Origin of the sequence: Tardiphaga sp. 37S4 (assembly GCF_021044645.1) — a bacterium.
Taxonomy (GTDB): domain Bacteria; phylum Pseudomonadota; class Alphaproteobacteria; order Rhizobiales; family Xanthobacteraceae; genus Tardiphaga; species Tardiphaga robiniae.
This window is the reverse complement of sequence record NZ_CP088008.1, coordinates 2166853-2224184: the sequence shown is the minus strand read 5'-3', so window position 1 is coordinate 2224184 and position 57332 is coordinate 2166853. Positions and strand designations below refer to the sequence as shown.

Below are 57332 nucleotides of genomic sequence, written 5' to 3'. Positions count from 1 at the left end.
AAATGGGAGCACCTCCCGAGTGGAATGACGACGCGATGCCGGTGACGGAATGATCGGACATGCATGACAGTGATTACCGTCCCTCCGCCCAAGACAGCTATGCTACGACATCAGCAGTCACGTTGAACGAACAACCGCCTGGAGCCGGATGCCGCCCAATGCAGACCATGTCTCACATCCTCATCGTCGATGACGATCTTGCCATACGAAAACTGCTGGGACGCTATCTGACCGAACAAGGCTACCGCGTATCCATCGCCTCCGACCAGCGAACGATGAAGGAAGCGCTGCAGACCAACGAGGTCAGCCTGATCGTTCTCGATGTCCTGCTCCCCGATGGGTCAGGGCTCGATATCTGCCGCGATCTTCGGCGAGAGGGTTCCGAGATACCCGTCATCCTGCTGACGGCGCTGAAGGAGGATGTCGACCGGATCATCGGCCTCGAAATCGGCGCGGACGACTATCTCGGCAAGCCGTTCAATCCGCGCGAATTGCTCGCCCGCATCCGCGCGGTTCTTCGTCGCAAGGTGACGCAGGATATCCACCTCTCTCAGGTGCTCGAACATCACTTCGGCAGATTTAAACTCTATCCCGGCGCGCGGCAGTTGCTGGACGAAAACGGGCAGCCGTTCGATCTCACGACAGCCGAATTTGAACTCCTGCTGGTGCTCGTCAGACGGCCGGGTCGCCTACTCTCGCGTGATCAACTGATCGAACTGACGAACCGCAGCTCCGACGACGTGTTCGATCGCTCGATCGACGTGTTGATGAGCCGGTTGCGCAAGAAGCTTGGCGACAATGATGATTTCCAGTTGATCAAAACCGTGCGTAACGGCGGCTACATTTTCTCGGCACGCGTTGAAACCATTGGCGCAGACACATGAACTCCATACGCATTCGATTTTCCTTGATGCTCGTGGGCTCGGTCCTTTGTGTGGTGATCCTGGCCAGCGCCGTGATGTCGCAAATGATACTCGGGCTGGTCGAAAAGGATTTTCGTGACGGATTGACGTCTCGCGTCGCTGCATTTTCCAACAGCATCACCTTTCGCGGAAACGATGCAGTCTTTCATCTTCAGCCGGCGCCCATCGAGGGAAAGCTTCTGGAAGCGCCGACCAAGCTTCTGCAGGAAGCATTTCAAAAATCGCAAGCCAATTTCGACATTTTCGTCAAGCAAACGCCGGATGGCCAACGATGGGCGTCCATCAAGATGGGCCCCGGCTGGCTGAGCTGGCCCATACGCGAGCACGCGCCGCCTCCTGAAGTGTGGTGGGGCCTCGCCGGCTGGATGGTACTGATCACGGTTGGCGTCATCGGGGTTGCTCTTACGGTCGCCCATCAGACGACGAACCAGCTTAAATTGCTGCAGAGCATGGCGATGTCCGTTGGTAAGGACGGCGTGCTGCCCGTGCTCAAAGAAGAAGGGTCTATCGAAATCAAGGCAACCGCTCAGGCACTGAACATGATGGGCGCAAGTCTGAAAAAAGCGATGGACAGCAAGATCAGACTTGTGGCTGCCGCAGGGCACGATTTGCGGACACCCATGACACGCATGCGTCTGCGCGCCGAATTTCTCAACGAACGAGAGCGTGAGGAGTGGCTGCATGACCTCGATGAAATGGATCACATTGCCGACAGCGCCATCCAGCTCGTTCGGGAAGAGACCGTCGGAAAAGGCACCGAACACGTCAGACTCGACGAACTCGTCGGGGACGTTTGTGCCGAACTCACCCTGATCAAGATGCGGGTGACAATTGCCGGACTCGATCACAGCAGCGTCAAGATCTCACCGCTCGCACTCAAGCGCGCCCTGCGCAATCTCATCATCAATGCCGCAACCCATGGCGGCGGCGCCATCGTAAGCCTGCGCGTTCACGATCGCCGCGCTGTCGTCCTGATCGATGACAACGGTCCCGGCATTCCCGAACAATTCCTGGCAAGTGCCTTCGAACCGTTCTTTCGCGCCGATCCGGCCCGCCGCCAGGCAATTCCCGGCGCCGGGCTCGGCCTGGCCATCGCCAAGGAAATTGTCGAACGACAGGGAGGCACGCTCGAGATCGAGAACCGGCAACCTCACGGGTTAAGGCAGACGCTTTCCATCGAGATCGATGTCGCGAACGTATCATCGGTCGCAGCCTGAACGACGCGCTCGCCATGCGACCACACGGTGCCGCTGCAGACCATCACTGAAGAATGATCCTTCGTAAGCAACACCTGTTCAGCCGGACCACAGGATCATCGCGATCCCGAAGACGAGCAACGGATAATACGCAACCTCTACGCTCAGGAATGCGATGTCTTTTGTGCGAGACCAGAGGCGCCGAACGGATATCCGTATTCGGGAGCGTTCCAAGGACGCTGTGGGAGCGATACGACACATCTAGCTACCCTGTCCCCTCAACCCTTCCAGGTTCGATTGAAATCCACTGGCCGAGCCGCCCTTGGCACGACCGTAGGCGTAGAGCTCTTTCATATAATCGGTATCGAAATTGGTCGGATCGCTCGTGGTGAGCTTGCCCGCGTCGATGGCCGTTGCTTTGAAATCCCAGTTGTTGCGTTTGCAGAAATCGTATGTCGCGATCATCGCATTGCGCGTATTGGCCTTCACTGAGGTCTGAAACGAGCGCGCCACGATCGGAAGCGTCAGATCCGATGTATAGGAGGCGTCGGGCGACAGCTTGCCGTTAACGATCACGAAGACCCGAGACTTCGTAGCCAGCGATCCGGCATGGGCCGTCAACACGCTTTCCGGCACAGCCAGAATATTCGATGTCACGCCGCCATCGACATGCATCTCGGAATACATGTTTCCGCCGGACTCGACGGCGATCAAGGCCGGCGGGAAAATCCCGGGAATAGCGGCTGACGCAGCGAGAACATTCCGGAACAACTCATAGCGGCCAGGACTATCGCTGCTCGCGATCTCCCCCATATTCCAGAGCGTCGTCCCTTGGGTGTCGAGGTTCGTGGTGGCCACGATGAGCATCTTGCCCCTGCGATACCGTGCGCCGACCGCATCGATGATCCGATCATCGGCATATTTCGAGATGAGGTCTTTCATCGGCCCCGCCTTGAAGACGCCCGATCCAACAACGGCGTTGATCCCCGCGATACGCATCAGATTTTCAGTAGCGCCGCTGGTGAAGATCGCTTCGAGACGGCCGTCATAGCCCGGGCCGAGAAACGCGAATGGCGCAATCAGGGCGCCAACGCTGGAGCCGGTGACGATATCGAAATCGGGGCGCAGTCCGGAGTCGGACCAGCCTTGCAGGAATCCTGCGCCATAGGAGCCGTCAGCGCCGCCGCCGGACAGAGCAAGGATGGTGAGCGGTGCGGCACCGCGCCGCGATCCCGCGAAGATGCGATAGCCTTCGTCGGGCGATATCCTGGCCAACGGAATCTGCGGGATCGTCGCACGCGCGCTTGCGATCAGCGGAGCGCGCGGCAGCGACGCACAGGCCGACAGCAGCAGCGCCGTGCAAATAATGGGAAGCGTCGCGCGAGGCATCACGCGAGCTCTGCAACGATCAAAGTGAGATTTGAAAATCTGGCCATGCGGGTTTCCATCTCCGGAAACTCTTGCACGGTTGATTTGCCATTTGTTTGCGCGTTTATTTCATTATGTGTCGCGCGGCGGCTGCAAACCGAATGCGACAATTCCATCCACGCGTCCACGAATGGGAAGATGACCGAGTGCGCTGATCGTGAATGGCGGAGTCGAGGCAAAGCAATCCATCGCCGCCTTCGATGCGACAAAACCGCCCTCTACACCACGACTGAGCTCTTCCAGACGCGAGGCGGTGTTCATGACGTCGCCATTGAAGACGATCGCTCGTTTGACGTCGCCGATTTCTCCGATGATCACCGGCCCGAAATGCAGGCTACCGCGAATGCGAGGCGCTGCGCCAAACTCACGTTCAAACTGCCCCGCTTTGCGTGCCAATTCGTCGCGCATGGCGATGAAGCAGCGCAACGGACGGCAATCGACCGCACCGTCCCGCTTCGTCCAGGTCACGATCATCTCGTCGCCGACATAAGCGAGCACCTCGCCGCGATAGTCGACGACCGGGAGCGACAGCAGGCGAAAGGTCCGATCGAGGAAACGGTGGATACCGACGCCACCAAGTTGCTCGGCCAGGCTGGTCGAGCCCGCAATATCCACGAACAGGACGAAACGCTCTTCCTCGACCGGCGTGTGATAGCGCCCGGTGAAGAAGTTCAACAACGCGCGTCCGCCGACGAGATTGGTGATTGCCAAAGCCAGATTGACGACGATGGAGACGACGACCGAATAGACCAGGCTGGACCAGAACGTATCCTCCGCGATCTCGACCGTCCGCCCGATCAGCACATCCGCAAGCCGAAACCATTGCACGGCCAAAATCACGACGGCGTAGAACGCGCTCTTGATCAGGAGGTTGGCGGTGAACGAGCGACCGCTCAGCCAGATCCGGATCGGACCATCGGCCACCATGATTTCGAAGCCGCCCAGAACCGTGCTGATCACCAATCCGATGACGAGCCCGGGCAGAATGGGCAGATCGTGGGTGGCACTGAACGCCACGCCGGCAGCGCCGCCAGCGGCGATAATCGTCGTGAGGACCCTCAGTTTCCGTTCAAGCCTGGCGTTCATGGTTCCTCCCATCGGCACAGCCGACGGGAGGGGGTATATCAGATCGTCCGAGGGAGGGCTGACACGGGCCGATGGCAAAGGTTGCCCGCCAGCAGACCGATGCGTGGCCTCACCGAGCCCTGCCGTCCACGCCGATATGATCTTCATCCTTTTACAACCACCCCAAGCTTCTCGCCGGCAGCGGTCAGGTTCCGTTAACGGAACTCGCTGCATTTAGTGAAAATGGATGCGCTCATCGCGTCCGGCGGGGAGACCAATGCAGCCATCGGAGCACGAAACCGCACACAGCGGCGTCACACGCACGTGGGACCGGCGGCAATGAGCACGACGACCATCTTCTGGTTCACGCTCGCCAACTTCCTGTCATCAGGTCTCGTCTGGGCCTATGTCGCACGCTGCTATCCGAACTTCGTCCCGGCCCGCTACTGGAGCGCCGCTTCACTGAGCGCGTCGATCGGCCCTGCTCTCGGCCTGCTGTTTCCCAATCCCGTCGGCCTGCTGTTCGCCGCGCAGATGACAGTTCTCGCTTACTGTCTGTCAGAGGTCGGTATCCGCCGCTTTTACGACAGGCCTACATCCTGGATCGCCACCGCCCTGGTAATTTCCGCGAGCCTCGCCGGCTTCATGTTCTTCAGACTGGTCATCGACGATTATGCGATGCGCGTTGTCGTCTACTCGCTGAGCCAGGGCGTTCCCGTGGCGCTGACGCTACCGCTGCTACTGTCGCGTGATCATCGGCGCAGCAATCACGGCGCACGGATGGCCGGCTACCTCTCGATTCTCTTGCTTGTTGCTTTTGCCTGCCGCGCGATCGCCGCGCTGCTTCATCTGGGCGGCAGCGAGACGACCATGGTGACGGTCGATGCGGTACAGGCCGGCTTCATGCTGGTGGCGGCATTCCTCGCCATGACGTGGAATTACGGACTGCTGATGATGGCGATCGACCGCCTGCGCGGCGACGCAGCCGAACTGGCGCTGATCGACGATCTGACCGGCGCCGGCAATCGCCGCCGCCTGTTGCAGCGGATGGACGAGGAATGTGCGATGGCGCGGCGGACCGCACGCCCATACGCACTGCTGGCGATCGACCTCGACGGCTTCAAGGCGGTCAATGACGGCTTCGGTCACAGCGCCGGCGATGACTGCCTGAAGCAATTCGCCCAAGCGGCGCAAGATCAGTTGCGCCCCGGCGATACACTGGCCCGATGCGGCGGCGACGAGTTCTGCATCGTGCTGCCCGACACCGACCTGCAGCAGGCCGGCGAGATCGCACGGCGCGTGCTGGCCGCCTGCCCGCGACAATTTGGCAATGCCGGACACACAGTGAGGACCCTATCCGCCTCCATCGGCGTCGCGCAGTGGTCCCCCGACCTCATCGCCTCCCCAGAGCGATTGATGGCGGCTGCCGATCACGCCCTGTATCAGGCCAAACACAGCGGCAAGAACCGGGTCGTGCTCTATGAGCCCGCACCACCGCTGGCACCGATCTTCGATGACGAGATCGGAAGCGCTCCCTTGCCGGCACCGCATGCCCTCACTGCAATGACCGGGCCGGATCACCACCATTCCGGCTTCTGAGACCTGCGGCGCCATGATGAATTGCGCGTGACCGCCTTCACAAATAACGCGTATTTCGCCCTCAAAATGCTAAGCAGCTTCCCGAATGACACGTGGCTTTCTGACTCGGCCTTTTCCAAAGGATAATTTGCCCATGCCTTCGTTCCGCCTTCTCGCCTCTGCCGCTGTGGCCCTCGCCCTGTGCGGCGCGCCTGCATCGGCGCAGACGTTCAATGACGCCCAGCGCGGCGAGATCCAGAAGATCATCAAGGATTACCTGATCACCCATCCGGAAATCCTCGAAGAGGTTTCTGCCGAATTGACCAAGCGTCAGGCCCAGGCCGAAGCCGAGAAGCACCAGGCTGCGATCGCCGCGAACGCAAACACCATCTTCAACTCGCCACGCGGCGTCATCGTCGGCAACAAGGATGGCGACGTCACCTTCGTCGAGTTCTTCGATTACAATTGCGGCTACTGCAAGCGCGCCATGGACGACATGGTCGGCATCATGAAGAACGATCCGAAGCTCAAGGTCGTGCTGAAGGAATTCCCGGTGCTCGGGCCCGGCTCGGTTGAAGCCGCCCAGGTTGCTGTCGCCGTGCGCATGCAGGACCCGACCGGCAAGAAGTATCTCGACTTCCACCAGAAGCTGTTGAGCGGCCGCGGTCAGGCCGACAAGGCCCGCGCCTTGGCAGCGGCCAAGGAAGCAGGTCTCGACGTCGCCAGACTGGAAAAGGACATGGCCAGCCCGGAAGTGCGCGCGACCATCGAAGAGAACTTCAAGCTCGCGGAATCCATGGGCATGAACGGCACGCCGAGCTACGTCATCGGCAAGCAGGTGATCATCGGTGCCGTCGGCGCAGACGCGCTGAAGGAGAAGATCAATCAGGCCCGCTGCGGCAAGGCACTCTGTTCGTAAACCCGGACACCGCCAGGGTGATTCATACCGTCACGCGCGCCGACACGAACATCTCGGAAATATGACAAACCGGCTGCATCGCAGCCGGTTTTTTATTTATCTTGCGGTAGCGGTCAAAGCGGCTGAACGCCATCTGTGATAGGGTAACCTATCCCCAACGGTAAAAGGATGCAGCGGACACCCCGCCTAAGTTCCCAATGTTGACCGATACCAAACAGGAGCAGCGGCTCCTGAAGATTTCGATTTACGTCACGCTTCTCATTTCATTTGCCAGCATCGCTTTCGGGCTCGCCATCAGTTCGCGCGCCATCGCCTTCGACGGTTTTTACACGTTGATCGACGCAGCCATGACCGGCGTTGCATTGCTGACCGCAAGACTGATCAGCAGAGGCGAAGACGACCGCTTCCAGTATGGCTACTGGCACCTTGAACCAATCCTCGCGCTGATCAACGGCACGGTGCTCAGCTTCGCTTGCGCCTATGCCTTCATCGACGGCCTTAACGGGCTGATCACCGGCGGTCGCGCCATCGAATTCGGCCCCGGCGCTATCTTCGCTGCGGTGGCGGGTGCCATCAGCTTCGGCATGAGCATCTATATCCGCCGCTCGGCCGGCGAACACGGCTCGCAACTGCTCGACATCGATGCCCGTGCCTGGCTGATGGGCGGCGTCCTCAGTCTGGCGGTCTGCATCAGCTTCTTGCTCGGAGCGGTGATGGCGAAGACTCCGGCAGCGGCCTATGCACCGCTGGTCGATCCGCTGATCCTGCTGGTGGTTGCGATCTGCCTGCTGCCGTTTCCGCTTTCGACGATCTGGAATGCCGGCCGTGACATCCTGCAGGTCGCACCGAGCGATCTCGACGAGGAGGTTCGCGAGCTCGCGCAATCGATCGCGTACAAGCACGGCTTCAGCGACTGCAGCTCGCATGTGATGCGCTCCGGCCGCCAGCAATTCATCGAGATAGGACTGGTGGCACCGTCTGGCGAGATCAGCAAGACCTTCGCCGAACTCGACGCCATCCGCGCGGAGATTGCCCTGGCCATGGGCGGGCTCAGCCCCGGCTACTGGCTGACAGTGGACTTCACCGCTGACAAGCGCTGGGTTTAAGTCACACCCGCGCCTCGCGCCGAACACGCCAGGCTAGAACAAAAGCAAGAAACAGGACGAGCAAAGCGCCAAACGCGATCGCGCCGGCGCGAAGCCGGCCGCCGGGACGATCGATATAAAGCGAGCGCAGCGATGGCGCCTCTCCGTCGTGCGCAAGACGAAACGCCACGACGCTGTCGCCGATCGAGGTGCCTACTTCCGAATGACCGCCGGCGGCGATGACCACATACTGCTCTCCGCCGATGACGTAAGTCATGGGATTGGCGACGCCCGGCACCGGTAGCCGCCCCTGCCAGAGTTCGGCGCCGGTCTTCGCATCATACGCACGCAGGTAGGCGTCCATCGCGCCGGTGAAGATCACGCCGCCGCGTGTCGCCAGCAGACCATTGACCAGCGGCATGCCGGTGGCCAGGGCGAGGCCCAGTGGTGCGATATCCTCGCTGGTGCCGACCTTCGACTCCCACAGCACTTTGCCGGCCTTGAGGTCCACCGCGACCATCGCGCCCCAGGGCGGCTTGTTGCAAAGCATGCCGAGCGGCGACGTTACAAGCGCCCGCGTCATGGCAAAAGGCGCGCCGCGCTGCGCGCCGAAATCGGCACCGGCCGGCCGCCTGTAGTTCTGCGCCTCGGCGCGCGGGATCAGCGTCACCCGATGCACGGCGCGGCTCGTATTGGCATAGAGCACCTGCCGGACAGGATCGAAGGCAACACCGCCCCAGTTGACGCCGCCGCCGGTCATCGGAAACAGCAAGGTGCCGGCACCCGTCGCAGGTGGCGTGTAGAGGCCTTCGTTACGTCCATTGGCCAGTTCATCCCGGCACTTGCCGCGATCCCAGAATGTCACGCCGAACGCGTCATCCGGCGTTACCCGCTGCGGCACCAGTGTCGGAAGATGCGTCGGAAATGGCTGCGTCGGCGATAGCGCTTCGCCCTCGACACCGCCTTGCGGAACGGCCCTCTCCTCCACCGGCCAGATCGGCGCGCCGCTGGTGCGATCCAGCACGAACAGAAAGCCCTGCTTGGTGGCCTGGATCACGACGTCGCGCGGACCGCTTGCCAGATCGATACGGGCCAGCGTCGGCTGCGCCGGCACGTCGTAGTCCCAGACATCGTGATGCACGGTCTGGAACGACCAGACCAGTTCACCCGTGTCGATCTTCAGCGCAACGACCGAATTGGCATGCGCATTGTTACCGGGCCGCTTGCCACCCCAGAAATCCGGACTGGGTGACGACGTCGGCAAGAACAGTAATCCGCGTTCGTCATCCACCGACATCGGCGCCCAGACATTGGCATGCCCGGCTTCGATACCGTCATGGACCAGCGGATCCCACGACCATCGCGGCGCGCCGCTGCGCACATCGAACGCGCGGACGGTCCCCTTGGGCGCGCTCACACGCCGATTGTCCGCGAGTGCAGAACCGACCACGACGACGTCGCGCCCCACCACCGGCGGCGATGTGATCTGAAATTCACCGGGGCCATCAAGCGGCATTCCCGGGTCGAGCTTGACCTCACCCTGCGCGCCGAAGTCGGCACATGGCAGTCCGGTCGCGGCATCCAGCGCAATGACACGGGCATCGTTGGCACCCATGAAGATGCGGCTGCGACAGGTAGCGCCAGATGCTGCGCGATCGTCACGCCAATAGGCTACGCCGCGGCACACCCATCGATTGGCCGGACGCACATCCGCTGCGACCCGCGCATCAAAACGCCACTTCTGCCGACCGCTAGCAGGATCGAGTGCAATCACCTCGTTGAATGGCGTACAGAAGACGAGGCTGCCTTCAACCAGGAGCGGCGTCGCTTCGAACTTGGTGCGCGCCATCTGCGCAGGTGTGCGACGCAGGAGATCGCCAGTCTGGAAGCGCCAAGCCTCGATCAGGCGGCCGACATTGTCGGAGGTGATCTGGTCAAGCGGCGCAAAGCGAGAGCCACCACGGTCGCTACCCCAATGCTCCCATCCAAGAGCAGGTGCTACCGACAGGACTACGAGCGCCAGGATTCCTCCAATCCAATTCCTCATCGAAGCACAGCTCCGCAGATCCCGACTGACATGACCTGATGTTAGTCGTTGAGGCCGCCCTGTCCATGTCGAACGCATAGTAAAGAGGCCGGCTGCGTAACAGCCGGCCTCTTTGAAACTCGATCAATATTACAGCGATAGTTACGCGATGTCCTCGATTGTCGTCTCGCCGTCATCCGGGCGCTGCTCAAAGCGCGATAGCTTGTTTGCCGTATTTTCCAGGACGCCGGCGACAAAATCGGACACCGAATTCTCGATCGGCGCCGCTTCCGCAATCTTCTGAACGATCATCTCCACAAAGGCTGGCATCGCATTTTCCTTATTCGATGGTGCAATGCACGTGCTGCCATTTGGTTCCGGCTGAGACCGTCTTCATTCCATTTCCGACGTAGGAACATCCCCAACGGTGGTGGATTGCCCTTTACGGAGGAGGAGAAAGAGCAATGCCAAAATATCATTTCGAGATTGTCGATGGTTTCCGGCTTGAGGACCCCGTAGGTCTGGATTGTAGCGACGACACGCAAGCCAGGGATGTCGCCAAGAGTATTGCTCATCAAATCGCGGTTGATATCGCAGGCGACTGTGACCGGAAGGTCGTCGTCATCGATGACAACGGCGAGGAAGTCTACAAGACGAAGATCAAGCCCTGACGCGGCGTGACGTATACTCAAGCATAACAAAAGCAATGGAACTACACTTTCTCAGGAACATCCCTCCGCCAATGCCGTTGTACGGCGGGCAATGCATCGCGAGGAGAACCAAGATGAACAACCGTTTATTGATGAGCGTCGCCGCCGCTGCACTGATTGCAGGTTCGGGTTTGGCTAGCGCGCAAAATCCCGGCGGCGCAGGAGCTGCAACGTCGGGTGGTGGCGCCGGAGGTGCCGGAATGACCCGTGAGGCGCCGGCGGGCGGTGCTGCACGTAGCGGCGCAACGAGCGCGCCCGCAGGCGGCGCGGCTGCTGATCGTGCTGCGCCGGCCGAACGCAACGCACCAGTCAACAAGGACGAAGCGACCGACACCACCAACAAGTCCGAGCAGAAGCCGGCGGTGAAGTCGACGCAGTCGGACGACAAGATGCAGCGTGACGACAAGCGTACGACCGACTCGACCCGTGACAGCGGAAAAGCCGGCAAGGACATGAAGGCCGATTCCAAGTCGACCGACTCCAAGTCAGGTGCTGACACCAAGTCGACATCGACGGAGACCAAGTCGACCACGACTACCGGTCAGGCCGGCGCGGGCGCCAAGCTGACCACCGAGCAGCGCACCAAGGTCACCACGGTCATCAAGCAGCAAAATATCCAGCCGGTGACCAATGTGAACTTCTCGATCTCGGTCGGCACCCGTGTGCCGCGTGAAGTCCGCTTCCACCCGCTTCCGGCTGAGATCATCACCGTCTATCCGGATTGGCGCGGCTATGAGTTCTTCCTGGTTCGCAACGAGATTATCGTCGTGAACCCGCGGACACTCGAAATCGTCGCAGTCATCGACGCCTAAGGCGGGGCATCTGATGTGACACCCGGGCGGGCTCGAAAGGGTCCGCCCGTTTGCTATCCGGGACGCTCCGCCCCTGTCGTGATCCGGCAGATTGCCGGAATGGCACCAGTGGCTTTAACCTTGGTTAATAAGCATTTTCCACAGGTTCCATCGGGCTTTTTATGAATTGGGTGAGGTATTTGGCTGGGGGAACCCGGGGTCTAGAGGCTTCCCCTCCGCGGTTTGGTTACCTATAACCCCGGGCAGAACGGCGCCCACCCGCGCCCATTGCTATTGCCCGGGATGTCCGATGGCCAATGCCACGACCAACACCATCTACGTGCTCAACGGCCCCAACCTCAACCTGCTGGGAATCCGCGAGCCGGACACCTATGGGCATGCAACTCTGGCCGATGTCGAGAAGTTGTGCGTGACCACGGCCGCGCAATATGGCCTGACCGCAGATTGCCGGCAGTCCAATAGCGAGAGCGAGCTCATCGGCTATATCCATCAGGCCCGCGAGAAACACGTGGCCGGCATCGTGATCAATGGCGGCGCTTATTCGCACACCTCGATCGCCTTGCACGACGCCATCGTCGGCGTGCGCATTCCAACTGTGGAAGTGCATGTCAGCAACGTCTACACCCGCGAAAGCTTCCGCCACCATTCCTTCATCGCCAAGGCAGCCTTTGCCAGCCTCTGCGGCTTCGGCATCGAGGGCTATCGCCTTGCCATCAGCGGCCTCGCCGCAAAAATCGGTGCCAACGCCATCGCGTGACGCGCCCGCTTCGCTCATTATTCGTCTTTCACTTCAGACATTGGATTGCCCATGGCCCGCAAGCCTGACGACATACAGACCGCAACGCCGCAAGCCAGCAACGATAGCGGCATGATCCGCGAACTGGCGCTGCTGCTGGATGAAACCAACCTCACCGAGATCGAGGTCGAGCGCGCCGGTCTGCGCGTGCGCGTCGCGCGTAACATCAGCGTTGCTGCCGCTGTGCCGGCTTATGCGCCCGCACCGGCTGCTGCACCCGCGCCTGTCGCCGCAGCTGCTGCCGCACCGGCCGCCGCCGACATGACCAAGCATCCCGGCGCCGTGCCCTCGCCGATGGTCGGCACCGTCTACCGCGCCCCGGAGCCCGGCAAGCCGGCCTTCATCGAAGTCGGCGCCAAGGTTGCTGCCGGACAGACTTTGGTCATCATCGAGGCGATGAAGACCATGAACCAGATCCCAGCACCGCGGGCCGGTACCGTGACGCAGATCCTGATCGAAGACGGCTCGCCGGTCGAATACGGCGAAGCGCTGGTCATCATCGAGTAACACCACAACGTCCTCTGACTTCGGAACGCCATGTTCGAGAAAATCCTGATCGCCAACCGCGGCGAGATCGCATTGCGCATCCTGCGGGCCTGCAAGGAGCTCGGCATCGCGACCGTGGCCGTGCATTCAACAGCGGACGCCGACGCCATGCATGTGCGCCTCGCCGACGAGAGCGTGTGCATCGGCCCGCCGGCGTCGAAAGACAGCTACCTCAACATCCCGTCGCTGCTCGCCGCCTGTGAAATCACCGGCGCAGATGCGGTGCATCCCGGTTACGGCTTCCTGTCCGAGAATGCGCGCTTCGCCGAGATCCTCGCCGACCATAATCTGAAGTTCATCGGCCCCAAGGCCGAGCACATCCGCCTGATGGGCGACAAGATCGAAGCCAAGAAGACCGCCAAGCGGCTTGGCATTCCCGTGGTGCCCGGCTCCGACGGCGGCGTCGGCCCCGAAGACGATGCCATAGCCATCGCCCGCGAGATCGGCTTCCCGGTCCTCGTCAAGGCAGCCGCCGGCGGCGGCGGCCGCGGCATGAAGGTCGCGCAGACCGAAGCCGATCTGCTGATGGCGCTGTCCACTGCCTCGAACGAGGCCAAGGCTGCGTTCGGCGACGCGTCGGTCTATCTCGAAAAGTATCTGACCAGGCCGCGCCACATCGAAATCCAGGTGCTGGGCGATGGCCGCGGCGGCGCGCTGCATCTCGGCGAGCGCGATTGCTCACTGCAGCGCCGTCACCAGAAAGTCTGGGAAGAAGGCCCTTCGCCGATCCTGTCACCGGAAGCGCGCGCCAGGATCGGCGGCATCTGCGCCAAGGCGATGCAGGACATGCAGTATCTCGGCGTCGGCACCATCGAATTCCTCTACGAGGACGGCGAGTTCTATTTCATTGAAATGAACACCCGCATCCAGGTCGAGCATCCCGTCACCGAGATGATCACGGACATCGATCTCGTGCTGGAGCAGATCCGCATCGCCGCCGGCGGCGACCTGCCCTGCACCCAGGAAGAGGTCAACATCATCGGCCATTCCATTGAGTGCCGCATCAATGCCGAGAACCCGGAAACCTTCCGGCCCTCGCCCGGCACGATCACCCAGTATCACGCCCCCGGCGGCCTCGGCGTCCGCATCGATTCCGCGGTCTATCAGGGTTACAAGATCCCGCCTTATTACGACTCGCTGGTGGGCAAGCTGATTGTCCACGGCAAGAACCGACCGGAATGCCTGATGCGACTCCGGCGGGCCCTGGACGAGATCGTTGTGGACGGCGTCGAGACGACCCTGCCGCTGTTCCGGGCCCTGGCCCGGGAAAGCGACATTATCGAGGGCGACTACCACATCCACTGGCTGGAACAGTATCTGGCCGGCAAGGCTCCCAAGACCTGAAACATTTGGGATCAGTCTGGAACCAATCGCCTCGATCCGCGTTTTTTGTGCTGCCGGGAGACGTCCGGCGGCGGGGGCCATATTGAAGTCCAATCTGCAATCCAAGCGAGTACTACGTGACCGCTGACGCCGCCCGCAGGCGAGCGCTATGGCAAATCCTGGTGCTCTTGGCGGGATTGCTGGTGCTTGCCGCCATCAGTGCGGCCTCCGTTATCCTGGTGAACCAGGCACGTGACGATTCCAGGTGGGTGGTCCACACCGTCGAAGTTCAGAACCAGATATCGAACCTGCTGCTGGAAATCCGCCGGACCGAAAGCGCGACCCGCGCCTATCTGCTGTCCAGCGGTCCACAATTCCTTTCCGAATACGAAACCTCTGCGGCCGCGATCCTGCCGGCCGTCGACAGACTGGTGGCACTCGCCAACGACAATCCAGCCCAGGTCGCCAACACGGTCAAACTGCGTGCAGCCGTCGAGCAGCGACTGGCGGAATTCGCCAGGGGGATCGACCGCATCAAGAACAACGACATCCAGTCGAGCATCGACATCCTGCGTCGCGGCGGCGCCAATCAGGCCGTTCAGGACATCGCCGATATCACCCGCGCGATGCGCGCCGAAGAAGGCCGCCTGTTCGTCGAACGCACCCGGACGGCCGACCAGAGCCAGCAATGGGCCTCGTGGGTCACCGTGGCCGGCTCCGGCCTGGTGGTGCTCCTGGCGGCGCTGTCGATCTTCCTCGTGCGCCGCTCGTCAAACGCCCGCGATGAGGCGGAGGCCAGGTTGCGCGACAGCAACATCGACCTCGAAGCCGCCGTTGAGGAGCGCACCGCCGACTTGCGCGAAGCCAACGACGAGCTGCAGCGCTTCTCCTATATCGTCAGCCACGACCTCCGCTCGCCGCTGGTCAACATCATGGGCTTCACCAGCGAGCTCGAAGAGCTGCGCGGCGATATCTTCAGGCGCATCGCAACGCTCGCCAATGCAGACCCCGTCGTGCCCGATGTGAACGGCGAATTGCCGGAGCCGGCGCTGCCCGAACAGGACAAGCAACTCTCCGCCGATTTCACCGAAGCGCTCGGCTTCATCAAATCGTCGATCGGGAAGATGGATCGCTTGATCAGCGCTATTCTCAATCTGACCCGCGAGGGCCGGCGGGAGTTCAAGCCGGTGAAGATCGACACCCGCGAACTCATCGAAGGCATCGCTTCCACCGTAGCGCATCAGGCAGCCGAGACCGAAACCCAGATCCGCATCGAGCCATTGCCTGACATCGAGAGCGATCGTCTCGCAATGGAACAGATCTTCGGCAACCTGATCGACAATGCGCTGAAATATCTGAAGCCCGGCGTCCCTGGCGACATTCTCGTCAAGGGCCGCACCAAGATGGGCTTTGCGATCTTCGAGATCATCGACAACGGCCGCGGCATCGATCCCCGGGATCATCAGCGCATCTTTGATCTTTTCCGCCGTGCGGGTACACAGGACAAGCCCGGCCAGGGCATCGGATTGGCCCATGTGCGCGCTTTGGTGCGACGAATGGGCGGCACCATGTCGGTGTCATCGGAACTCGGCAACGGCAGCAACTTCACCGTCACGCTGCCGGCCAGATGGACGGGGCATAACCGGGATAAACAAACATGAGTAAGCCAGTTACCATCATTATGATCGAAGACGACGAGGGTCACGCCCGTCTGATCGAACGCAATATCAGGCGCTCGGGTGTCAATAATGAGATCATCCCGTTCACCAACGGTACAGACGCCGTCAACTATCTGTTCGGCAAAGATAGCACTGGCCTCGATCACAAGGGCGAAGCCCTGCTGATTCTGCTCGACCTCAACCTGCCCGACATGACCGGGATCGATATCCTGAAGCGTGTCAAAGAGAACGAATTTCTCAAATGCGCGCCCGTCGTGGTCCTCACCACCACCGACGACGCGCAGGAAATCAAACGCTGCTACGAATTGGGCTGTAACGTCTACATCACCAAGCCCGTGAACTACGAGAGCTTCGCCAACGCGATCCGCCAACTCGGTCTGTTTTTCTCCGTCATTCAGGTTCCGCAAGCGTCCACATGACATCTGCCACGACGCCTACGCTGCTGTATATCGATGACGACGCAGGTCTTGCGCGGCTGGTGTCGCGCGGCCTGACGCGGCAGGGCTTTGGCGTCGAGCATTGCGACAATGGCGAAGCCGGGATCGAACGGATCAAGCAGGGTGGCATCGACGTCATCGCGCTCGATCAATACATGCCGGGCCTCGACGGGTTGGAAACGCTGGAGCAGATCCAGAAGCTGCCCTCGCCGCCCCCGGTGGTGTTCGTCACGGCGTCGCAGGACAGCAAGATCGCCGTCACCGCCCTCAAGGCAGGTGCCGCCGACTATCTGGTGAAGGACACCCAGGGCGACTTCCTGCCGCTGCTGCATGTCGCCTGCACGACCGCCATTAAACAGGCCCTGATATCAAAGGCACGCGACGACGCCGAAGCCGAAGTCCACGCGTCACGCGACCGCTATGCGGCCCTCGCGGCCGAGCGCGAAGTGCTGCTGCGCGAGGTCAATCACCGTGTCGGCAATTCGCTGCAGATCATCGCCTCGCTGCTGCATCTGCAGGCCAACTCAACCAGCGAAGATCACGTCAAGGTGGCGCTGACCAATGCCATGGGCCGTGTCGCCGCCGTGGCGCAGGTCCATCGCCGGCTGTACACCTCGCACGACCTCAACAGCGTGCTGCTCAATCAGTATCTGGAAGCCCTGCTGGAAGATCTCCGTCGCTCAGCCGAAGGCAACCGGATGTCGCGCCTGACGCTGAAGGCCGAATCTGTCGAGATCGATCCGGACCGCGCCGTAGCCATCGGCATCATCGTCAACGAACTGGTGATGAACGCCGTCAAATATGCCTATCCCGACGGAGCCGGCCCGATCCATGTCGTGCTCACCGCGCAGGGCGACCAGCTCGAACTGTCGATCACTGACGATGGCGTCGGCCTCAACGTGAAAGTCGATCCGCGCTCCACCGGCATGGGCCAGCGCATCGTCAATGCCATGGCCAACAAGCTCGACGCCTCCGTCGAGCGCGATCCCGACCATGCCGGCACGCGTATCGTGCTGCGGTTCTGCGCCGTCACCAAGCCCGTGGCCAAACCGCCGGTCAGCGCTGCGGGCTAGGCCCGTCTGCGCTGCGGCCGCGCCTTAAACACTCCCAACCTGCACAAATATGCCGCGCCCGTTCGCCTTGCGCGGTTCCATCGCATGCCTAGACTGCAACTTTCAGTCTGCTGATATTTCTCTTTCTTTCCGGACCTCGGATTTCATATGCGCTGCCTTGTCGTGGCCGACCTGCATTATTCTCTGCCCCAGTTCGACTGGTTGCTGAGCGTCGCGCCGCAATTTGACCTCGTGATCTTTGCTGGCGACGCTCTTGATATCGCCTCGGTCGTCGACTTCCGCGCTCAAATCCTGGTGGTGAAAAAGTATCTCGGCCTGCTTGCCCAACGCACCAAGGTGATCCTGTGCTCTGGCAATCACGATCTCGACGAACGCAACGATGAAGGCGAGAAGATCGCGCGATGGGTTGGCGATGTCAGACAACTCGGCATTGCTTGTGATGGTGACAGTCTCACCATCGGTGATACGCTCTTCACGGTTTGCCCATGGTGGGACGGTCCGCTGGTGCAGCAGCGTATCGTGCAACAACTCAGCGAAGCATCCGCACAAAGTGCAAAACGCTGGATCTGGGTCCATCACGCACCGCCGACCAACTCGCCGACGAGCTGGGGCGGCAAGCGTTACTTCGGCGATGTCGAACTGGTGCAATGGATCGAGGCGCATCGGCCCGCGATGGTGATCTCAGGCCACGTGCATGAGTCTCCGTTTGTCAAAGACGGCTCATGGTATGACCGGATTGGTGAGACCTGGGTGTTCAATGCAGGCCGACAGTTCGGTCGGCCGCCAACTTACATCGTACTCGACCTCGATGACGGCACAGCATTCTGGCTATCGGCGGAAGGCGCTGACCATATCGATCTGAACGCTCCGCTGCAGCGTCCGGCGTTACCGATCAAGGTCGCGCCCGCATGGCTCAGATCCTTGGATCGCCTTGACGATCCGAGTGTCGATCCGAACCTGGCGACACCTTCGTCGGCGACAGGTTGACCATGTTGTCCAGGAGTTCACCGACCATCGACAGATGCGTACCATGGCCGGCATATTGCTGCTTGATATCGGCGAGATAGCTCGTCGCCACATTGAGCCGCTGCGCCAGCAGCCGCGCGATCATCAGCGCGACGGTCGGGTGATCCCGCAGGAAATCCGTCGCATTCTCGAACTCATAGACTTGCGTCTCCATCGCGGCGCGCACGGTCGCGGTATGCGGCTGTTCGAGGAGCACCGACATTTCACCGACCACAGCACCGGGTTCGGTCAAACTCGCAACCACCGTGTCGCCCTTGACGACATCGAGCTGCCCTTCGATCAGCACGAACAAATGCCCGCTGGTCTGTCCTTCCCGGATGATCGTATCGCCAGCTGCAACGCGGTGCTTCACGCCATCGCTGCAATGATCCAGAACGGCGCGCATATCAGGCACTCCAACATGGTTGATAAAGCGTATGCTCGCCGTGACGATCGCGTGACACAAGGCCCGAATGCGCCGAAATTGTCGGCAACCAGCGCATATTGGGTGCGGCGGAGCTTGCGAGACGTCCCGCCCCGGCTACCACGTCTTTCACCCTGTTGCATTTGTTCGGGAGATAGTTATAGTTAGTTGCTTCCTTAGCAATAAGGCCCGTCCTTCCAGACGGGCCGTTGCCATTTTAGGGGGCCTTTGCGATGAGCCGTTCCAACCGGATCGATCATATTCGCCTGACGTCGCATCCTGCGCCGGGCGCCAAGCATCACTTCCCGATCCAGTGGGGCGCAGCCTCCGCACGCGAACGTGGACCGGTCATCGGCACCGTCTCCCGCCCGCAGGACCGCAACGTCATTGGCACCCATGGTGGCTCCTATTCGGTCTATCGCGCGCTCGCGGTTTCATCTGGCGCACTTGATCCGCTGAAGCGCCCCGACCTCACAAACACCCATCCCGCTGCTGTCGTCGGGCCTTTCGGACAATGGACCGATCCCGAGAAGATCGTATCGCTCGATCCCTGGGGTCATCTCGTTGCCGAGAACTTTGCGCCCGAGATCGCCGAAGGCATCGATATCCGCCCGAGCATCGCGATCACCAAGGCGCGGCTCGATCTGCCCGAGCTGCAGGCCGCGATCGCTGGCGGTCGCCTCAAACACGACGGCGACGTCGTGCATGCCAATGGCAGCGTCTCCGTCGTCAAGATTGCCATCGATCCCGTATGGTATCTGCCCGGTCTCGCCAAACGCTTTGATACCAGCGAGAACAATCTGCGCCGCCAGCTGTTCGAACAGACCGCGGGCATGTTTCCCGAACTCGTGACGCGGCCTGACCTGCAGGTGTTCCTGCCGCCCATCGGCGGGACTACCGCCTATCTGTTCGGCGACGTCAGCAAGCTACCGGATCACACGACCAAGATCACCTGCCGCGTTCACGACGAGTGCAACGGCTCCGACGTGTTCGGCTCCGATATCTGCACCTGCCGCCCCTATCTGATTCACGGTATCGAGGAATGCGCACGCGCCGGCCAGTGCGGCGGTCTCGGCATCATCATCTACAACCGCAAGGAAGGCCGTGCGCTCGGCGAGGTTACCAAATTTTTGGTCTACAATGCGCGCAAGCGCCAGGAGGGCGGCGACGCCGCTGCGCAGTATTTCGAACGCACCGAATGCGTCGCCGGCGTGCAGGACGCGCGCTTCCAGCAGCTGATGCCGGATGTGGTGCACTGGCTCGGCCTCAAGCGCATCGATCGCTTCATTTCCATGAGCGACATGAAGCATGATGCGTTGACCAGTCAGGGCGTCGAGATCGTCGAGCGCGTGCCGATCCCCGACGACATGATCCCGGCCGATGCGCATGTGGAGATCGCCGCCAAGAAGGCGGCCGGCTACTTCACGCCGGACCCGGTGACACCACAGGATTTGATCGACTCCGTCGGTCGCGGGCTTGAGAAGTATTGAGATATCAGCAGTGAATCCCCAGACCCCGGAAGCCTCTGCCGCCCTCTCCTTGCTGTCAGCTCACGCCGTGCGCACCCGTGCGCAACGCATGCTGAACCTCGGCCTCGACGACAAACTGCCGAACTTCCGCATCGATCTCACGCGCATGGACGACGTGATCAACCTGGTGCTGGACACGACGCGCGCCTCCTATCCGTCGCTCGATGTCCCGTTCCATTCGCGCTGGCGTCACTTCGTCAATGCCGGCGACAATCGCTGGGCCGATGTCGCGGATGGCATTTCATGGCCTGATCGCGCGGCACGCGGACGCGCGGAATTCGATCTCGCCATCACCAGCGTGTTTCTCGATGCCGGGGCCGGTCCGACCTGGCGCTATACCGATCCCCAAACCGGCGCGGCCATCGGCCGCTCCGAAGGTCTCGGTCTCGCGAGCCTCGCGATGTTCGCCGGCGGCACATTCTCTGCCGATCCCGCACAACCGCTGCGTGCCGATGCCAGCAAGCTCGCAGAGCTCGACGTCAGCGATCTCAAGCGCGGTATGCAGGTCTCCGACACCAATCCAATGGTCGGCATCGACGGCCGCGCCGATCTACTGCGCCGGCTTGGCGAACACGTAGCGTCGAAGCCCGATGTGTTCGGCACGAAGGATACGGCGCGGCCCGGCGGATTGTTCGACCGCCTGGCGTCGCTGGCTGACAATGGCCGCCTGCCCGCTCCCACCATCCTCTCGGAACTGCTGCTGCAACTTGGTCCGATCTGGCCGTCGCGGCTGACGCTGGATGGCATCGCGCTCGGTGATTGCTGGAAGCATCCGGCGATGACGACCTCGGATGCGACGAGCGGCCTTGTGCCCCTGCACAAGCTGTCGCAATGGCTGGCCTATTCGCTGATCGAACCGCTGCAGACCGCAGGCATCGATGTGACCGATATCGACGGCCTCACGGGATTGGCCGAATATCGCAATGGTGGTCTTTTCGTCGATGGTGGTGTCCTGAAATTTCGCGATCCTGCTGACGCCGCGCGTGAGCACGACGTATCGTCGCCGCTGGTGGTGGAATGGCGGGCGCTGACCGTAGCGCTACTTGACCGCGTCGCCGGCGGCCTGCGACAAAGACTGAAGCTCGACGCGACGTCGCTGCCGTTGGCCAAGGTGCTCGAAGGTGGCACATGGGCCGCCGGCCGCATCCTGGCGCGCGAGCGCCGCGAGGATCATTCGCCGCCGGTGAAGGTCATCAGCGACGGTACGGTTTTCTAGATCAAAGACGGTTTTACACTCTCGCAACGGATGAGGTTCATGGACGGCGTCACGATCGTTAATCACCCGCTGGTGCAGCACAAGCTGACGCTGATCCGCGACAAGAACCGCTCGACCAAGGGCTTTCGCGAACTGCTCAACGAAATCGGCATGCTGCTGTGCTACGAGGTGACGCGCGACCTTCCGCTCACCGATGTCGAGATCGAAACGCCGATCATGAAGATGACCGGCAAGGAAATCGCCGGCAAGAAGCTGGTCTTCGCACCGATCCTTCGCGCCGGCCTCTCTTTCGTCGAAGGCATGATCGGCCTAGTGCCCTCCGCGCGCATCGCGCATATCGGCCTGTACCGCGACCCCGAAACATTTGTCGCCGTGGAGTACTTCTTCAAGGCGCCGACCAATCTCGACGAGCGTCTGGTGATCGTGATCGATCCGATGCTGGCCACAGCGAACACGGCCGTCGCCGCCATCGACCGCATCAAGGAACGCGGCGCTAAGGACATCCGCTTCGTCTGCCTGCTCGCCGCCCCCGAAGGTATCGAGCGCCTGCGTGGTTATCACCCCGATGTGCCGATCTGGACAGCCGCGATCGACGATCGTCTGAACGATCACGCCTATATCGAGCCGGGTCTCGGTGACGCCGGTGATCGTGCTTACGGCACCAGGTAGTGAGGTGCGCCGACACGCGGGCGCCTCCTACCACGCAACACTTCCTTGGACTGTGGCTCAGTTGATCATCAGCAGCCAGGGCATCACGACCAGCAGCAAGCCGGCGAAATAGATCAACCCGAAGATCAGACCGAACTTCCAGAAGTCGGCCTTGCCGATATAACCGCTGCCAAAATACATCGGCGCCGGTCCTGTAGCATAGGGCGAGATCACGCCCATCAGGCCAAGCGAATAGATGCACAGCAGTGTCAGGGTCGACATCGGGATTCCGGGAATGCTCGACCCCACCGCCAGCACGACAGGCAGCATCGCCGCCGCATGCGCTGTAATGCTCGAGAAAAAATAGTGGATCCAGAAGAAGATCGAGACCAGCAGGATCATCGCGATGGTCGGGCTGAATGTGGCGAGTGGAGCCGCCAGGCCGGCGGCAGCCCATTTGATGAAGCCGATGTCGTTGAGGCCGGATGACAACGTCAGCAGCGATGTGAAGTAGAAAAACACCTCCCACGCCGCTTTCTCGGCGATGATGTCGGAAAACGTGATGACGCCGGTGACGAGCATCAGCGAGATCACAACGAACACCACCATGGTCGCATTGATGAAGTTCGAACCGAGGCCAGGCAGCGAGATGTCGGGATTGGATCCGGTGATCCATAGGAACATCGCAAGCACGACCAGTCCGGCCATGATCCATTCGCTACGCGACAACGCGCCCATGGATGCGAGTTCACCCGCGCTCCACGCCACGATCTCCGGGCTTTCTTTCACCTCCGGTCGGCAAATTGCGTAGCTCAGCAGTGGCAGAAGCAAAATCAGCGGCACGCCGAGCGGCGCGAAGCCGATGAACCACTGTGACCAGCCGACGTCCACGCTCACGATCTTCTTGGCGATGCTCAGTGCAGCCGCATTGGGCGCAAGCGCGGTGAGGAACATCGAACTCGTGACCGCAGTCGCCGCGAAGGCGGTCCACATCACGTAGGTACCGATCCTGCCGGCTGTCGGACCCGGCTCCGATCCGTAGATCTTCGGGATGTTGCTGACAATCGGATAGACCGTGCCGCCACTGCGCGCGGTGTTCGATGGCGTCGCGGGCGCGAGAACGAGATCAGACAGCGCAACGGCGTAACCCAGTCCCACCGTGTTGCGCCCGAGGCCGCGAACCAGCAGCAATGCCAGACGCCTGCCAAGGCCGCTCTTGCGATAGCCGATGGAGAATACGAAGGCGCCGACGATCAGCCACACCGTGCTTTCGGAGAATCCGCTCAACATCCAGCGCAGCGACTTGTTAGGATCGTGTTCGACATATCCCATCACGCCCGCAAAGGTCAGACCGATCAGACCGACCGCGCCAACAGGCATGGATTCCAGGATCAGGCCGGTAATCACCGCAGCGAAAACGGCAAAATAATGCCACTGATTGGCGACAAGCCCTGCCGGAATCGGGATGACGTACAGCACCAGCCAGACAGCGAGAGGTGCAATCTTCTTCCAGCTCAGCGACACAGCTTCTCCCCCGGCGAACCGAGCCGCCGTACCTGCGACAATACGTCCGGCAACGTAACACCAGTTGTTGCCCGGCGAGCAACCGCCAACGCGATCTGCGCCGCATGTATCACCATCTTAGAGCGCGCCTCTCTTTCCTTTCGCATCCGCAGCAAACGTCGCGCTGTCATGCAGCCGGTTACGCGCGGCGTTGCGCCGGCAGCTCCGAACGCGACATGGAGCGGCAGGAAATGCCGGTCTATCGGATGGTTTTCTTCACCGCGTGGGGAGCAAGCCGACGACAGGTCATAAGTGAAGCCGCCACTGCCGATCACCGGCACATTGCGTGCGCGTACCTCGGCCTGTGGGCGCACAGTCAGGCGACGCTCTCATGCTGGATCAGTGCCGCCCACGCTTGACGACATCCATGGCATCTATTTTTGCCAAGCCGCCCTGGCAACCGTCCCGGGAAGTCAGCGCGCCGAACTGACGCGCTTCTCCTCGCCGCTATGCGACGGCACGGATTGGCTGTCGACCACGGCACGCCCCTGCGTGATCAGCCGCGCGCCGCGCTGATCCAGCGTGTGGATCCACAGCCAGTTGATCGCAACCGCAAGACGATTGCGCAACCCGATCAGGAAGTAGATATGGGCGATGCCCCAGATCCACCACGCCAGCGCGCCGCGCAGCCTGACGCGGCCGAAGTCGATCACGGCGAGCTTCTTGCCGATCTGCGCGAGACTGCCGTCATGCGAATAGCGAAACGGTGCGGGCGTCTCACCACGCAAACGTTGCTTGATTGCTGACGCCACATAGCGCCCTTCCTGCTTTGCTGCCGGGGCAATGCCAGGTACTGGCTTGCCGTCAGGGGCAGCAATGGTCACGGTGTCACCGACAGCAAATATCTCGGGATGACCCGGCACTGTAAGATCGGGATTGACCTGCAGACGACCGGCACGATCAGCGGCAACGCCCAACCATTCGGCAGCCGGCGACGCGCGCACGCCTGCCGCCCAGATGATCGTCCTGGCGCCGAGTGCCTTGTCGCCATAGACAACGCCATCGATGTTGCAATCGGACACGGCATGTCCGAGCGCGACTTCAACGCCGAGCTTCTCTAACGAGCGTTGCGCATAGGCCGACAGATCCTCCGGAAATCCAGCGAGCACGCGTGTCCCCGCCTCGATCAGCACCACGCGCGTCTCGCGCGTATCGATATTGCGAAAATCTTCCGGCAGCGTCACCCGCGCGAGCTCCGCGATGGTGCCGGCGAGTTCGACACCAGTCGGTCCGGCGCCGATGATCACGAAGGTGAGCAGCGCCGCACGCTTGACGGGATCGCTCTCGCGTTCGGCACGCTCGAAGGCCGTGAGAATACGGCGGCGCAGCGTGGTCGCATCTTCCAGCGTCTTGAGGCCCGGCGCGAACGGCTCCCATTCATCATGGCCGAAATAGGCGTGGCCGGCACCCGTGGCGAGCACCAGTGTGTCATAGGGCAGCGTCTGCCCGTCATCGAGCAGCACCCGGCGCGCCGCCGCATCCACGCCGGTCACGGTGCCGAGCAGTGTCGTCACATCCTTGCGTCCACGCAACAGATAACGGATCGGCCAAGCGATCTCCGACGTCGCCAGCGATGCGGTCGCGACCTGATACAGCAGCGGCTGAAACAGGTGATGATTGCGGCTATCGACAATGGTGATGCTGATATCGGAACCGGTCAGCCGATATACGGTCTCCAGCCCGCCGAAGCCGGCGCCGACAACGACCACCCGATGAGGCGTTGTCGTTCTGATCGATGCCTTGCCGTCGATTGTCACGATATTCGTCATGGTGAACAGGCTCCCTGCCTGCATCCTGATAGCTATGCCCGTCGTCCGAACAATCAAGCAACAATCGGGCGCGCCAGGCCGGTTGTTGAGCGGTTCCAGATTGATCAGCCCGCGTTGGCGTCAGTGTGCCCTGCGCGACCAGGACCGATCCAATAAGTAAGCCAAATGCCGGGCATAAGCATTGCTTGGTTCGTGATTCCGATCCTCCGAGGCACCCTCAATCCGCTCGGCGCCAGTCGAGCGCCGAGACCGTCGCCCGCGCCGCCTCCGCCTGCTATGCTGGCCGCATGAGCTCACGCGACTCTGCCTCGTCCGAGGTCACGCCCGAACTGCTGCTGCGCGCCTATGCCTGCGGCATCTTCCCGATGTCGGAAAGCGCCGACGATCCCGGCCTGTTCTGGGTCGAGCCCGAGCAGCGCGGCGTCATTCCGCTGGATGGGTTTCGCATCAGCTCGCGCCTCGCCCGCACCGTGCGCTCCGACGTTTTCACCGTGACCGTCAACACCGCCTTCAAGCGCGTGATGGCCGAATGTGCCGCGCCAAAGCCGGGCCGGGAGGACACCTGGATCAACACGCGTATCCGCGATCTCTATGGCGAGCTCCATGAGATGGGCCACGCGCACAGCGTCGAAATCTGGCAGGACGACACGCTGGCCGGTGGCCTGTATGGCGTCTCGCTCGGCCGCGCGTTCTTCGGCGAGAGCATGTTTCATCATGCGCGCGACGCCTCGAAGGTGGCGCTGGTGCATCTGGTCGCCCGGCTGATCGCCGGCGATTTCAAGCTGCTCGACACCCAATATGTCACCGATCACCTGCTGAGCTTCGGCGCACAGGAAGTGCCGCGGGCCCGCTATCGCAAGCTGCTCGACGCGTCGCTCGACGGCATTGCGGACTTCGACAGACTGCCGACGGATTTCCCGCTGAAGGGCGCGACGATGCTGGACATCATCGCGGGACGGAACGGCGCCTCTTAAGACGCGCCGTTGCGCTTACTGCCGGAACGCCGGGAAGCCCGGCGGCGGCTGCAGGGGCTGCTGCTGGGCGCGCGGCTGCTGTTTCGGCGGCGCACGCTTTTGGGCCGGCGGCGGCGCACGCGGTGCGTCGGGCTGTGTCGTCGCAACCGTGGCTTCCGGCTGCTTACAATCGGTCAGCCAGATATCGTAGATCGGATGCTCGACGCCGTGCAGGCCCGGACTGGCCGCGAACATCCAACCGGAGAAGATCCGCTTCACCTCGCCCTGCAGCGTGATTTCGTCGACCTCGACGAAGGCATCGGTATTGGCCGCTTCGGTGGCCGGACGCGTGTAGCAGGCGTCCGTCTTCACGCGCAGCGCGCCGAATTGCACGGTCTCGCCGATATCGGCGTCGAAATTGATGATGCGGCCGGTGATCTTGTCCAGACCAGAGAAGCTCGCCTTCTTGTTGACGATCTTCTGCGCCGGCGGCTCGGTAACGACCTCATCGCCGGGTTGCAGCGTGGCTGGTGTCGGCGGCGCCACCTTCGGCGGCTGACGACCACCGGGAGTGGCGGCAGGCGGCGCGTTGGCGACGCCGGGCTGTTGCTGCCCTGGCGCAGCCGGCTGCTGGGCCTGTCCCTGCCCCGGCGGGTTCTGCGGAACGATAGTGGTGTTGCTGCCGGGCGGCGGCGCCAGCGGCTGCGACTGCACGGCGCCGGGCGGCGGTGCGCCCATGCCCGGACGGGTCGGCAACAGACGGCCCTGCGGCAGTTCCGGCACCTCTTCCTCGTCGTCCATGGGCGGCGGGGGTTGCTGGCCACGCGGCACGGCCCCCGGCGGCCGTGGCGGCGGATCGCCGAACAGCGGACCGAACTGCGCTTGCACAGGTGCAGGCGACAGTGAGGTGGCGGCCAGAAGGGCCGCAAATCCGGCAATGGTCAGGGTTCGCAACATGCGGCGCGGCTCAATCGAGAATCAGGCTCGCGACATTGTAGGAGAATGGCCGCGTAATCGCCTCCGGTTAACACGCCGAATGCGGCGGCGAAAGGGCACCCTGCTCCCCATACCGCCCGACTGGTCAGGTCATTCTCCCCGTGAAATAGTCCACATCAGGCAGGCGCGCGATGCGCGACCGGCCATCAATCCGGAACAAACCGGAGCATGGGGAGAACGTTCAAGATGACTGACGGAATCCGTCTGGACGGCAGAATCGCCGTCGTCACCGGCGCGGCCGGGGTAATCGGCACCGAGACCATCAAGCTACTGGCGGCGCGCGGCGCCAAAATCGTCGCGGTGGATCGCGATGTCGCCGCCTTGAAACGCGCCGTCGCAGAACTCCCCGCCTCCGCCGAAGCGCTCGCTCTCACCGCCGACGTCACCAGCGAGGAAGACGTCATCGGCTATGTCGCCGCCACGGTGAAGCGCTTCGGCACCATCGACATTTTCTACAACAATGCCGGGATCGAAGGCACGATCACGCCCATCGTGAAGATGTCGCTCGCTGACTTCCGGCGGGTGCTCGACGTCAATGTGGTCGGCGTCTTTCTCGGCATGAAGCACGTGCTGCCAGTGATGCTGAAGGCCAACAAGGGCTCGATCATCAACACCGCTTCCATCGCCGGCATGATCGGCTCGGCCGAAGTCGCCGTCTACAGCGCCAGCAAACACGCAGTGATCGGCCTCACCAAGAGCGCGGCGCAGGAATGCACCGGCACCAATGTGCGCGTGAACTGCGTTTGCCCCGGCCTGATCGACAGCCGCATGCTGTCGGCGATTGTGGATGCCCGCGTCGGCCGCGGGGCGCCTGCCCCGGTCGAGAAGGTCGTCGATCGCGTGCCGCAGCGCCGGCTCGGTCTTGCCAGGGAAGTCTCCCCGATCGTCGCCTTCCTCGCCTCCGATGATGCGAGCTACGTCACCGGCTCCGCTTACACAGTCGATGGCGGCCGCACCTCCGCTTAAACATCAAGAAAACCAAGAGCAGATCACATGCCCGTTGTTCTCGATCCCGATGCCGCCGCCGTCCTCAACGTCTTCCGCGATGCCGGCCGTCCTCCTTATGAGACCATCTCGCCCCAGGAAGCGCGCGAATGGTATTTGAAAGCGCGCCCGGTCGCCAATCCCGAACCGCCGGAACTGGCGTCGGTGACATCCATGACGGTGCCCGGCCCGGCCGGCACTATTCCCGTGCGGCTCTACACACCAAAGACCCTGCGCAAAAAGGACGGCATGTCGCCATGCCTGGTGTTCTTCCATGGCGGCGGCTGGGTGATCGGCGATCTCGATAGCCACGACGTGGTGTGTCGCATTCTTGCGCATGAAGGTGAGATGATCGTGATCTCGGTCGACTATCGCCTCGCGCCCGAGCACAAGTTTCCCGCCGCCATCGACGACGCCATCGCCGCAACGCGCTGGATCTCCGACAATGCCGTGCAGCTCAATGTGGATGCAAAGCAGATCAGCGTCGGCGGCGACAGCGCCGGCGGCAATCTCGCCGCCATCGTGGCCATCGATGCGCGGGACAATGGCGGGCCAAAGCTCGCCGGCCAGTTGCTGATCTATCCCGCCACCGATTTCCGCATGAGCCATCCCTCTCACAGCGAACCGGAGACGAGTTGCCTCCTGACCCACAACGTCATCCGCTGGTTCGCCGATCACTATCTCACCAGCAAGGCCGACGTGGACAACTGGCGGGCGTCACCTGCCCGCGTGGAGAACCTGAAGGACCTCCCGCCGGCCTATGTGCTGACCGCCGGCGCCGATCCGCTGCGTGACGAAGGCGACGAATATGCCAGACGCCTGTCAGACGCCGGCGTCGCCGTGGCCTACAAGACCTATCCCGGGCAATTCCACGGCTTCATCACCATGGGCAAGATCCTGCCCAGAGCAAACATCGCGCTCCATGAGATGGGGGAATGGCTGAAAGGATTGGGCTAGCGCGCTGGCGGCGCCCCGGGAGCAATCGCGATGAAGAAGCCGGAGAAGATCGCACCCGGCGGTCCGGTTAGGGGCCATTGCCTGTGCGGCACGGTTCAGTTCGAAATCGATTTTCCGGCGCGCTGGGCGTGGCACGATCATTCCCGCGCAACACGTCAGGCGCATGGCGCCGCCTACGCCACCTATGTCGGCAGCTGGCGCAAGCGTTTCCGCGTCACCGCAGGCGAAGCGGAGATCACACGCTTTGAAGACAAGGCGTCGGGAACATCGCGAAGCTTCTGCGCGAGATGCGGCACGGCGCTATTCTACGAACGTGCCCGCTCGCCGCACATGGTCAACATTCCCCGCGCATTGTTCGAAAGCCGCACCGGCCGGCAGCCGCTTTATCATATCGGCATCGAGGAGTTGCAGGAGTGGACCTACACCGGCGAGCCGCTGGTTCCGCTCAAGGGTTTTCCGGGTGTCGTCTGGGAGCGTCCGGGAAGAAAGAAGAAACGGACTCCAAACGACGAACCGTTCTAGGTTTTCGGTTTCCTGCGCTGCTGGATGACCTGCTGCCGCGACGGAGCATGAGCCGGTCTCAGCCAGTCCGAATTGCCGAGCGCATGCTTTACACAGTCATGGATGTGAGTGTGCAGCAGTTTTCGCGCCTTCGCGGAATCCCGCGCCAGCGCGGCGTTCATCAGCTCGCGATGCTCGACCGCGGCCACCTCGCCGCGAAACACCACTGCCAGCATCTGGTAGCGCAGATATTTGTCGTAGGCCGCCGACAATGCATCGAGCAGCACCTGCGATCCGCAAGCCGCGATCAGCGCGCGGTGAAATTGCCAGTCGCACTGCTTCCAGGCCTCGGTCTTCGACTTGTCGCCAGCCAGCATGGCCTTTTCCATGGCGGACAGCTTGTGATGAGCCGAGACCACCAGCGCTTCCCAGTCGAGATCGCCTGATTTGAAAGACTGCTCGATGGCATGGCCCTCGAGCAGTTCGCGCAATTCGGCGATCTGCTGGAATTCGGTTGCCGAGATCGACGTAACCTCGAAGCCGCGCTGGCCTTCGGCGACGACGAAGCCTTCCGAGCACAATCGGTTCAGTGTCTCGCGCAGCGTCGAGACGCTGGTGCCATAGGCGACGCTCATCTTCTCCAGCTTCAGCTTCTGGCCGGGCTCAAGCGTGCCGAAAATCACGTCGTTGCGGATACGCCGATAGGCGCTGTCGCCGACGGTCTCTCCGGCGCGGTCCGCAATGGGGGTATCCAGCATGAAGGGTCCTGGTGACGAGGAATGGTCGCGTGACGCCACCATACATCACCCCGCGTCTCAGAGACAAATCATCATAGATAATGTAAAATATCGGTTGATTTTTGTTTTGTCGTAGATGACGGTGACGCCAAGAAGTAAAAATACCATCCAAGGGAGCTTCAACATGTCCGTACACCCGAAGTCCGCCGTCTGGCTTGCCGCCATCGCCGCCACCCTCGCCATCGCAGGCGGCTCTGCATCCGCGCAGGTGCAGGAGCGCACGATCCGCTGGGGTCACCTCAACAACACCGATCATCCCGTCAGCAAGGGCGTGCAGAAGTTCACCGAACTCGTTGCGGCCAAGAGCGGTGGCAAGATGAAGGTGCGCGAATATCCCGCCAACCAGCTTGGCTCCGAGATGCAGCAGCAGTCGGCATTGCGCGCCGGCACTCAGGAAATGCAGTCGCCCGCCACGACCTCGCTGGTCGGCATCGTCAAGGACTACGGGCTGATCGATTTCCCGTTCATCGTGTCGACACCGAAACAGGCCGACGCGCTACTCGACGGCCCGCTCGGGTCGGCTTTGCTTGCCAAGCTGCCGGAGAAGGGTCTGATCGGTCTCGGCTATTGGGATCTCGGCTTTCGCAACGTCACCAACAGCCGCCGCCCGATCACCAAGGGTGAAGACCTCGACGGGATCAAGATCCGCGTGATCCCGAACCCGGTCTATCTCGAGACCTTCAAGGCGTTCAACGCCAATCCGGTGCCGATGAGCTTCTCCGAGCTCTACACCGCGCTGGAAACACGCACGGTGGACGGCCAGGAAAATCCGTTCTCGGTGATCCTGTCGAACAAGTTCTACGAGGTGCAGAAATATCTCAGCGTCACCAACCACACCTACTCCACCAACATCATCCTGGTCAGCAAGGTGTTCTGGGACAAGCTCTCCAAGGACGAGCAAAAGATCCTGCAGGATGCCGCCAACGAGGCCCGTGACTATCAGCGCAAGGTCAGCCGCGATGCCGCAGCGGCTTCCATCGGCGAGCTGAAGGCCAAGGGCATGGAGGTCAACGAGATCGCTCCGGCCGAGCTTGCGAAGATGCGCGACAAGACCAAGCCGATCGCGGCAAAATTCTCCGCCGACTACGATCAGGAGATCGTCAAGCTGTTCAACAGCGAACTTGAGCGCGTTCACAAGGACTGAGCCGCGCATCACCAACCGTCACTACGCGACGCCCCCACGCTCACTGCGAAAGCATCCATGTCCGCTTCATCAACTACTGCGACGAGCAGGATCGTCGAAGCCTATTACCGGTCGATCAAGATCGTCATGGCGGTGTTGCTTGCCGCCATGGTGATCCTGGTCTTCGGCAATGTGGTGCTGCGTTACGTCTTCAACTCCGGCATCGCCATTTCCGAGGAGCTATCGCGCTGGCTGTTCGTCTGGATGGTGTTTCTCGGCGCCATCGTCGGCCTCCGCGAACACGCCCATCTCGGGGTCGACAGTTTCGTGAAGCTGCTGTCGCCGACGGGCCGCAAGATCTGCTACGCGCTCAGTCACGCGCTGATGCTCTACGCCTCTGTATTGCTCACCGAAGGCTCGTGGAAACAGACGGTGCTGAACTGGGACACGACGGCGCCCGCCTCCGGTCTCTCAGTCGGCCTGTTCTATGCCGCAGGTCTCGTCTTCGGCGTCGCCTCGATCCCGATCCTGCTGCATGACCTCTATCGCCTGCTCACCGGCCAGCTCGCCACGTCGGAGCTGATCGCCATCAGCGAATCTGAGGAGCATGTCCCGGCGACGCCCGCCCCCGCCAACGGGAACGACCGCCGATGACCATCAGCATCTTCACGTTCTCGCTGCTCGGCGCGATGGCCATCGGCATGCCGATCGCATTCGCCCTGATCATCTGCGGCGTCGCGCTGATGACCTATCTGGATATCTTCGACTCCCAGATCATCGCGCAGAACGTTATCAATGGCGTCGATTCCTTCCCGCTGATGGCGGTGCCGTTTTTCATCCTGGCCGGCGAGATCATGAACACCGGTGGCCTCGCCCGCCGCATCCTGAACTTCGCCATCGCCCTTGTCGGCCATCTGCGCGGCGGCCTCGGCTATGTCGCGATCCTGACTTCCTGCATCCTGGCATCGCTGTCCGGGTCGGCCGTCGCCGACGCCGCCGCGCTCGGCGCATTGCTGGTCCCGATGATGGTTGCGGCCGGGCATAACCGCGCCTCCGCAGCCGGCCTCGTCGCCGCCGGCGGCATCATCGCGCCGGTGATCCCGCCTTCGATCGGCTTCGTGATCTTCGGCGTTGCCGCCGGTGTTTCCATCTCAAAACTATTTCTCGCCGGCGTGGTGCCGGGCCTGATGCTCGGCGGCAGCCTGTGCTTCGCCTGGTGGTGGGTTGCACGCAACGAGAACTCGGTGAGCCCGCCGCGCCAGAGCCTGGCGCAGATCTTTCGCGCGCTGATCGACGGCTTCTGGGCCTTGATGCTGCCGATGATCATCATCGTCGGCCTCCGCTTCGGCATCTTCACTCCGACCGAGGCGGCCGTCGTCGTCGCAGTCTATTCCTTCATCGTGGCAACGTTCGTCTATCGCGAGCTGACCTTCCCGCAACTGGTCAATATCCTGATCAGCTCGGCTCAGATCACTGCCGTGGTGATGTTCCTGGTCGCGGCGGCGCTGGTGTCATCGTGGCTGATCACGGTGGCCGAAATTTCCGGCCAGATCGTCGAACTCGCCCGGCCCTTCATGGGCAACCAGACGCTGCTGATGATCGTGTTGATGATCATCGTCGTCATCGTCGGCACCGCACTCGACATGACCCCGACCATCCTGATCCTGACGCCCGTATTGATGCCCATCGTCCGCGAGGCCGGCATCGACCCGGTCTATTTCGGGGTGCTGTTCATCATCAACAACGCGATCGGACTGATCACGCCCCCCGTCGGCGTGGTGCTCAATGTGGTGTGCGGCGTGGCGAAGGTGAGCATGGACGAGATCATGCGCGGCGTCTGGCCGTTCATGATCGCACAATTGGTGGTGCTGGCGCTGCTGACGCTGTTTCCGTCGCTCGTGATGGTGCCGGCGAAGTGGCTCGGCGGCTAGAAGGAAGTTCGATAATGAAACGCGTGATGATCCTCAACGGTCCCAACCTCAACCTGCTCGGCGTGCGGGAGCCGCATATCTACGGAACCACCACGCTCGACCAGATCAAGGCCAGCTGCGAGGAACAGGCGGTCAAACTCAAACTGGCGCTGGCGTTCCACCAGTCGAACCACGAAGGCGTATTGGTCGATCTCATCCAGTCGGCCCGTCAGGATGCCGACGCCATCATCATCAATCCCGCGGGCTATTCGTTCACATCGATCGCCACGCTCGACGCGATGAAAGCGTTCGAGGGACCGATCGTGGAGCTGCACATTTCGAACATCCACGCGCGCGACAAGTATCATCGCCATTCGGTGCTCTCGCAGGCCGCCACCGCCGTGATCTGCGGTCTCGGACCGTACGGCTATGTCGCAGCGATGCTGGCGGTCGCGCAGATGCCCACGCGTTGACCGCGCCGGGCCGATGCGGCCTTCATTCGCGGATCAACATGCTCTGGGGCTTGGTGAGTACGTCGGGGTGGAGAATGGCGGCAAGGGTCGCTGCGGGTAGCAAACCTTTTTCCAGCACCAGATCGTAGACGCTGCGGCCGGTCGCATGGGCCTCGACCGCGACGGCGGTGGCATTGGCGTAGCCTATATAGGGATTGAGCGCAGTGACGAGACCAATCGAATTCTCGACATAGGCACGGAGACGTTCGCGGTTCGCGGTGATACCCGCGACACAACGCTTTTCCAGTGTCAGGCAAGCCTCCCGCATATGACTGACGCTTTTGAACAGACTGTGCGCGATGATCGGCTCGAACGCGTTGAGCTGAAGCTGGCCGGCCTCGGCGGCGAAGGTCACCGTGAGATCGTTGCCTATCACCTCGAACGCAACCTGATTCACGACCTCGGGAATAACCGGGTTTACCTTGCCCGGCATGATCGAGGAACCTGCCTGTACCGCCGGCAGATTGATCTCATTGAAACCCGCGCGCGGACCGCTGGACAGCAGCCGGAGGTCGTTGCAGATCTTGGAAATCTTGACGGCCACCCGCTTGAGCACGCCTGAGAGCTGAACGAACGAACCGCAGTCCTGCGTGGCCTCGATCAGGTTTACAGCGGTGACCAGCGGCATGCCCGTGATGGCGACGAGATGCAGGCAGACCAGACGCGCGTAGTCCGGATGGGACGTGATCCCGGTGCCGATGGCTGTCGCACCCATGTTGATCTCGCAAATCAGCAGTGCTGCCTCGCGCAACCGGTCCTCGTCCTCGCCGATCATGACGCCGTAAGTGCTGAACTCCTGACCGAGCGTCATGGGCACCGCATCCTGCAACTGGGTGCGGCCCATTTTCAGGACATCCTTGAACTCTTCGGCCTTGCGTTCGAAACCCTGGCGCAACACGGCCATCGCATCGATCAGGTGAAACACGCCGTGATAGGTCGCGATCTTCAACGCCGTGGGATACACGTCGTTGGTGCTCTGGCTCATATTGACCTGTTCGTTCGGGTGCAGGTACCCGTAGTCGCCTTTGCCATGACCAAGAATTTCCAGCGCACGATTGGCGATCACCTCATTCGCGTTCATGTTGGTGGAGGTCCCGGCGCCGCCCTGGATGACGTCCACCACGAACTGGTCATGCAGGCGACCGGCGCGAATTTCCTCGCAGGCAGCGATGATCGCATCGCCGCGTAACTTGTCGAGCAGCCCCAGCTCCATATTCGACAGCGCCGCCGCCTGCTTGATCGCGGCAAGCGCACTGATGAGTTCGGGATAGATGGAAATCGGAATCCCGGTAATCGGAAAATTTTCGACGGCTCTCAGTGTGTGAACGCCGTAATAGGCGTCGGCCGGAACATCGCGGTTGCCCAACAGGTCGTGCTCACTGCGCGTGTCGTTGGTCATGTCGGATTTTCCTGAGTTGTCGCTGTGAACAGACGAATGATCTCGTCAGCCGTCCCCGTCCCCGATCATGCCCAGTGAGCTTTCGAAACCTAACATCTCGAACTCACATGTTACGGCTATATCGTATCCGCTCTAACCCAGTCGATCGAGTACAATCCGGCGCCGCCCTGCAAGGCGGGCTCATCCGAGGCGGCACGCCGGACGTGCTTGCCGGTCTCACTGCAAAAGCTGGCGGCTGGAAACAATGCAAGGCCGCGCGCGCCGCAGAGCGGCACGCACAACCGGTCGTCCAGAACGGGTGAGTTGTTACGAGCCCGGCGTCCAGGCCTGGTAGTCGCCGGTCGCCTTGGGACGCCGGCCGCTGGCCAGTGTCGAGCCCGACGGACGATAGGCCGCGGGCGAACCGGTCAGGTTCGGCTGATGCGGCTTCTGCCATTCGCGCGGCGTATAATTCTCTTCGGTCGGCGGCACGTCCACGGTGTGGTGGATCCAGCCATGCCAGTCCGGCGGGATCTTGGTGGCTTCGGCATAGCCGTTATAAATCACCCAGCGGCGCTCGAAGCCCAGCGTCGGGTCGATCTTGCCGCCTTTGGTGCGGTAATATGTGTTGCCCTGCTCGTCGGTGCCAACCAGTTCGCCGAATCGCGACGTCCACAGGTTCGTCCCGAAGGTCGTCCCGCTCCACCACGTGAAGAATTTCAGCAGAAACTGTTTCATATTTTGAACCGTTCGAAGGTTTTCGTCGGGTTGTTGATGCCATCCGGGCCGCCAAATGTCCAGTTACCGCCGCGACCGATCGCCGCCTGCAACTGATTGTGACATGCCTCGTATCGGCCTCCCCCGAACCCTACCTCCAAAGTACCTGCAGTCGCAGAAACGGCGCAATCCATTCATGCCGCATACAGTTCCGGACGATCATTCTGTCGTTGCGCAATAACCGCGTGGCGGCAGGGAACGGCAGTCCCTTCAGGGGGTTGAAGATGCATCCCAGACAGGAGCAAACGATGACGAATTTGAAAATCTTGAGTGTCGCAGCAGCCGTCGCTGTGGCCATCCCAGCCTTCGCGGTGACCCCCAGCTACGCACAAAACACCAAGGTCGTGGGCGTCGGCCCCGGCGGTGCGCGCACGATCGGCACGTTCTCTGGCGGCGGTCAGCGCTTTGGTGGCGGAGGTGGCGGCTGGCATGGCGGCCAGCGCCCCGGCGGCGGTGGCTGGAATCACGGCGGCGGCTGGCGCGGTGGTGGCTGGCGTGGCGGCGGTTACGGCCCGGGCTTCGCAGCCGGCGCCATTATCGGCAGCGGACTGGCCGCCAGCAGCTATTACGGGAATTCCTACGGCTATTACGGCGGCGGCCCGTATTACGGCAGCAGCTATTATGACGACGCGCCGGATGTGGTCGAAGTCGCTCCTGACACCGGCGGTGGCGACGTTGACTACTGCATCCGCACCTACAAGTCGTACAATGTCCGCACGGGCACCTATCTCGGTTATGACGGCCTGCGTCACGCCTGCCCGTAACACGACGATCTAAGCGTTACGCAAAAGACGGTGCCCCGCGGCATCGTCTTTTGTCGTTTCTGGTTTGCGCCTGCTGTCTCAAGGTCTAAGAACGTGGGTGCAGCGTACGGGGGACATTCAGGGAACTCGCGCGTAGTGTTGGTAGACATGTGGACCTATCTACCGGTTCGATGGGTCGACGTCGGGTGTGAGCAGGTTCAGTGGACGCGTCAGACAAGCCGAAGATCGCCAGGCTCCATCCCAATGAAGCCGAACGCCTCAAGGCGCTGCGCTCCTACGGCATCCTCGACACCGCCATTGAGCCATCCTTCGACGACATCACCAAGATCGCCAGCTATGTCTGCCAGACGCCGATCTCGATCATTAGCCTCGTCGATGACGGCCGGCAGTGGTTCAAGTCGGAGATCGGTCTTGGCGTGCGGCAGACGCCGATGGATCAATCGATTTGCGCGCACGCGATCCTCGAACACAGTTTTCTCGAAGTCGAGGACGTCACCAAGGATCCAAGATTCGAATGCAATCCGCTGGTGACCGGCGAGCCCCATTTGCGCTTCTATGCCGGCGCACTGCTGCGCACACCGGACGGCCTGCCGCTCGGCACCGTCTGCGTGCTCGATGACAAGCCGCGCGTGCTCTCGGTCGAACAGCGCGAGGTGCTGGCCGCCCTCGCCCGCCAGGTCATGGCGCAGATGGAATTCCGCCGGGCGCTGCATCTGTCGGATCGGCTTCAGCGCAATATCAGTCGCCTGATGGCGGTGGCGGGCCACGACCTGAAACAGCCATTGCAGGTCATGATCATGGCGATCGACCGCATCCGCAACAAGCTGACCGACGAGAAGGATCGTGAGCGGCTCGGCTATGCCATCGATGCCGGCATGCGGATGGCGGAAGAGCTCGACCGTCTCGCCGAGACATCTGTGCTGGATGCCGGCTTTGGGATTCCGAACCTGCGATCGTTCCCGATCTCTGACGTGTTCGAGTCGATCAGTGCCAACTGGCGCCTGCATGCCGAAGCCAAGGGCCTCGACCTCGTCATTGTGCCGAGCAAGGCGCAGGTTGTCAGCGATCCCGGCATGTTGCGCGCGATCCTTGGCAATCTCGTCGGCAATGCCATCAAATATACCGAGCGCGGTCGCGTGCTGGTCGGCTGTCGCAAGCACGCAAACGCGGTGACCATCGAGGTGCTGGACTCCGGCACGGGCATTCCCGCCGAACAGCTCACCGCGATCTTCGATGCCTTCCACCAGATCAATCCGGCCAGCGAGGGCCTTGGCCTCGGACTATCGATCGTTCGGCGCACGGCCGAAGCACTCGGCCATGTGATCGAGGTGAAGTCTGACCTCACCCACGGCTCGCATTTCACAGTGAAAGTGCCGTTGGCGGCGAAACCGCTCTAGCGACTACTCGCCCGCATTGGGCGCCTCACGCGAGGGCGACGTAACGGGCGCAAAGCCCCAATCATTGTTGCCGCGCAGGAAGGCGATCCAGCCCCACGCCGCACCGGCGTGACGCAGCAACTGAAAACTGAACGGTTCGAGGATCGCCGCGAACACCGCTGCGGCGAAACTTGTCCGCGTGCGGCCGCCTGTCAGGCGCTGATAGAGATGCACGGTCCAGAGATAGACCAGGAAATCCGCGACGATCTTCGCGGTGATCAGACCGAACACTGGCACGGCGATGGCAGTCTTGCCGGTGACGAGCAAAGCCAGCAGCAACACGAAGGCCGTGAGGCCGTAGATCGGCTGCAGCGTATCCAGCGCCTTGATGGGCAGCATGCGCATGCCGAGCCGGCCATAGCGGCGATTGCCGGTCATGTCGCGATTCCAGTACTGCGTCTGCAGGAAGCCCGCGAACCAGCGCCGGCGCTGCCGCAGGAACGTCATGACGTGAGACGGCGCTTCCGTGCGCGCCAGCGACGTGCCGACCATCCGCAACTGCCAATCCAATTCGTGATCGACGGCATAGCGATGCATACGGTGGGTCAGCTCATAGTCCTCGACAAGACACTCCGGATCGAAGCCCCCGACGGCCACCAGCGCCTCCCGGCGGAAGCCAGCAAAGGCGCCGGAGATCAGGAGCAGACTGTTGCCGCGCATCCAGGCGAAGCGCGAAATGATGTTGCGGATATATTCGTAGGTCTGGAACCACTGCATCACGCGGCCGCTGGCGCTGTCGTCGCAGACCGGCACGAGAATGCCACCGGCCGCGACCAGCGCGGGATCTGCAGCAAAGGCCGCGCGCATTTCGGCGATGGCATCATCAGCCAGAAACGTATCGGCATCCAGCGTGATGACGATGTCGGTATCGGCCTTGAGGATCGCCGTGTTCAGCGCCCGCGCCTTGCCCTGATGCAGCAGGCGCAGCCATTGCAGCCTGGAACTGCCGAACTGGCCGATGCTGCTCTGGCCAACGGCCGGAATGGCGAGACCGTAACGGTCACGGAGGAGCGTATCGGTTGCATCGCGCGAGCCGTCATCCGCGATCAGGATCAGATCCGGCGCATCGGACTGGCGTGCGATGGTCGCCAGCGCCTCCGGCAGATTGAGTGCCTCGTTATGCGCGGCTATCAGTATGCCCACCGATGGACGCGATTGCGCAGCAACCGCTCCAGATGAACCACGCGCGGACACTGCCAGCGGCAGCGTCTGCCACACCACATAAAGCATCAGCACTGTGTCATAGGCGATATAGACCATGCCCGCTGACCACGCCCAGATGCTGTTCAAAAAGAACGCGCGGCCGAACAGCGGCGCCCATAGCGCGAGCACGGCGAGATAGATCATCAGGCTGATGAACGGCATCCGGCGCGGTGTGATACGCGGCGATGCGGCGGCGAAAGCCGCCTGAAGGGATATTGTCATGCCGTCAATTCAATCGCGCGTTCGAGCAAACCGATCCTGCGAGAGCTACGCGTGAATCGTGATCGAGTTGCGGAGCCGTGATCAAATAGCGCGTGATTGCGGTCACGACGAACACACAAAGTCGTCATGCCTCAAAAGACAAATCCTGTTTAAACTTATTCCATGCACGCACAGAAAATGCCGATTCAACGTTACAGCCGCATCGCCATGATCCTGCACTGGCTGATTGCCGTTCTGATCACACTCAATGTCGCGCTGATCTGGAGCGTGGACCTCATTCCCGAGGACAACATCCGCTTCGTCATCGATGCACACAAGTCATTCGGCATCACCGTGCTCGGCCTCGTGCTGATGCGCCTGCTGTGGCGCGCGGCGAACAGGCCACCCGATCTGCCCGAGACCTATCCGCCCGCCGAGAGGGCCGCCGCACATGGTGCGCATATCGCGCTCTATGTGCTGATGATCGGACTGCCGCTGTCCGGCTGGATGCACGATTCCGCCTGGAAGGCGGCCGGCGAGATTCCAATGTACCTGTTCGGCCTGTTCCAGTGGCCGCGCATCGGCTGGATCATGAGTGTCGAGCCAGCCTTCAAGGAACGCCTGCACGACATCTTCGGCGGCATTCACGTGTGGCTGTCCTATGCGCTCTATGCACTGGTCGGCCTGCACATCGCCGCCGCGCTGAAGCATCAGTTCTGGGACGGACATCCCGAACTGCAGCGGATGTGGCCCGGTGGCGACGCGCCCGCGCCTAGCCCCTTGTCGCCAGCGCAACGCCCGCCAACGTAAATACCAGGGCCGCGATCTGCATGGCGCCGAGCGGTTCCTGCAGGGCGATGGCCGAGCTGACCACGCCGATCACGGGCACCGCCATGGTCCCGATTGCGGCCACCGAGGCCGGCAACTGCTTGAGCGCCGCGAACCAGCAGACATAAGCGATGCAGAACCCCACCAGCACGACATAGGCGAGCAGCCCCCAGCCCAGCGGCGTCAGTGCTGCAAAATGCGGGCTTTCGAAGATCAGACCCAGCAACAGCACCGGCACACAACCGATCCCGATCTGCCAGGCGGATGACGTCACCAGTGGCAGCGTGAGCCCGAACTTCTTGGCCAGCACCGTGCCGAGCGCAAAGCCGAACCCACCCAGCAGCGCCAGGGCGATTCCCGGGAGCTTCTCCGCGCTCGCGGCCAGACCACCGCCCCCCATCAACGCGGCGATGCCGGCAAAGGCCATCAGCATGGCCACGATCCGCTGCATCGACAGGCGCTCGCCGAGGATCAGCCAGGCCAGTCCGGCAGCCCAGACCGGCATGGTGAACGCAATCACCGCGGCCTCGCCGGCCGGCAGCCACAGTAGCGACAAGCCGACGAAAGCCATCCAGCCGAACACGTTCAGGCCCGCCAGCACAACCAGATGCAACCATTGATGATGCGGCACGCGAAGACTCTCGCCGCGCCAGACGGCGATCCCGGCCAGCAGCAATGCCCCGACGATGCCGGTGCTGCCGCGCGCCGACAGCGGTGGCCATTCCGACAGCAGCGCTTTCGACACCGGCCAGTTCAGACCCCAGGCGATCGACGCGATGGCGAGCAACACGAGACCGAAGGGAGCGATTCGCGCGCGCGAAACGGGGGGACTGGGCATTGTCATGGAGGGAACCGGCTGAGGAATCGGCGGGACCATGCGCGCAGTTGAAGGGTCTGACCACTGCCGGTGGAGGGAACCTGCCCGGCAACCACCGCTGCGCCTGAGTCCCCCCAAACGCAATCCCTGGATGACAAAATAAAGTTGGGCTGTGAACAGTGGGCGCAGCTCGGATTCCGGACAGTTTTAGAAATATTTTTGACTTCCGAATCCATGAGGACTCACTGATACTTGACCTCAATCGAGGCGCGCTCTGCCCCCTTGGTTATCCACCCTTTCCACCATATTTAGTATTTGATTCAGGAACCCCGACTACTCCTTGACGGGCGAGATCGGTTTGGCCTAGTTTTCGAACTGTTCGGCGCGGGTCGTTTTTTGTCCCGTCGGACGCTCCCAAACGGGTTCCAGATTGACCGCTCCGTCCTCCAGTCGAGGCTACGGGATCGAGGATTTGCGTCCTGGAATCCGGGCCGGAAAACCGGCGTTTGGAGCACTAAAAAACGGGCCGGAAACCGGCTCAAACAGCGTGGTGAGGCGTTAGGATCAGGTCGACCCGCAACAGCGAGGAAGCCCGATCCAAGGAAGCATGACCCCGGCAGTCCCGGGTGGCCGAGATGACGGCCAGCACATGCTCCACAGAGAAAACAGGACCGGTTCACCCGGCCAAGCTGCGGCGAATTTGGGGCAACCCGGACGTCGCTAACAGAAATCGCCGATGCCGCCAGATGGGGTGTCGGGCTTAAGACGGGGCACGACCACGATGCAGATTCAACGCCGCTACACCACCGAAGGACAGTCGCCCTATGCCGGGATCGACTTCCGCCACACCACGTCCGAGATCCGCAATCCGGATGGCTCCGTGGTGTTCAAGCTTGAAGGCGTTGAAGTGCCCGACTCGTGGTCGCAGGTCGCCTCCGACGTGCTGGCCCAGAAGTATTTCCGCAAGGCCGGCGTCGCCGCGAAGCTGAAGAAGGTCGAGGAAGAGACCGTGCCGTCGTGGCTGTGGCGCTCGGTGCCGGACACCGAGGCCCTCGCCGCACTGCCCGAGAAAGAGCGCTTCGTCAGCGAACTCTCGTCCAAGCAGGTGTTCGACCGCCTCGCCGGCTGCTGGACCTATTGGGGCTGGAAGGGTGGCTACTTCACCAGTGAAGCCGACGCCCACGCCTTCCATGACGAGCTGCGCTTCATGCTCGCCAAGCAGATGGTCGCGCCGAATTCGCCGCAGTGGTTCAACACCGGCCTGCACTGGGCCTACGGCGTCGATGGTCCCGGCCAGGGCCACTACTATGTGGACTGGAAGACCGGCAAGCTGACCAAGTCGAAGTCGGCTTACGAACATCCGCAGCCGCATGCCTGCTTCATCCAGGGCGTCGAGGACGATCTGGTCAATGAAGGCGGCATCATGGACCTGTGGGTGCGCGAAGCCCGCTTGTTCAAATATGGCTCGGGCACCGGCTCGAATTTCTCGAAGCTGCGCGGCGAAGGCGAGAAGCTGTCGGGCGGCGGTCGCTCGTCGGGCCTGATGTCGTTCCTGAAGATCGGCGACCGTGCCGCGGGCGCCATCAAGTCGGGCGGCACCACGCGCCGCGCGGCCAAGATGGTGGTGGTCGATGCCGACCATCCGGATATCGAGACCTATATCGACTGGAAGGTGAAGGAAGAGCAGAAGGTCGCGGCCTTGGTCACTGGTTCGAAGATGAACCAAAAGCACCTCAAGGCCATCCTGAAGGCTTGCGTCAATTGCGAAGGCTCGGGCGACGACTGCTTCGATCCCGAGAAGAACCCGGCGCTGCGCCGCGAGATCAAGCTCGCCCGCCGCTCGCTGGTCAATGACAACGTCATCAAGCGCGTCATCCAGTATGCCAAGCAGGGCTACAAGGACATCGACTTCCCGATCTACGACACCGACTGGGATTCCGAAGCCTATCTCACCGTGGCCGGCCAGAACTCCAACAACTCCGTCTCGCTGAAGGACGATTTCCTGCGCGCCGTCGAGACCGACGGCACCTGGGACCTGATCGCCCGCAAGGACGGCAAGGTCATGAAGACCATCAAGGCCCGCGACCTCTGGGAGAAAATTGGCTACGCCGCCTGGGCGTCGGCCGATCCCGGCCTGCACTTCAATACCACCATGAACGACTGGCACACCTGCAAGTCGTCCGGCGATATCCGCGCGTCCAATCCGTGCTCGGAATACATGTTCCTGGACGACACGGCGTGTAACCTCGCCTCGGCCAACCTGCTGACCTTCTACGACACCGCCTCGGCCACCTTCGACATCCACGCCTACGAGCATCTCTGCCGGTTGTGGACCATGGTGCTCGAAATCTCTGTCATGATGGCACAGTTCCCGTCGAAGCCGATCGCCGAACTCTCCTACGAGTTCCGCACCCTCGGCCTCGGCTATGCCAATATCGGCGGCCTGCTGATGACCATGGGCCTGTCCTATGACAGCAAGGAAGGCCGCGCGCTGTGTGGTGCCCTCACCGCTGTCATGACCGGCGTCAGCTACGCGACCTCGGCCGAGATGGCCAAGGAGCTCGGCCCGTTCCCCGGCTACAAGAAGAACGCGGCCCATATGCTGCGTGTCATCCGCAACCATCGCCGTGCAGCCCATGGCGAAACCCGCGGCTATGAAGGCCTCGCCGTCGCCCCCGTGGCGCTCGACCATGCCTCCTGCCCACAGGCCGACATCGTCACCCGCGCCAAGATCGCTTGGGATCTCGCCCTCGAACTCGGCGAACTCCATGGCTATCGCAACGCCCAGACCACCGTGGTTGCCCCGACCGGCACCATTGGCCTGGTCATGGATTGCGACACCACCGGCATCGAGCCTGACTTCGCGCTGGTGAAATTCAAGAAGCTCGCCGGTGGCGGCTACTGGAAGATCATCAACCGCGCCGTCCCCGCAGCACTCCGCGTGCTCGGCTATCGCGAAAGCGAGATCGCCGAAATCGAGGCCTATGCCGTCGGTCACGGTTCGCTGTCCAACGCGCCGGGCATCAATGCCTCGACGCTGAAGGCCAAGGGCTTCACCGACGAAGCGCTGAAGAAGGTCGAGGCCGCATTGCCGACCGCCTTCGACATCAAGTTCGCCTTCAACAAGTGGACTTTTGGCGAGGACTTCCTGCGCGACGTCTTGAAGATCGAAGCCGAAGCCATTGCGGCCCCCGGTTTCGACCTGCTCGCCGCGCTCGGCTTCACCAAGCGCGAGATCGAAGCCGCCAACGTGCACATCTGCGGCGCGATGACGGTGGAAGGTGCCCCGCACCTGAAGGCCGAGCACTACAGCGTGTTCGATTGCGCCAATCCCTGCGGCAAGATCGGCAAGCGCTATCTCTCGGTGGAAAGCCACATCCGCATGATGGCGGCGTCGCAGCCCTTCATTTCGGGTGCGATCTCCAAGACCATCAACATGCCGAACGACGCCACGGTGGAGGACTGCAAGTCCGCTTACCTGCTGTCGTGGAAGCTCGCGCTGAAGGCTAACGCGCTGTATCGCGACGGCTCCAAGCTCTCGCAGCCGCTCAACTCGCAGCTCATCAGCGATGATGACGAGGACGAGGATGCGCTGGAGAACCTGATGGAGAAGCCGATGGCGGCCCGCACCGCCGCGATCTCCGAGAAGGTGGTCGAGCGTCTGGTCGAGCGCATCGTGGTGATGCGCGACCGCGAGAAGATGCCGGATCGCCGCAAGGGCTACACCCAGAAGGCCGTCGTCGGCGGTCACAAGGTCTATCTGCGCACCGGCGAATATGATGACGGCCGGCTCGGCGAGATCTTCATCGACATGCACAAGGAAGGCGCGGCGCTGCGCTCCTTCATCAACAACTTCGCCATCGCCGTCTCGCTGGGTCTCCAGTATGGCGTGCCGCTGGAGGAATATGTCGACGCCTTCACCTTCACCCGCTTCGAGCCCGCGGGCCCGGTGCAGGGCAATGACAGCATCAAGTTCGCGACCTCGATCCTCGACTATGTGTTCCGCGAACTCGCGGTCTCCTACATGTCGCGCTTCGATCTCGGCCATGTCGACGTCTCCGAGTCGGGCTTCGACGCGCTCGGCAAGGGCGAAGATGAAGGCAAGGCGCCAGCCGACCAGAACAAATATGTCTCCAAGGGCCTGACCCGCTCGCGCACCGACAACCTCGTCGTCATGCGCGCGCCGGCCCCGGCTGAGAACACCGACGCCCGCGCTTCGGGCAACGTCACCTCGCTGAACGCGTCAGGCGCCACCGCCCGCCACGGCAGCGGCGATGCCGCCGTCGCGCTCAAGACCGCCGAGCCCGAGCACGCGCTCTCGCCGACCGAAAAGCTCGAGGCGCAAGCCTGGAGCAAAGCCGGCACCGCCGCAGCCGCCGCGCCCAGCAAGGCCGAACGCCGCGCCGAAGCCAAAGCCAAGGGCTACGAAGGCGACATGTGCGGCGAATGCTCGAACTTCACGCTGGTTCGGAATGGCACGTGCATGAAGTGTGACACGTGCGGAAGCACGACGGGGTGTAGCTAATCCATCAAAATACATTGCCGCAGCAACTCTAGCTCCAGGGCGGCCTACGGCCGCCCTTTCTCTTTGAGGGAGAGCGATGTCGGAGATAGTCTATCTTGATAGCTGTGATTTCTCCGATCTTTCCGAGCCAGCTCACAGGCTCTCCGAGGAGAATCGCAGAATTCTAGAAACAATTCGAGCTGCCGCGAACAGTGGCCGCGCCCGTTTTGTCCTCTCTGGCATACACCTGTCAGAGGCGGTGCACGCAACCGAACATCCCGCTCACAAAGCCGCGGCATTACGGCGCGCGATCCTAATGGAAGAGCTATGTTCAGACAATTTTCTGCGCCTGCCTCACGAAGTGATGTCTCTCGAAATCGCCAAAGCACTCAGCGGGACGAGAGAGGCAAAATTATCTAGCGAAGAATTGTTCTCAGGCAAGTCTGAATGGTTCGGCATGAACCTCTCGCTCGAATTCGGAAATAAACAACGTAAAGCAATGGCTCAGTTTGAAGAACGCATTGCACACCTGCCGCGAAGTGAACGCCGTAGACTCAGATCAGACATGTCTCTCACGAAGCGTAGCGGCCGAGCCAAATGGCGAGAACTCGTTCGTAACGACACCTCACCTTTATCCAATGAATTTCCGTTCAGCCTATTCAGTGCCAAATTCGTCACCGAATGGATTGCAGGATGCGTAACTGACGAAGAGTACTCATCACGCTTGTACGGGATAATGAATAGTCCACGAGGGCTGGTCGAAAGCGTTCTCGACCTTACAAACGAGCGGCAAACTATTTACAGCCTTCTCCGAAGCGAAGGCGAAGGAATGCAAAAACGCATTGATGAGAAGCTACATGAGGCCGTTGAAAAAATTGGCAACCTCGCAAACACGCTTCCTAACTTCGAATTCTCCAAAACATTCCGCCAAGCAATTCCAAAAACGGAGGTTCGAAAAACGATCATTTCTTGTTATTCAGACTACGATCTCAATGGTTTTACCGACAAAGAGATATCTGAGATCATTTCATCCTGCCCGGCTGTCTCGACATTCCTAGAAATGTACATTGCGTACTACAGTTCGCGCTATGAATCCACTTGGCAACGAATGAGGGCCGGCCATAATTCACCCAAGCCGCGAAGCGCCAGCGACTTTGGTGACATGATGCACGCTGTTTATCTACCCTATTGCAATCTATTCCGATGTGACGCTTATTTTTCATCTCTTCTGAGGCAAAACGGAGCGGTCCGTGCTCGCGTTATTAATAGAAATGGATTGCATGCCTTGTCTTCGATCCGACAAGTTTAGCAAGCGTAGGGCGGATTAGCGCAGCGTATCTACCGCAACTGTCTCTCGACGCAGTGCGCGGTCTAACTGTCGACGGCCATGATCCAGGCATGAGGCGCTGTTGCTTCATCAGAGGTCGAGCACGGCTAGGCGCTGGTGACGCAGCGCCGCGTGATGTGGGTGATGTCCAGCGCACCCACCTGCCGCATGATCGTGATGAACTCATCGTCCAGGATCTGCCGCACCCGGTCCACGCCGGCCTCGCCGAATGACGCCAGGCCCCACACGTAAGGCCGGCCAATGCCGACGGCCGTTTTCAGCGTGACGGTCACCGAAGCGCCCTTGACGATGTCGCCCTTCGCTTCGGCTTTCAATGCAGTCCCGGAGATGACGAGCGGCAGCGTCTCGCGGTCGTTTCCGGACGTCAGCAGCACGGCGCCGGAAACGCCGCTGGCGGGGAGCGACTTGTTGGCCTCGTTGAGGATGTTGAAGATCAGCACCTTCCCCGCAGCGATCATCTCGACATGCACGCCGGCGAAGATCGGCGAACCGACGGCATAAGCAAGAAAGAAAACGCCTCAGGCGAACCCCGCCTGTGTCTCCGAAAAGCCAGTGTTTGGTACGCAACGCCGGCGGAACGGCAGCATAATTGGCGATGCGTGCCGCCGTAGTAGGACTCGCGCGGCGCATGGGTCAGCGGCACACCTCTTCGTAGTCGCTCGACCGGGTCTGGATTGGCGATGAACGGGCATCCGAAGGCCCCAGCATCGATCTTGCCGGTTGCGCGGCGCTCGATCGCGAGATCGTAGCTGTTATTGCGGATATACGAGCGCGCTTTCGATGCTCAGTTGGCGGTTTTCGTCGCCTCATCGACCGGCTGACCAAGTCCGTTCTGGGTCAATCTTCGCGTCGTCACCGTGACGAGGAAGGCGACCTCGCGTATCGGCAAATCCTTTTCGGATTAGTGCTGCATATCGGCCAGTTCCTCCACGAGCACGCGAACATTCTCGCTGTAGTCCACCGGCACCACCACGAGGTGGAGGCCACCAGCCGCGAAGGCCTTCTCCAGTGTCGGCGCCAGACCGTCCGCCTCGGCCACGCGATGACCTTGGGCACCGTAGGACTGCGCGTAGGCGACGAAATCCGGATTGCCGAACGTCATCCCCGCATCGGCGAAGCCGTCGACGGCCTGCTTCCACCTGATCATCCCGTAGGCGTGATCCTCAATTACGAGTACGACGAGATCGAGCTTCAGACGCTGCGCGGTCTCCAGTTCCTGCGAATTCATCATAAAACCGCCGTCGCCGGCGACAACGAGCACACGGCGCTTCGGATTCAGCAACGCCGCCATCATGCCCGACGGAAGCCCCGCTCCCATCGTCGCAAGCGCATTGTCGAGCAGCAGCGTGTTGGCGACGTCCGTGCGGTAGTTACGCGCGAACCATATCTTGTACATCCCGTTGTCCAACGCGACGATGCCGTCGGGTGGCATGACCTGGCGGACGTCGTGGACGATCCGCTGCGGGGTCAGCGGAAAGCGATCTTCGTTGGCCCGGTCGCCGATGTGGCGCAGGATATCCGCGCGCACGCCGTCCCACTGCGTGGTCTGCTTGAGCTTCCCATCGAGCTCGGCCGCCAGCATGTCGAGACCTTTCGCAATGTCGCCGATAAGTTCAGCTTGCGGGTAGTAAACCTCCTCGACCGTCGCCGGCGTAAAGCCGATGTGGAGCACCTGATGGCGGCCACGCCCCATGATGAATGGCGGCTTTTCGATGGTGTCGTGGCCGATGGTGATGATCAGGTCGGCGCAATCGATCGCGCGATGGACGTAGTCGCGTTCACTCAGCGCCGCCGTGCCGACATAGTAGTCGGACGCCCCGCCGACGGCCCCCTTCCCCATCTGCGTGTTGAAGAATGGGATCTTCACCCGGCGGACGAATTCAGAGAGCGCGGGCGCCAGCCTGGGCCTGCTGGCACCGGCACCGAACATGAGCAACGGGCATTTCGCCGAGAGGATGAGCTCGGCCGCCTTCCGGACGGCGTCCGTCGAGGGCGCCGGGAGATCGGTCGGGTGGACCGGAACGACCGAAACGCCGGAAACCTTCTCCGCCGCGACATCTTCCGGAAGCTCCAGGTGCACGGGTCCAGGACGCTCCTCCATCGCAATCCGGAAAGCGTTCCGGACGACGGTTGCGATGGAAGACGCACTTACGATCTGCTGCGACAATTTCGTGAGCGGCTTCATGCTCGCGACGACATCCACGATCTGGAAGTGCGCCTGCCGGCTGGCGTGGATCGCCTTCTGGCCAGTGATCAGGACCATCGGCATGCCTCCCAGGAGCCCATAGGCAGCCCCTGTCGAGAGATTCAGGGCTCCGGGCCCCAAAGTGCTGAGGGCGACGCCTGGCCTGCCTGTGAGGCGCCCGTGGGTCGCAGCCATAAAGGCCGCAGGCTGCTCGTGACGCGTGACGACCAGCTCGATGGAAGACTTGCGCAAGCTCTCGACGACGTCGAGGTTCTCCTCGCCCGGGACGCCAAAGATGCGGTCGACGCCCTCGTTTTCGAGAGCCGCCACTAGCAGATCGGAGCCCTTCATTTCCCGGTCCTCGTTGTTCATCGTCAAGCTCCTCCGTTTGCCCAGTACCGTATCAGACAAACAGGCCCATTTAATGAAACGTTTGGTGGAACAGACGCGCGTCACCGTTGCCGCACTTTGAGAGCGACTGAGCTTGGCTTTCGGTGACGCGGTCGCGTGAAGCGAAAAATCTACGCCTTTATGAAGGACAAAATCTCGGCATTGATGATGTCGGCGTGGGTCGTGCACATACCGTGAGGTAGCTTCTCGTAGATTTTGAGTGTGCTGTTTTTCAGAAGTTTCGCGGACAGAAGTGCGGAATCCGCGATAGGCACGATCTGATCATCGTCGCCGTGCAGGACGAGCGTTGGCACAGCGATGCTCTTCAGGTCCTCGCTGAAATCCGTCTCCGAGAAGGCCTTGATGCCGTCGTGGTGCGCTTTTGCGCTGCCCATCATGCCTTGGCGCCACCAGTTTTGAATGATCGCCTGCGACGGTTCTGCTCCAGGACGATTGTATCCGTAGAACGGACCGCCCGAGAAATCGAGGTAGAACTGCGACCTGTTGGCTGCAAGCTGGTTGCGCAGGTTATCGAACGCCTCGATGGGCAAGCCTCCGGGATTGGCAGCGGTTTTCAGCATCAACGGCGGCACTGCGCCGATGATCACGAGCTTGGCTACGCGGCCCTTACCGTGACGAGCGACGTACCGTGTCGCTTCGCCGCCGCCGGTTGAATGTCCGATGTGAATCGCATTGCGCAGATCGAGATGTTCGACCAACGCAGCGACATCGGCCGCGTAGTGATCCATATCGTGGCCGTCGCTTACCTGGCTCGATCGACCGTGACCGCGTCGATCATGGGCGATGACGCGGAAGCCTTTGCCGACGAAGTGCAGCATCTGGTTATCCCAGTCATCTGAGCTCAACGGCCAACCATGATGGAAGACAATCGGTTGGGCCGATTTCGTGCCCCAGTCCTTGTAGAAAATCTGTACGCCGTCCTTGGTGGTGATGGAGGTCATGGGATCGTTCCTCTGCGTTGGATATATGGGGGGTATTGTTTGGATGCCGGCGGCCGACGTGAAGTTGACGACTAGCGAAATCGCATACGTAAGCGTGGTCGCAAGCCCCCTCCGTCGGGAAGCATTCGCAAGCCCACTGACGACGCGTTTCGAGTTCATCGTTCGTCTCCTGTCGTTGACGTGGCACGATGATTTCTAGTGAAGCAGGCGTCCTTCTGCGCCAGAGCGATTGCTCGACCTGCAGAGCGATTGCCGTCAGACAACGCGTCGGCGCCAATCGGTCGGAGTTTCGCCGTCAGCTTTCCGGAACGCCGGGGCGAACGCGGTTTGGGACGAATAGCCCAGCGCTGCAGCGATGGGGCCCGGAGACCGCGAGGACGAAGTAATTGGTCGGATGGTGCCGGAGAGATCGAACTGCCGACCTCCGGTTCAGAAAGCCGCAATCCACCCCGTGGGCGACAGATGCGGACATTCAGCGATCTACAGCTACAATGCCGTCTGCTGCTTCGCTCAAGACCTCGCGACGCACCGGAAGCCGAGCACCCAGAGGTTGCGCACTTTGGGACCATCGAAGGTGAAGATCGGCGCGCCCAGCCAGTCGATATGCTTGCCAGTCGGCGGATGGCCGAACATCGCTTCGCGCTGGATGCCGTGGAAGAACACCTCGCCGGAAACGCGGTGCCCTTCCTCGATCACTACCAAAATGTCCGTCGCGTAGTGCTGCGCCAAGCGAGGGCGGATTAGCGCAGCGTAATCCGCCGCCACTGTTTCTCGGCGGAATACGCTTCGCACTTGCGCCCTACGCGCTGCGTTTTCCCTAATCCCTTGGATGTCTTGCAGTGCCCGGTCAAACCGTCCACGGCCCTGGTCGAGGCACGAGGCGCTGTTCATTCATCCGAGGTCGGGCACCGCTTAAGCGCTGGTGACGCAGCGCCGCGTGATGTGGTTGATGTCCAGCGCACCCACCTGCCGCATGATCGTGATGAACTCATCGTCCAGGATCTGCAGCACCCGGTCCACGCCGGCCTCGCCGAACGACGCCAGGCCCCACACGTATGGCCGGCCAATGCCGACGGCCGCGGCGCCCAAAGCGAGCGCCTTCAGGACATCGGTGCCGCGGCGTACACCCCCGTCGATGAGCACAGGGATGCGGCCGCCCACCGAATCCACGACCTCTGCCAGCACACCGATCGTCGCCTGCCCGCTCTCTTCTGCGCGCCCGCCGTGGTTGGAGACGATCAGGCCATCCACGCCGTGGCGCAACGCCTCCTTGGCGTCCTCGCCCGTCATGATGCCCTTCAGCACGAGCTTGCCCTTGACGATCCCGCGCAGGCGATCGACGAATTCCCACGTCATCCCGGTGCCGTAGAGGTTCGTGACCTTGGAAACGTCGATGTCCGCGAAGTTGGTCTTGCGGCTGACCTCATTGGTGAAGCCCGGTGTGTGACAGCCCGAGCATTCGCGCAGGTCCTGGCGCCGCTCGCGGAACAGGGTTTCGGTGTTGCGGCCGCCCTGGCGATCGACCGTGAGGACGATCGCAGGAGAGCCCGCACTCTCGGCGCGCTGCACCAGCGCCCGCGTCACGTTCCAGTCATCGGTCGGATACAACATGAACCAGGCGGGCCGGCCGTGCGCCTTGTTGACGTCGACGATGCTCGCATTATCGACCGTCGAGAGAATCATCTGATGGTTGCGCTTGGCAGCGGCGCGCGCCACGGTGACCCCGGCCTCGGGATCGTAGGCGCCGAGGCTGCTGACCGGGCACATGAAGATGGGGCTGGCCCAGGTTTCGCCGAAGATCTTCACGCTGGTGTCGATCTTCCGCGCATCGATGAGACGCTGAACGCGAATGTTGTACTTCGCGAAGGCCGTGTGGTTGGCGTCGCGCGTCACGTCGCCGTCGACGCCACTCTGGAGGTAACCCCAGTGCGCCGGCGCGTCCTGGCTGAGCACGGCCTTCTTTGCCGCCGGCTCGAACTCAAACACGTCCAGCGCATCGGTTGGAGCGGTGATGATGCCGTCCGGACCGAACGCTCTTCGGGAGCCGCGCAGCACATCGTAGCTCTGCGCGAGCGCTTGATGCGAGTTGGCCGTCAACAGGGTGGTGATCGTACCGAGAGACGTCGCCGTGAGAAGAGGACTAGCGGCGAAAAACCGCAGGAGTTGGCGGCGCGCGATCATGGTGCGCTCTGAAACGTCCGACACCCCGGCTGCACTTGTCGCCTTCACCAGCGTCGTCCTGCGCAAGAGACCTGTCATCGTGTTCTTTCGAATGCGAATGAGTGCTGCAGGTTAGGCGGATTGGTCTGTATCGTCGTCACGTCAGTGTCATCAGGTAGGCGATGACATTCCGGCGATATAATGACAATTCTGGTCGCATGTCCATCGGCAAGCGGTGGCCGGATGAGCGCTGCGCAATCCGCCATCGTCATATCGGCGCAATACGCTTCCGCCTTCGCTCTGCGAGCTACGGCGGACAGGTCGCACTTGCGCGCCACGCGTTGACGTCGGACGTTGCGCCCGTTGGGAGGCGACCGCGCGTCGACCTCCGTCATTGACGAGTCCTGCGATGCCCTATCTAGTTGCCGCAGTGCCGCCACGCGGCAGCCCGATGACCGGAATATCAATATGCGCTTTCAAATAACTCGCTGCCTCACGCGTCTCACCGTCGCAACTCTGCTGTCCGCCGCACTGTCGCTGCCCGCTCACGCGGACACCGGCAAGGTCCGCTTCAAGTTCTTCAAGGCCGGATGGTTCATCGGAGCGCAGGCAGGGAGCGGAATCCTCAGTTTCCGTGGTGAGATGTATCCGTTTCGCATCGGCGGCGTGAGCGCGGGCCTGACGTTTGGGGGCTCCTCAACCGATCTGGTCGGCGCGGCGCAAAATATGCATCAGGCTTCGGACATCGAAGGCATTTATACGGCGCTCGGTGCAGGTGTGGCGGTCGGTGCAGGCAGGCGCGCCATCCAGATGCGCAACGCCAAGGGTGTCGTCCTGACGCTGGAAGGCGAGCAACTGGGCCTCCAGTTCGATTTCGACCTGAGCGGAATGAGCGTCTCCATCCAGAACCAGTAATCGGATGCACCAACGTCGAGACATCTGCTGCCGGTGAAACCATCGCGACCCGCGCATCACGAAACCCGGCCGCTCGCCGTCCGGCGCTGTGAAGCGAGGCAACTGCGTATCGCGAAAGCAAGCGTAGCCCGAATTACGCGGAGTTTATCATCGGGCGCGCGACGCGCGACCCGTTGGCTTCATCCGGGCTACAGACTATTATAAGTTCTCATGAAACTAAGCCAGAAATCCGACGCCGTCTGGACCTCACAGCAGGACGAAGAATTGCGGCGGCAATTGTCGGTCGGTCGCAGCGTCAACGAGATCGCGATCCGGTTGAAGCGGTCACCGCTATCAGTCCGCACCCGCGTCAAGAAGCTCGGCATCAGCCAGCCGCAGGCGGATTAGCGCGCTGCCATCAGCCATGACGAAGGTCCCGTTCATCTGCAGCGCCAAATGCCGTCGTCGCTGGCGGCGCAGCCTGCGCTCGGCGCAACGGAAGCTCGCGAAACTGCCGCGCGCCGTTCAAATCACTGGCGCCGTCGCAATCGTGCTTGTCACCCTCGTGCTGTCCAACCTCATCTATCACGTGATCCACAAGCCGACCGAGTTGTTTTTCTTTGTCGGCCACAGGCTGGACAAGGAGCCGGCCGAGACGTGGCGGCATTACGGGCCGCTGTTTCGCGCCTTTTCGACGCGGTCGATCACGCCCGAATTGCTCGCTGCGCTGGCGCAGGTCGAGAGTTCCGGCAATCCCCTGGACCGTACCTATTGGCGCTGGCGATTCAGCTTCAATCCGTTCGCGATCTACCGGCCGGCATCCAGCGCCGTCGGTCTCTTTCAAATGACCGATCCGGCCTATGCCGAAGTTTCGCGCTTCTGCATCCGGGCGAACGCGGTTCAGGATACGGGCTGCGGCTTCGGCCCCTATATTCGTGCCATCCCGAGCCATGCCACCGAGCTCGCATCGATCTATCTGGACCGCAATGTCGCCGCGGTCCTCGCGCGCGCCGGCGGCGTGGCGCCGACCCCGCAACAGGTGCAGGATCTCGCCGCCTTCATCCATCTGTGCGGTGGAGGACCCGCCACCGCTTATGCGCGCCGTCGCTTCCAGATGACGGCCAATGAGCGATGCGGCGACCATTCCGTTGCGGGTTACGTCTCCAGGGTCAACGCGCTGAAGCGCAAGTTCCTGCTGATGGCATCCGATAGCGACAAATAGCGCGTAGTTTGGGTCGAGCAAGCGCCGCCGGGATGAAGCTCTTGCGTCATCCGGGATTGATCCCTCAGTGCTTGAACCTGGCCTGGCCAGACTTGCCGTCGGCGGTCTTCAGCGTGACGCTCACCGAAGCGCCCTTGGCGATGTCGGTTTTCGCTTCGGCCTTCAATGCAGTCCCGGAGGTGACGAGCGGCAGCGTCTCACGGTCGCTTCCGGAGGTCAGCAACACCGCGCCGGAAAAGCCGCTGGCCGGGAGCGGCTTGTTGGCCTCGTCGAGGATGTTGAAGGTCAGCACCTTCCCCGCAGCGATCATCTCGACATGCACGCCGGCGACATCCTCCATGGGTCCACCGTTCGGCCCCTTCTGATGGGCGTGCTGCGCCATCGCCGGCGCCGCCAGCACCAGCGCGGATAGGACGAGCAGGATTGTCTTCATCAATGGTCTCCGTGGATGGCATGGACAGGCTTCGCCTCCGCATGGGCAGGCGACGATTCCCGGCGGAACAGGATGTAGAGCGCCGGAAGAACGAGAAGCGTGAGGATGGTCGAGGAGACGATGCCGCCGATGACGACCGTTGCGAGCGGGCGCTGCACCTCGGCTCCCGCCCCCGTCGCGATCGCCATCGGCACGAAGCCGAGCGATGCCACCAGCGCCGTCATCAGCACAGGCCGCAGTCGCGTCAGCGCGCCTTCGCGCACGGCCTCCACCACCTTTTTTCCTTCGAGGCGAAGCCGCGCGATGAAGGTGATGATGACGAGACCGTTGAGCACCGCCACGCCCGAGAGCGCGACGAAGCCGATGCCCGCGCTGATCGACAGCGGAATGTCACGCAGCAGCAGCGCGAAGATGCCCCCCGTGAGCGCCAGCGGCACGCCGCTGAAGACAAGCAGCGCATCCGCCACGGAGCCGAGGCTGATGAACAGCAGCAGGAAGATCAGCAGCAGCGCGATCGGGACCACGATGGTCAGGCGCTGCGTCGCCGAGACGAGCTGCTCGAACTGGCCGCCCCAGCCGATCCAGTAGCCTGCGGGCAGTTTGACCTTCTGCGCGATCTGCTGCTGCGCCTCGCCGACGAAGGAGCCGAGATCGCGTCCGCGTACATTGGCGGAGACGACGATACGGCGCTTGCCGTCCTCGCGGCTGATCTGGTTCGGCCCCGGCGCAACCGAGATTTCCGCCAGTTCCGACAGCGGCGCGTAGCGCATCTGGGCCAGCGGCGAGGTGCCGAACGCCGCCGGCATCGCCTTGTTCTGGCTCGGCTGGCCCTCCAGCGGCGGCAGCGGGATCGGCAGCGCCTTGATCGCCTCGATATCCGTCCGGAGTTCGTCCGGAAGGCGCACGACGAGGTCGAAGCGGCGGTCGCCCTCGAACACCAGGCCGGCGGTCTTGCCGCCCACGGCGATCTCGACCAGGTTCTGCACGTCCGAGACGCTGATGCCGAAGCGCGCCAGCGCCTTGCGGTCCAGCTTGACCGTCAGCACCGGAAGTCCGGCCACCTGCTCGGTCTTGACGTCCGCGGCGCCCTGGATGGTCTGCAGCGCCGACTGTACCTGCACCGCGATCCCTGCGAGCACGCCGAGGTCGTCGCCGAAGATCTTGACGCCGACATCGCTGCGCACGCCCGAGATCAGTTCGTTGAAGCGAAGCTGAATCGGCTGCGAGAGTTCGTAAAGACTGCCGGCGACCTCCTCGGATGCGGCCTCGATCTCCTTCATCAGATCGAGCTTCGACTTCTTCGGGTCCGGCCACTGGTCGCGCGGCTTGAGCATGACATAGCCGTCC

At 61.9% G+C, this 57332-nt stretch carries 55 protein-coding genes (2 of these 55 only partly in view); 34 read left to right on the top strand and 21 right to left on the bottom strand.

The features are described from left to right. From LPB73_RS10865 to LPB73_RS10855, 3 genes are all read left to right on the top strand, one after another. On the top strand, positions 1-53 hold the end of the coding sequence (locus LPB73_RS10865; RefSeq protein ID WP_184516964.1) for a DUF3313 family protein. 796 nt of this gene lie to the left of the window's left edge; only the last 53 of its 849 coding nucleotides appear in the window; its start codon lies off the left edge, out of view; its stop codon occupies positions 51-53. Positions 54-158: 105 nt separating this feature from the next. Beyond that, on the top strand, positions 159-884 hold the full coding sequence (locus tag LPB73_RS10860) for a response regulator (RefSeq protein ID WP_231080575.1): 726 nt from the start codon (positions 159-161) through the stop codon (positions 882-884). 50 nt (positions 885-934) lie between these two features. Further along, a complete protein-coding gene (locus LPB73_RS10855) occupies positions 935-2140 on the top strand; it encodes an ATP-binding protein (RefSeq protein WP_231080574.1) in 1206 nt (401 codons plus the stop codon). Between the two features lie 240 nt (positions 2141-2380). On the opposite strand, the gene LPB73_RS10850 is transcribed toward LPB73_RS10855, so the two are convergent. Together LPB73_RS10850 and LPB73_RS10845 are read right to left on the bottom strand one after the other, a co-directional pair. Continuing rightward, entirely contained in the window at positions 2381-3508 is a 1128-nt protein-coding gene (locus tag LPB73_RS10850; protein ID WP_231080573.1) for a patatin-like phospholipase family protein, read from the bottom strand. A 111-nt stretch (positions 3509-3619) separates the two neighbouring features. Beyond that, on the bottom strand, positions 3620-4846 hold the full coding sequence (locus LPB73_RS10845) for an adenylate/guanylate cyclase domain-containing protein (protein ID WP_231080572.1): 1227 nt from the start codon (positions 4844-4846) through the stop codon (positions 3620-3622). Between the two features lie 105 nt (positions 4847-4951). Between LPB73_RS10845 and LPB73_RS10840 the strand changes: the two genes are divergently transcribed. From LPB73_RS10840 to LPB73_RS10830, 3 genes are all read left to right on the top strand, one after another. After that, positions 4952-6211 carry a GGDEF domain-containing protein gene (locus LPB73_RS10840; RefSeq protein ID WP_231080571.1) on the top strand — a complete coding sequence of 420 codons (1260 nt, stop codon included), beginning with the start codon at positions 4952-4954 and terminating at the stop codon, positions 6209-6211. Positions 6212-6344: 133 nt separating this feature from the next. Continuing rightward, on the top strand, positions 6345-7109 hold the full coding sequence (locus LPB73_RS10835) for a DsbA family protein (protein WP_231080570.1): 765 nt from the start codon (positions 6345-6347) through the stop codon (positions 7107-7109). Between the two features lie 197 nt (positions 7110-7306). After that, on the top strand, positions 7307-8215 hold the full coding sequence (locus tag LPB73_RS10830; RefSeq protein WP_231080569.1) for a cation diffusion facilitator family transporter: 909 nt from the start codon (positions 7307-7309) through the stop codon (positions 8213-8215). 1 nt (position 8216) lies between these two features. Here LPB73_RS10830 and LPB73_RS10825 read toward each other — a convergent pair whose 3' ends face one another. Both LPB73_RS10825 and LPB73_RS10820 read right to left on the bottom strand, forming a co-directional pair. Continuing rightward, a complete protein-coding gene (locus LPB73_RS10825) occupies positions 8217-10241 on the bottom strand; it encodes a pyrroloquinoline quinone-dependent dehydrogenase (protein WP_231080568.1) in 2025 nt (674 codons plus the stop codon). A 141-nt stretch (positions 10242-10382) separates the two neighbouring features. Next, positions 10383-10550 carry a hypothetical protein gene (locus LPB73_RS10820; protein WP_231080567.1) on the bottom strand — a complete coding sequence of 56 codons (168 nt, stop codon included), beginning with the start codon at positions 10548-10550 and terminating at the stop codon, positions 10383-10385. A gap of 134 nt (positions 10551-10684) precedes the next feature. On the opposite strand from LPB73_RS10820, the gene LPB73_RS10815 reads away from it, so the two are divergent. From LPB73_RS10815 to LPB73_RS10775, 9 genes are all read left to right on the top strand, one after another. Further along, positions 10685-10891, top strand: coding sequence for a DUF6894 family protein (locus LPB73_RS10815; RefSeq protein WP_231080566.1), 207 nt, complete (start codon positions 10685-10687; stop codon positions 10889-10891). Positions 10892-11004: 113 nt separating this feature from the next. Beyond that, positions 11005-11742, top strand: coding sequence for a DUF1236 domain-containing protein (locus tag LPB73_RS10810; protein ID WP_120289362.1), 738 nt, complete (start codon positions 11005-11007; stop codon positions 11740-11742). Between the two features lie 289 nt (positions 11743-12031). Then, positions 12032-12499: a type II 3-dehydroquinate dehydratase gene (gene aroQ / locus LPB73_RS10805; RefSeq protein WP_231080565.1), complete on the top strand. Its 468-nt coding sequence runs from the start codon at positions 12032-12034 to the stop codon at positions 12497-12499. Between the two features lie 51 nt (positions 12500-12550). Beyond that, entirely contained in the window at positions 12551-13045 is a 495-nt protein-coding gene (gene accB / locus LPB73_RS10800) for an acetyl-CoA carboxylase biotin carboxyl carrier protein (protein WP_231080564.1), read from the top strand. A gap of 30 nt (positions 13046-13075) precedes the next feature. After that, entirely contained in the window at positions 13076-14428 is a 1353-nt protein-coding gene (gene accC, locus LPB73_RS10795) for an acetyl-CoA carboxylase biotin carboxylase subunit (RefSeq protein ID WP_231080563.1), read from the top strand. Positions 14429-14544: 116 nt separating this feature from the next. Further along, entirely contained in the window at positions 14545-16068 is a 1524-nt protein-coding gene (locus LPB73_RS10790) for a sensor histidine kinase (protein WP_231080562.1), read from the top strand. Continuing rightward, positions 16065-16505 carry a response regulator gene (locus tag LPB73_RS10785; RefSeq protein WP_089264105.1) on the top strand — a complete coding sequence of 147 codons (441 nt, stop codon included), beginning with the start codon at positions 16065-16067 and terminating at the stop codon, positions 16503-16505. The genes LPB73_RS10790 and LPB73_RS10785 overlap by 4 nt, the downstream gene beginning before the upstream one ends. Beyond that, entirely contained in the window at positions 16502-17596 is a 1095-nt protein-coding gene (locus tag LPB73_RS10780) for a response regulator (protein ID WP_120289356.1), read from the top strand. The genes LPB73_RS10785 and LPB73_RS10780 overlap by 4 nt, the downstream gene beginning before the upstream one ends. Before the next feature lie 147 nt (positions 17597-17743). After that, positions 17744-18583, top strand: coding sequence for a metallophosphoesterase family protein (locus LPB73_RS10775; RefSeq protein WP_231080561.1), 840 nt, complete (start codon positions 17744-17746; stop codon positions 18581-18583). On the opposite strand, the gene LPB73_RS10770 is transcribed toward LPB73_RS10775, so the two are convergent. Next, positions 18510-19007: a Crp/Fnr family transcriptional regulator gene (locus LPB73_RS10770; RefSeq protein WP_231080560.1), complete on the bottom strand. Its 498-nt coding sequence runs from the start codon at positions 19005-19007 to the stop codon at positions 18510-18512. The genes LPB73_RS10775 and LPB73_RS10770 overlap by 74 nt on opposite strands. Before the next feature lie 251 nt (positions 19008-19258). Here LPB73_RS10770 and LPB73_RS10765 point away from each other — a divergent pair, with 251 nt between their 5' ends. From LPB73_RS10765 to upp, 3 genes are read left to right on the top strand one after another with little or no spacing between them, the layout of a single operon-like run. Beyond that, complete coding sequence (locus LPB73_RS10765; protein ID WP_231080559.1) at positions 19259-20515, top strand: GTP cyclohydrolase II; 1257 nt, start codon at positions 19259-19261, stop codon at positions 20513-20515. Between the two features lie 10 nt (positions 20516-20525). Next, the gene (locus tag LPB73_RS10760) at positions 20526-21770 is read left to right on the top strand and encodes a URC4/urg3 family protein (RefSeq protein WP_256461293.1); all 1245 of its coding nucleotides are present in this window, start codon (positions 20526-20528) and stop codon (positions 21768-21770) included. Positions 21771-21809: 39 nt separating this feature from the next. Then, entirely contained in the window at positions 21810-22439 is a 630-nt protein-coding gene (upp, locus tag LPB73_RS10755) for a uracil phosphoribosyltransferase (protein ID WP_068736713.1), read from the top strand. 57 nt (positions 22440-22496) lie between these two features. Here the strand turns inward: upp and LPB73_RS10750 are convergent, their stop codons facing one another. Further along, positions 22497-23942: a DASS family sodium-coupled anion symporter gene (locus tag LPB73_RS10750; RefSeq protein ID WP_089264098.1), complete on the bottom strand. Its 1446-nt coding sequence runs from the start codon at positions 23940-23942 to the stop codon at positions 22497-22499. Between the two features lie 452 nt (positions 23943-24394). Further along, on the bottom strand, positions 24395-25750 hold the full coding sequence (locus tag LPB73_RS10745; protein ID WP_231080558.1) for an NAD(P)/FAD-dependent oxidoreductase: 1356 nt from the start codon (positions 25748-25750) through the stop codon (positions 24395-24397). Positions 25751-26037: 287 nt separating this feature from the next. Here LPB73_RS10745 and aat point away from each other — a divergent pair, with 287 nt between their 5' ends. Continuing rightward, on the top strand, positions 26038-26724 hold the full coding sequence (gene aat / locus LPB73_RS10740) for a leucyl/phenylalanyl-tRNA--protein transferase (RefSeq protein WP_231080557.1): 687 nt from the start codon (positions 26038-26040) through the stop codon (positions 26722-26724). Between the two features lie 15 nt (positions 26725-26739). Here aat and LPB73_RS10735 read toward each other — a convergent pair whose 3' ends face one another. Further along, the gene (locus LPB73_RS10735) at positions 26740-27660 is read right to left on the bottom strand and encodes a DUF2155 domain-containing protein (protein ID WP_231080556.1); all 921 of its coding nucleotides are present in this window, start codon (positions 27658-27660) and stop codon (positions 26740-26742) included. Between the two features lie 225 nt (positions 27661-27885). Here LPB73_RS10735 and LPB73_RS10730 point away from each other — a divergent pair, with 225 nt between their 5' ends. Genes LPB73_RS10730 through LPB73_RS10720 form a run of 3 tightly spaced genes read left to right on the top strand, consistent with a single transcriptional unit; the run spans position 27886 to position 30162 of the window. Then, the gene (locus tag LPB73_RS10730; RefSeq protein WP_231080555.1) at positions 27886-28665 is read left to right on the top strand and encodes an SDR family NAD(P)-dependent oxidoreductase; all 780 of its coding nucleotides are present in this window, start codon (positions 27886-27888) and stop codon (positions 28663-28665) included. A gap of 27 nt (positions 28666-28692) precedes the next feature. Then, complete coding sequence (locus tag LPB73_RS10725; protein WP_231080554.1) at positions 28693-29640, top strand: alpha/beta hydrolase; 948 nt, start codon at positions 28693-28695, stop codon at positions 29638-29640. 30 nt (positions 29641-29670) lie between these two features. Further along, the gene (locus LPB73_RS10720; protein WP_231080553.1) at positions 29671-30162 is read left to right on the top strand and encodes a GFA family protein; all 492 of its coding nucleotides are present in this window, start codon (positions 29671-29673) and stop codon (positions 30160-30162) included. Here LPB73_RS10720 and LPB73_RS10715 read toward each other — a convergent pair. Beyond that, positions 30159-30899 (bottom strand): GntR family transcriptional regulator, encoded by a 741-nt coding sequence (locus LPB73_RS10715; RefSeq protein ID WP_231080552.1) that lies wholly within the window; start codon positions 30897-30899, stop codon positions 30159-30161. The genes LPB73_RS10720 and LPB73_RS10715 overlap by 4 nt on opposite strands. A 163-nt stretch (positions 30900-31062) precedes the next feature. On the opposite strand from LPB73_RS10715, the gene LPB73_RS10710 reads away from it, so the two are divergent. The 4 genes from LPB73_RS10710 to LPB73_RS10695 are packed head-to-tail and all read left to right on the top strand — an operon-like array spanning position 31063 to position 34444. Continuing rightward, a complete protein-coding gene (locus LPB73_RS10710; RefSeq protein WP_231080551.1) occupies positions 31063-32082 on the top strand; it encodes a TRAP transporter substrate-binding protein in 1020 nt (339 codons plus the stop codon). A 57-nt stretch (positions 32083-32139) separates the two neighbouring features. After that, the gene (locus tag LPB73_RS10705; RefSeq protein ID WP_231080550.1) at positions 32140-32715 is read left to right on the top strand and encodes a TRAP transporter small permease; all 576 of its coding nucleotides are present in this window, start codon (positions 32140-32142) and stop codon (positions 32713-32715) included. Then, positions 32712-33992 (top strand): TRAP transporter large permease subunit, encoded by a 1281-nt coding sequence (locus tag LPB73_RS10700; protein ID WP_231080549.1) that lies wholly within the window; start codon positions 32712-32714, stop codon positions 33990-33992. The genes LPB73_RS10705 and LPB73_RS10700 overlap by 4 nt, the downstream gene beginning before the upstream one ends. A 14-nt stretch (positions 33993-34006) precedes the next feature. Then, positions 34007-34444, top strand: coding sequence for a type II 3-dehydroquinate dehydratase (locus LPB73_RS10695; RefSeq protein WP_231080548.1), 438 nt, complete (start codon positions 34007-34009; stop codon positions 34442-34444). Between the two features lie 22 nt (positions 34445-34466). Here LPB73_RS10695 and aspA read toward each other — a convergent pair whose 3' ends face one another. Both aspA and LPB73_RS10685 read right to left on the bottom strand, forming a co-directional pair. Further along, positions 34467-35882 carry an aspartate ammonia-lyase gene (gene aspA / locus LPB73_RS10690; RefSeq protein ID WP_089264088.1) on the bottom strand — a complete coding sequence of 472 codons (1416 nt, stop codon included), beginning with the start codon at positions 35880-35882 and terminating at the stop codon, positions 34467-34469. A gap of 306 nt (positions 35883-36188) precedes the next feature. Further along, entirely contained in the window at positions 36189-36599 is a 411-nt protein-coding gene (locus tag LPB73_RS10685; protein ID WP_120289328.1) for an NADH:ubiquinone oxidoreductase subunit NDUFA12, read from the bottom strand. A gap of 287 nt (positions 36600-36886) precedes the next feature. On the opposite strand from LPB73_RS10685, the gene LPB73_RS10680 reads away from it, so the two are divergent. Both LPB73_RS10680 and LPB73_RS10675 read left to right on the top strand, forming a co-directional pair. Next, positions 36887-37402: a BA14K family protein gene (locus LPB73_RS10680; RefSeq protein ID WP_231080547.1), complete on the top strand. Its 516-nt coding sequence runs from the start codon at positions 36887-36889 to the stop codon at positions 37400-37402. Positions 37403-37602: 200 nt separating this feature from the next. Next, complete coding sequence (locus tag LPB73_RS10675) at positions 37603-38799, top strand: GAF domain-containing sensor histidine kinase (RefSeq protein ID WP_231080546.1); 1197 nt, start codon at positions 37603-37605, stop codon at positions 38797-38799. A gap of 3 nt (positions 38800-38802) precedes the next feature. Here LPB73_RS10675 and LPB73_RS10670 read toward each other — a convergent pair whose 3' ends face one another. Continuing rightward, complete coding sequence (locus LPB73_RS10670) at positions 38803-40263, bottom strand: glycosyltransferase family 2 protein (RefSeq protein ID WP_231080545.1); 1461 nt, start codon at positions 40261-40263, stop codon at positions 38803-38805. A 177-nt stretch (positions 40264-40440) separates the two neighbouring features. Here LPB73_RS10670 and LPB73_RS10665 point away from each other — a divergent pair, with 177 nt between their 5' ends. Next, entirely contained in the window at positions 40441-41052 is a 612-nt protein-coding gene (locus LPB73_RS10665) for a cytochrome b (protein ID WP_231080544.1), read from the top strand. On the opposite strand, the gene LPB73_RS10660 is transcribed toward LPB73_RS10665, so the two are convergent. Continuing rightward, positions 41015-41914, bottom strand: coding sequence for a DMT family transporter (locus LPB73_RS10660; protein WP_231080543.1), 900 nt, complete (start codon positions 41912-41914; stop codon positions 41015-41017). The two genes, LPB73_RS10665 and LPB73_RS10660, sit on opposite strands and share 38 nt — an antisense overlap. A gap of 754 nt (positions 41915-42668) precedes the next feature. Here LPB73_RS10660 and LPB73_RS10655 point away from each other — a divergent pair. Next, positions 42669-46412, top strand: a complete 3744-nt coding sequence (locus LPB73_RS10655; protein WP_231080542.1) for a vitamin B12-dependent ribonucleotide reductase — start codon at positions 42669-42671, stop codon at positions 46410-46412. A gap of 76 nt (positions 46413-46488) precedes the next feature. Further along, positions 46489-47700: a hypothetical protein gene (locus tag LPB73_RS10650; RefSeq protein WP_231080541.1), complete on the top strand. Its 1212-nt coding sequence runs from the start codon at positions 46489-46491 to the stop codon at positions 47698-47700. A 125-nt stretch (positions 47701-47825) separates the two neighbouring features. Here LPB73_RS10650 and LPB73_RS10645 read toward each other — a convergent pair whose 3' ends face one another. From LPB73_RS10645 to LPB73_RS10620, 6 genes are all read right to left on the bottom strand, one after another. After that, positions 47826-48197, bottom strand: coding sequence for an alpha-hydroxy-acid oxidizing protein (locus tag LPB73_RS10645; protein WP_231080540.1), 372 nt, complete (start codon positions 48195-48197; stop codon positions 47826-47828). Between the two features lie 443 nt (positions 48198-48640). After that, complete coding sequence (locus LPB73_RS10640; protein ID WP_231080539.1) at positions 48641-50296, bottom strand: acetolactate synthase large subunit; 1656 nt, start codon at positions 50294-50296, stop codon at positions 48641-48643. 149 nt (positions 50297-50445) lie between these two features. Beyond that, a complete protein-coding gene (locus LPB73_RS10635) occupies positions 50446-51276 on the bottom strand; it encodes an alpha/beta fold hydrolase (RefSeq protein ID WP_231080538.1) in 831 nt (276 codons plus the stop codon). A 255-nt stretch (positions 51277-51531) separates the two neighbouring features. Further along, complete coding sequence (locus LPB73_RS10630; protein ID WP_349768812.1) at positions 51532-51672, bottom strand: helix-turn-helix domain-containing protein; 141 nt, start codon at positions 51670-51672, stop codon at positions 51532-51534. A 114-nt stretch (positions 51673-51786) separates the two neighbouring features. Continuing rightward, entirely contained in the window at positions 51787-52041 is a 255-nt protein-coding gene (locus LPB73_RS10625) for an ester cyclase (protein WP_139285825.1), read from the bottom strand. Positions 52042-52188: 147 nt separating this feature from the next. Next, positions 52189-53535, bottom strand: coding sequence for an alpha-hydroxy acid oxidase (locus LPB73_RS10620; protein WP_231080537.1), 1347 nt, complete (start codon positions 53533-53535; stop codon positions 52189-52191). A 264-nt stretch (positions 53536-53799) separates the two neighbouring features. Between LPB73_RS10620 and LPB73_RS10615 the strand changes: the two genes are divergently transcribed. The 3 genes from LPB73_RS10615 to LPB73_RS10605 all read left to right on the top strand — a co-directional run bounded on the left by LPB73_RS10615 (position 53800) and on the right by LPB73_RS10605 (position 55552). Further along, positions 53800-54351, top strand: a complete 552-nt coding sequence (locus tag LPB73_RS10615; protein WP_231080536.1) for a hypothetical protein — start codon at positions 53800-53802, stop codon at positions 54349-54351. Positions 54352-54561: 210 nt separating this feature from the next. Next, positions 54562-54738, top strand: coding sequence for a hypothetical protein (locus LPB73_RS10610; protein WP_158005736.1), 177 nt, complete (start codon positions 54562-54564; stop codon positions 54736-54738). Between the two features lie 16 nt (positions 54739-54754). Continuing rightward, the gene (locus LPB73_RS10605) at positions 54755-55552 is read left to right on the top strand and encodes a transglycosylase SLT domain-containing protein (protein ID WP_231080535.1); all 798 of its coding nucleotides are present in this window, start codon (positions 54755-54757) and stop codon (positions 55550-55552) included. 64 nt (positions 55553-55616) lie between these two features. Here the strand turns inward: LPB73_RS10605 and LPB73_RS10600 are convergent, their stop codons facing one another. Together LPB73_RS10600 and LPB73_RS10595 are read right to left on the bottom strand one after the other, a co-directional pair. After that, the gene (locus LPB73_RS10600; protein ID WP_231080534.1) at positions 55617-55985 is read right to left on the bottom strand and encodes a hypothetical protein; all 369 of its coding nucleotides are present in this window, start codon (positions 55983-55985) and stop codon (positions 55617-55619) included. Continuing rightward, on the bottom strand, positions 55985-57332 hold the final stretch of the coding sequence (locus LPB73_RS10595; protein WP_231080533.1) for an efflux RND transporter permease subunit. It continues 1874 nt past the right edge of the window; 1348 of the gene's 3222 nt are visible here — the last part of the coding sequence; its start codon lies beyond the right edge, outside the window; the stop codon is at positions 55985-55987. Before LPB73_RS10595 ends, LPB73_RS10600 begins: the two co-directional genes overlap by 1 nt.

Coding starts and splice junctions, on each gene's coding strand:
- LPB73_RS10815 (WP_231080566.1), top strand. CDS start 10,685: ATGCCAAAATATCATTTCGAGATTGTCGATGGTTTCCGGCTTGAGGAC.
- accC (WP_231080563.1), top strand. CDS start 13,076: ATGTTCGAGAAAATCCTGATCGCCAACCGCGGCGAGATCGCATTGCGC.
- LPB73_RS10705 (WP_231080550.1), top strand. CDS start 32,140: ATGTCCGCTTCATCAACTACTGCGACGAGCAGGATCGTCGAAGCCTAT.
- LPB73_RS10845 (WP_231080572.1), bottom strand. CDS start 4,846: ATGCAGCGAGTTCCGTTAACGGAACCTGACCGCTGCCGGCGAGAAGCT.
- LPB73_RS10660 (WP_231080543.1), bottom strand. CDS start 41,914: ATGACAATGCCCAGTCCCCCCGTTTCGCGCGCGCGAATCGCTCCCTTC.
- LPB73_RS10720 (WP_231080553.1), top strand. CDS start 29,671: ATGAAGAAGCCGGAGAAGATCGCACCCGGCGGTCCGGTTAGGGGCCAT.
- LPB73_RS10785 (WP_089264105.1), top strand. CDS start 16,065: ATGAGTAAGCCAGTTACCATCATTATGATCGAAGACGACGAGGGTCAC.
- aspA (WP_089264088.1), bottom strand. CDS start 35,882: ATGACCAACGACACGCGCAGTGAGCACGACCTGTTGGGCAACCGCGAT.
- LPB73_RS10735 (WP_231080556.1), bottom strand. CDS start 27,660: ATGTTGCGAACCCTGACCATTGCCGGATTTGCGGCCCTTCTGGCCGCC.
- aroQ (WP_231080565.1), top strand. CDS start 12,032: ATGGCCAATGCCACGACCAACACCATCTACGTGCTCAACGGCCCCAAC.
- LPB73_RS10710 (WP_231080551.1), top strand. CDS start 31,063: ATGTCCGTACACCCGAAGTCCGCCGTCTGGCTTGCCGCCATCGCCGCC.
- LPB73_RS10820 (WP_231080567.1), bottom strand. CDS start 10,550: ATGCCAGCCTTTGTGGAGATGATCGTTCAGAAGATTGCGGAAGCGGCG.
- LPB73_RS10825 (WP_231080568.1), bottom strand. CDS start 10,241: ATGAGGAATTGGATTGGAGGAATCCTGGCGCTCGTAGTCCTGTCGGTA.
- accB (WP_231080564.1), top strand. CDS start 12,551: ATGGCCCGCAAGCCTGACGACATACAGACCGCAACGCCGCAAGCCAGC.
- LPB73_RS10715 (WP_231080552.1), bottom strand. CDS start 30,899: ATGCTGGATACCCCCATTGCGGACCGCGCCGGAGAGACCGTCGGCGAC.
- aat (WP_231080557.1), top strand. CDS start 26,038: ATGAGCTCACGCGACTCTGCCTCGTCCGAGGTCACGCCCGAACTGCTG.
- LPB73_RS10605 (WP_231080535.1), top strand. CDS start 54,755: ATGACGAAGGTCCCGTTCATCTGCAGCGCCAAATGCCGTCGTCGCTGG.
- LPB73_RS10745 (WP_231080558.1), bottom strand. CDS start 25,750: ATGACGAATATCGTGACAATCGACGGCAAGGCATCGATCAGAACGACA.
- LPB73_RS10680 (WP_231080547.1), top strand. CDS start 36,887: ATGACGAATTTGAAAATCTTGAGTGTCGCAGCAGCCGTCGCTGTGGCC.
- LPB73_RS10810 (WP_120289362.1), top strand. CDS start 11,005: ATGAACAACCGTTTATTGATGAGCGTCGCCGCCGCTGCACTGATTGCA.
- LPB73_RS10655 (WP_231080542.1), top strand. CDS start 42,669: ATGCAGATTCAACGCCGCTACACCACCGAAGGACAGTCGCCCTATGCC.
- LPB73_RS10620 (WP_231080537.1), bottom strand. CDS start 53,535: ATGACAGGTCTCTTGCGCAGGACGACGCTGGTGAAGGCGACAAGTGCA.
- LPB73_RS10860 (WP_231080575.1), top strand. CDS start 159: ATGCAGACCATGTCTCACATCCTCATCGTCGATGACGATCTTGCCATA.
- LPB73_RS10635 (WP_231080538.1), bottom strand. CDS start 51,276: ATGACCTCCATCACCACCAAGGACGGCGTACAGATTTTCTACAAGGAC.
- LPB73_RS10730 (WP_231080555.1), top strand. CDS start 27,886: ATGACTGACGGAATCCGTCTGGACGGCAGAATCGCCGTCGTCACCGGC.
- LPB73_RS10775 (WP_231080561.1), top strand. CDS start 17,744: ATGCGCTGCCTTGTCGTGGCCGACCTGCATTATTCTCTGCCCCAGTTC.
- LPB73_RS10640 (WP_231080539.1), bottom strand. CDS start 50,296: ATGAACAACGAGGACCGGGAAATGAAGGGCTCCGATCTGCTAGTGGCG.
- LPB73_RS10650 (WP_231080541.1), top strand. CDS start 46,489: ATGTCGGAGATAGTCTATCTTGATAGCTGTGATTTCTCCGATCTTTCC.
- LPB73_RS10850 (WP_231080573.1), bottom strand. CDS start 3,508: ATGCCTCGCGCGACGCTTCCCATTATTTGCACGGCGCTGCTGCTGTCG.
- LPB73_RS10645 (WP_231080540.1), bottom strand. CDS start 48,197: ATGATCGCTGCGGGGAAGGTGCTGATCTTCAACATCCTCAACGAGGCC.
- LPB73_RS10725 (WP_231080554.1), top strand. CDS start 28,693: ATGCCCGTTGTTCTCGATCCCGATGCCGCCGCCGTCCTCAACGTCTTC.
- LPB73_RS10840 (WP_231080571.1), top strand. CDS start 4,952: ATGAGCACGACGACCATCTTCTGGTTCACGCTCGCCAACTTCCTGTCA.
- LPB73_RS10670 (WP_231080545.1), bottom strand. CDS start 40,263: ATGACAATATCCCTTCAGGCGGCTTTCGCCGCCGCATCGCCGCGTATC.
- LPB73_RS10610 (WP_158005736.1), top strand. CDS start 54,562: ATGAAACTAAGCCAGAAATCCGACGCCGTCTGGACCTCACAGCAGGAC.
- LPB73_RS10665 (WP_231080544.1), top strand. CDS start 40,441: ATGCCGATTCAACGTTACAGCCGCATCGCCATGATCCTGCACTGGCTG.
- LPB73_RS10700 (WP_231080549.1), top strand. CDS start 32,712: ATGACCATCAGCATCTTCACGTTCTCGCTGCTCGGCGCGATGGCCATC.
- LPB73_RS10695 (WP_231080548.1), top strand. CDS start 34,007: ATGAAACGCGTGATGATCCTCAACGGTCCCAACCTCAACCTGCTCGGC.
- upp (WP_068736713.1), top strand. CDS start 21,810: ATGGACGGCGTCACGATCGTTAATCACCCGCTGGTGCAGCACAAGCTG.
- LPB73_RS10600 (WP_231080534.1), bottom strand. CDS start 55,985: ATGAAGACAATCCTGCTCGTCCTATCCGCGCTGGTGCTGGCGGCGCCG.
- LPB73_RS10765 (WP_231080559.1), top strand. CDS start 19,259: ATGAGCCGTTCCAACCGGATCGATCATATTCGCCTGACGTCGCATCCT.
- LPB73_RS10830 (WP_231080569.1), top strand. CDS start 7,307: ATGTTGACCGATACCAAACAGGAGCAGCGGCTCCTGAAGATTTCGATT.
- LPB73_RS10835 (WP_231080570.1), top strand. CDS start 6,345: ATGCCTTCGTTCCGCCTTCTCGCCTCTGCCGCTGTGGCCCTCGCCCTG.
- LPB73_RS10780 (WP_120289356.1), top strand. CDS start 16,502: ATGACATCTGCCACGACGCCTACGCTGCTGTATATCGATGACGACGCA.
- LPB73_RS10685 (WP_120289328.1), bottom strand. CDS start 36,599: ATGAAACAGTTTCTGCTGAAATTCTTCACGTGGTGGAGCGGGACGACC.
- LPB73_RS10770 (WP_231080560.1), bottom strand. CDS start 19,007: ATGCGCGCCGTTCTGGATCATTGCAGCGATGGCGTGAAGCACCGCGTT.